Annotated in this window: 55 protein-coding genes (2 of these 55 running past the window's edge); 27 read left to right on the forward strand and 28 right to left on the reverse strand. The window is 59.4% G+C overall.

From position 1 onward, the window contains the following. The 5 genes from DOM27_RS13925 to DOM27_RS13945 all read right to left on the reverse strand — a co-directional run. Positions 1-589 carry the beginning of a TRAP transporter large permease gene (locus DOM27_RS13925; protein WP_110656699.1) on the reverse strand. 692 nt of this gene lie to the left of the window's left edge, so only the first 589 of its 1,281 coding nucleotides appear in the window; its start codon is at positions 587-589; its stop codon lies beyond the left edge, outside the window. Continuing rightward, complete coding sequence (locus tag DOM27_RS13930) at positions 589-1,179, reverse strand: TRAP transporter small permease subunit (RefSeq protein WP_110656701.1); 591 nt, start codon at positions 1,177-1,179, stop codon at positions 589-591. Before DOM27_RS13930 ends, DOM27_RS13925 begins: the two co-directional genes overlap by 1 nt. Positions 1,180-1,251: 72 nt before the next feature. Continuing rightward, the gene (locus DOM27_RS13935; protein ID WP_110656703.1) at positions 1,252-2,334 is read right to left on the reverse strand and encodes a TRAP transporter substrate-binding protein; all 1,083 of its coding nucleotides are present in this window, start codon (positions 2,332-2,334) and stop codon (positions 1,252-1,254) included. A gap of 140 nt (positions 2,335-2,474) precedes the next feature. Further along, positions 2,475-3,275 (reverse strand): putative hydro-lyase, encoded by an 801-nt coding sequence (locus DOM27_RS13940; protein ID WP_110656705.1) that lies wholly within the window; start codon positions 3,273-3,275, stop codon positions 2,475-2,477. A gap of 95 nt (positions 3,276-3,370) precedes the next feature. After that, positions 3,371-4,399 carry a LysR family transcriptional regulator gene (locus tag DOM27_RS13945; protein ID WP_110656707.1) on the reverse strand — a complete coding sequence of 343 codons (1,029 nt, stop codon included), beginning with the start codon at positions 4,397-4,399 and terminating at the stop codon, positions 3,371-3,373. 285 nt (positions 4,400-4,684) lie between these two features. On the opposite strand from DOM27_RS13945, the gene ilvD reads away from it, so the two are divergent. The 4 genes from ilvD (at position 4,685) to DOM27_RS13965 (ending at position 8,982) form a co-directional block, all read left to right on the forward strand. After that, on the forward strand, positions 4,685-6,394 hold the full coding sequence (gene ilvD, locus DOM27_RS13950; RefSeq protein WP_110656710.1) for a dihydroxy-acid dehydratase: 1,710 nt from the start codon (positions 4,685-4,687) through the stop codon (positions 6,392-6,394). A gap of 280 nt (positions 6,395-6,674) precedes the next feature. Beyond that, positions 6,675-7,856 (forward strand): cobalamin-independent methionine synthase II family protein, encoded by a 1,182-nt coding sequence (locus tag DOM27_RS13955; protein WP_110656713.1) that lies wholly within the window; start codon positions 6,675-6,677, stop codon positions 7,854-7,856. Positions 7,857-7,939: 83 nt separating this feature from the next. Further along, entirely contained in the window at positions 7,940-8,389 is a 450-nt protein-coding gene (locus tag DOM27_RS13960) for a hypothetical protein (RefSeq protein WP_110656715.1), read from the forward strand. A gap of 92 nt (positions 8,390-8,481) precedes the next feature. After that, positions 8,482-8,982, forward strand: coding sequence for a metallophosphoesterase family protein (locus DOM27_RS13965; RefSeq protein WP_110656718.1), 501 nt, complete (start codon positions 8,482-8,484; stop codon positions 8,980-8,982). A gap of 8 nt (positions 8,983-8,990) precedes the next feature. Here DOM27_RS13965 and DOM27_RS13970 read toward each other — a convergent pair whose 3' ends face one another. Then, complete coding sequence (locus DOM27_RS13970) at positions 8,991-10,238, reverse strand: PQQ-dependent sugar dehydrogenase (protein ID WP_110656720.1); 1,248 nt, start codon at positions 10,236-10,238, stop codon at positions 8,991-8,993. 185 nt (positions 10,239-10,423) lie between these two features. On the opposite strand from DOM27_RS13970, the gene DOM27_RS13975 reads away from it, so the two are divergent. After that, entirely contained in the window at positions 10,424-11,506 is a 1,083-nt protein-coding gene (locus DOM27_RS13975) for an AbrB family transcriptional regulator (RefSeq protein WP_110656723.1), read from the forward strand. Positions 11,507-11,592: 86 nt separating this feature from the next. Here DOM27_RS13975 and DOM27_RS13980 read toward each other — a convergent pair whose 3' ends face one another. After that, a complete protein-coding gene (locus DOM27_RS13980) occupies positions 11,593-12,105 on the reverse strand; it encodes a hypothetical protein (protein ID WP_110656725.1) in 513 nt (170 codons plus the stop codon). Positions 12,106-12,527: 422 nt separating this feature from the next. Between DOM27_RS13980 and DOM27_RS13985 the strand changes: the two genes are divergently transcribed. Beyond that, positions 12,528-14,048 carry an amino acid permease gene (locus DOM27_RS13985; RefSeq protein ID WP_110656727.1) on the forward strand — a complete coding sequence of 507 codons (1,521 nt, stop codon included), beginning with the start codon at positions 12,528-12,530 and terminating at the stop codon, positions 14,046-14,048. Between the two features lie 114 nt (positions 14,049-14,162). Here DOM27_RS13985 and DOM27_RS13990 read toward each other — a convergent pair whose 3' ends face one another. The 10 genes from DOM27_RS13990 to DOM27_RS14035 all read right to left on the reverse strand — a co-directional run bounded on the left by DOM27_RS13990 (position 14,163) and on the right by DOM27_RS14035 (position 23,415). After that, entirely contained in the window at positions 14,163-14,933 is a 771-nt protein-coding gene (locus DOM27_RS13990; RefSeq protein WP_110656729.1) for a transporter substrate-binding domain-containing protein, read from the reverse strand. 164 nt (positions 14,934-15,097) lie between these two features. Beyond that, entirely contained in the window at positions 15,098-16,228 is a 1,131-nt protein-coding gene (locus DOM27_RS13995) for a succinylglutamate desuccinylase/aspartoacylase family protein (protein WP_110656731.1), read from the reverse strand. A 77-nt stretch (positions 16,229-16,305) separates the two neighbouring features. Next, positions 16,306-17,133 carry a transporter substrate-binding domain-containing protein gene (locus DOM27_RS14000; RefSeq protein WP_110656733.1) on the reverse strand — a complete coding sequence of 276 codons (828 nt, stop codon included), beginning with the start codon at positions 17,131-17,133 and terminating at the stop codon, positions 16,306-16,308. A 98-nt stretch (positions 17,134-17,231) separates the two neighbouring features. Continuing rightward, positions 17,232-17,963, reverse strand: a complete 732-nt coding sequence (locus DOM27_RS14005) for an ABC transporter permease (protein ID WP_110656736.1) — start codon at positions 17,961-17,963, stop codon at positions 17,232-17,234. Next, positions 17,951-18,667, reverse strand: coding sequence for an ABC transporter permease (locus DOM27_RS14010; protein WP_110656739.1), 717 nt, complete (start codon positions 18,665-18,667; stop codon positions 17,951-17,953). The genes DOM27_RS14005 and DOM27_RS14010 overlap by 13 nt, the downstream gene beginning before the upstream one ends. 13 nt (positions 18,668-18,680) lie before the next feature. Continuing rightward, positions 18,681-19,451 carry an ABC transporter ATP-binding protein gene (locus DOM27_RS14015; RefSeq protein ID WP_110656741.1) on the reverse strand — a complete coding sequence of 257 codons (771 nt, stop codon included), beginning with the start codon at positions 19,449-19,451 and terminating at the stop codon, positions 18,681-18,683. A 350-nt stretch (positions 19,452-19,801) separates the two neighbouring features. After that, positions 19,802-20,821 (reverse strand): succinylglutamate desuccinylase, encoded by a 1,020-nt coding sequence (locus tag DOM27_RS14020; RefSeq protein WP_110656744.1) that lies wholly within the window; start codon positions 20,819-20,821, stop codon positions 19,802-19,804. A 305-nt stretch (positions 20,822-21,126) separates the two neighbouring features. After that, positions 21,127-22,161, reverse strand: coding sequence for an SMP-30/gluconolactonase/LRE family protein (locus DOM27_RS14025; protein ID WP_110656746.1), 1,035 nt, complete (start codon positions 22,159-22,161; stop codon positions 21,127-21,129). Between the two features lie 99 nt (positions 22,162-22,260). Next, a complete protein-coding gene (locus tag DOM27_RS14030) occupies positions 22,261-22,845 on the reverse strand; it encodes a lipocalin family protein (RefSeq protein WP_110656748.1) in 585 nt (194 codons plus the stop codon). Between the two features lie 129 nt (positions 22,846-22,974). Next, a complete protein-coding gene (locus DOM27_RS14035) occupies positions 22,975-23,415 on the reverse strand; it encodes a hemerythrin domain-containing protein (protein ID WP_110656750.1) in 441 nt (146 codons plus the stop codon). 214 nt (positions 23,416-23,629) lie between these two features. On the opposite strand from DOM27_RS14035, the gene DOM27_RS14040 reads away from it, so the two are divergent. Next, entirely contained in the window at positions 23,630-25,399 is a 1,770-nt protein-coding gene (locus DOM27_RS14040; RefSeq protein WP_110656752.1) for an IlvD/Edd family dehydratase, read from the forward strand. Positions 25,400-25,495: 96 nt separating this feature from the next. Here DOM27_RS14040 and DOM27_RS14045 read toward each other — a convergent pair whose 3' ends face one another. Next, a complete protein-coding gene (locus DOM27_RS14045) occupies positions 25,496-26,224 on the reverse strand; it encodes a GntR family transcriptional regulator (protein WP_110656755.1) in 729 nt (242 codons plus the stop codon). Between the two features lie 341 nt (positions 26,225-26,565). On the opposite strand from DOM27_RS14045, the gene DOM27_RS14050 reads away from it, so the two are divergent. The 10 genes from DOM27_RS14050 to DOM27_RS14095 all read left to right on the forward strand — a co-directional run bounded on the left by DOM27_RS14050 (position 26,566) and on the right by DOM27_RS14095 (position 38,718). Continuing rightward, positions 26,566-27,546 carry a tripartite tricarboxylate transporter substrate binding protein gene (locus DOM27_RS14050; RefSeq protein ID WP_110656757.1) on the forward strand — a complete coding sequence of 327 codons (981 nt, stop codon included), beginning with the start codon at positions 26,566-26,568 and terminating at the stop codon, positions 27,544-27,546. Positions 27,547-27,578: 32 nt separating this feature from the next. Next, positions 27,579-28,073: a tripartite tricarboxylate transporter TctB family protein gene (locus DOM27_RS14055; protein WP_110656759.1), complete on the forward strand. Its 495-nt coding sequence runs from the start codon at positions 27,579-27,581 to the stop codon at positions 28,071-28,073. Positions 28,074-28,156: 83 nt separating this feature from the next. Beyond that, positions 28,157-29,665, forward strand: coding sequence for a tripartite tricarboxylate transporter permease (locus DOM27_RS14060; RefSeq protein WP_110656762.1), 1,509 nt, complete (start codon positions 28,157-28,159; stop codon positions 29,663-29,665). Between the two features lie 54 nt (positions 29,666-29,719). Then, positions 29,720-30,841 carry a mandelate racemase/muconate lactonizing enzyme family protein gene (locus tag DOM27_RS14065; protein WP_110656764.1) on the forward strand — a complete coding sequence of 374 codons (1,122 nt, stop codon included), beginning with the start codon at positions 29,720-29,722 and terminating at the stop codon, positions 30,839-30,841. 90 nt (positions 30,842-30,931) lie between these two features. Beyond that, a complete protein-coding gene (locus DOM27_RS14070) occupies positions 30,932-31,855 on the forward strand; it encodes a dihydrodipicolinate synthase family protein (RefSeq protein ID WP_110656766.1) in 924 nt (307 codons plus the stop codon). A 51-nt stretch (positions 31,856-31,906) separates the two neighbouring features. Beyond that, positions 31,907-33,076, forward strand: a complete 1,170-nt coding sequence (locus tag DOM27_RS14075) for an alpha-hydroxy acid oxidase (RefSeq protein ID WP_110656768.1) — start codon at positions 31,907-31,909, stop codon at positions 33,074-33,076. Between the two features lie 397 nt (positions 33,077-33,473). Next, on the forward strand, positions 33,474-33,902 hold the full coding sequence (locus tag DOM27_RS14080) for a type 2 periplasmic-binding domain-containing protein (RefSeq protein ID WP_245392729.1): 429 nt from the start codon (positions 33,474-33,476) through the stop codon (positions 33,900-33,902). A gap of 40 nt (positions 33,903-33,942) precedes the next feature. Continuing rightward, the gene (locus DOM27_RS14085; protein WP_223162356.1) at positions 33,943-35,088 is read left to right on the forward strand and encodes a hypothetical protein; all 1,146 of its coding nucleotides are present in this window, start codon (positions 33,943-33,945) and stop codon (positions 35,086-35,088) included. Between the two features lie 80 nt (positions 35,089-35,168). Next, a complete protein-coding gene (locus tag DOM27_RS14090) occupies positions 35,169-37,922 on the forward strand; it encodes a bifunctional diguanylate cyclase/phosphodiesterase (RefSeq protein ID WP_188113732.1) in 2,754 nt (917 codons plus the stop codon). After that, a complete protein-coding gene (locus tag DOM27_RS14095; protein WP_110656775.1) occupies positions 37,864-38,718 on the forward strand; it encodes a PEP-CTERM/exosortase system-associated acyltransferase in 855 nt (284 codons plus the stop codon). The genes DOM27_RS14090 and DOM27_RS14095 overlap by 59 nt, the downstream gene beginning before the upstream one ends. A gap of 64 nt (positions 38,719-38,782) precedes the next feature. Here DOM27_RS14095 and DOM27_RS14100 read toward each other — a convergent pair whose 3' ends face one another. Both DOM27_RS14100 and DOM27_RS14105 read right to left on the reverse strand, forming a co-directional pair. After that, positions 38,783-39,907, reverse strand: a complete 1,125-nt coding sequence (locus DOM27_RS14100) for a tartrate dehydrogenase (RefSeq protein ID WP_110656777.1) — start codon at positions 39,905-39,907, stop codon at positions 38,783-38,785. Positions 39,908-39,914: 7 nt separating this feature from the next. Beyond that, entirely contained in the window at positions 39,915-40,817 is a 903-nt protein-coding gene (locus tag DOM27_RS14105) for an alpha/beta fold hydrolase (protein WP_110656779.1), read from the reverse strand. A gap of 116 nt (positions 40,818-40,933) precedes the next feature. Between DOM27_RS14105 and DOM27_RS14110 the strand changes: the two genes are divergently transcribed. Next, on the forward strand, positions 40,934-41,848 hold the full coding sequence (locus tag DOM27_RS14110; protein WP_110656781.1) for a LysR family transcriptional regulator: 915 nt from the start codon (positions 40,934-40,936) through the stop codon (positions 41,846-41,848). A gap of 251 nt (positions 41,849-42,099) precedes the next feature. On the opposite strand, the gene DOM27_RS14115 is transcribed toward DOM27_RS14110, so the two are convergent. Beyond that, the gene (locus DOM27_RS14115) at positions 42,100-43,059 is read right to left on the reverse strand and encodes an ABC transporter substrate-binding protein (RefSeq protein WP_110656783.1); all 960 of its coding nucleotides are present in this window, start codon (positions 43,057-43,059) and stop codon (positions 42,100-42,102) included. A gap of 207 nt (positions 43,060-43,266) precedes the next feature. Next, a complete protein-coding gene (locus DOM27_RS14120; protein WP_245392730.1) occupies positions 43,267-44,499 on the reverse strand; it encodes a TauD/TfdA family dioxygenase in 1,233 nt (410 codons plus the stop codon). A gap of 177 nt (positions 44,500-44,676) precedes the next feature. Here DOM27_RS14120 and DOM27_RS14125 point away from each other — a divergent pair, with 177 nt between their 5' ends. Further along, entirely contained in the window at positions 44,677-45,552 is an 876-nt protein-coding gene (locus tag DOM27_RS14125; protein WP_110656785.1) for a LysR substrate-binding domain-containing protein, read from the forward strand. Between the two features lie 82 nt (positions 45,553-45,634). Beyond that, positions 45,635-46,075: a hypothetical protein gene (locus DOM27_RS14130; RefSeq protein ID WP_110656787.1), complete on the forward strand. Its 441-nt coding sequence runs from the start codon at positions 45,635-45,637 to the stop codon at positions 46,073-46,075. 13 nt (positions 46,076-46,088) lie between these two features. On the opposite strand, the gene ltaE is transcribed toward DOM27_RS14130, so the two are convergent. After that, a complete protein-coding gene (gene ltaE / locus DOM27_RS14135; protein ID WP_110656789.1) occupies positions 46,089-47,099 on the reverse strand; it encodes a low-specificity L-threonine aldolase in 1,011 nt (336 codons plus the stop codon). A 169-nt stretch (positions 47,100-47,268) separates the two neighbouring features. Here ltaE and DOM27_RS14140 point away from each other — a divergent pair, with 169 nt between their 5' ends. Continuing rightward, positions 47,269-47,565, forward strand: a complete 297-nt coding sequence (locus DOM27_RS14140) for a YciI family protein (protein WP_110656791.1) — start codon at positions 47,269-47,271, stop codon at positions 47,563-47,565. A gap of 7 nt (positions 47,566-47,572) precedes the next feature. Then, the gene (locus DOM27_RS14145; protein ID WP_110656793.1) at positions 47,573-47,917 is read left to right on the forward strand and encodes a hypothetical protein; all 345 of its coding nucleotides are present in this window, start codon (positions 47,573-47,575) and stop codon (positions 47,915-47,917) included. A 39-nt stretch (positions 47,918-47,956) separates the two neighbouring features. On the opposite strand, the gene DOM27_RS14150 is transcribed toward DOM27_RS14145, so the two are convergent. Then, positions 47,957-48,823 (reverse strand): sirohydrochlorin chelatase, encoded by an 867-nt coding sequence (locus DOM27_RS14150; RefSeq protein WP_110656795.1) that lies wholly within the window; start codon positions 48,821-48,823, stop codon positions 47,957-47,959. Positions 48,824-49,112: 289 nt separating this feature from the next. Between DOM27_RS14150 and DOM27_RS14155 the strand changes: the two genes are divergently transcribed. Together DOM27_RS14155 and DOM27_RS14160 are read left to right on the forward strand one after the other, a co-directional pair. Continuing rightward, positions 49,113-49,349: an addiction module protein gene (locus tag DOM27_RS14155; protein WP_110656798.1), complete on the forward strand. Its 237-nt coding sequence runs from the start codon at positions 49,113-49,115 to the stop codon at positions 49,347-49,349. Beyond that, entirely contained in the window at positions 49,350-49,664 is a 315-nt protein-coding gene (locus tag DOM27_RS14160) for a hypothetical protein (protein WP_110656800.1), read from the forward strand. 342 nt (positions 49,665-50,006) lie between these two features. Here DOM27_RS14160 and DOM27_RS17925 read toward each other — a convergent pair whose 3' ends face one another. The 4 genes from DOM27_RS17925 to DOM27_RS14180 form a co-directional block, all read right to left on the reverse strand. After that, entirely contained in the window at positions 50,007-50,486 is a 480-nt protein-coding gene (locus DOM27_RS17925) for a hypothetical protein (RefSeq protein WP_157956773.1), read from the reverse strand. Positions 50,487-50,572: 86 nt separating this feature from the next. After that, positions 50,573-51,295 carry a hypothetical protein gene (locus DOM27_RS14170; protein WP_110656802.1) on the reverse strand — a complete coding sequence of 241 codons (723 nt, stop codon included), beginning with the start codon at positions 51,293-51,295 and terminating at the stop codon, positions 50,573-50,575. Positions 51,296-51,715: 420 nt separating this feature from the next. After that, positions 51,716-52,591 (reverse strand): M90 family metallopeptidase, encoded by an 876-nt coding sequence (locus tag DOM27_RS14175; protein WP_110656804.1) that lies wholly within the window; start codon positions 52,589-52,591, stop codon positions 51,716-51,718. Between the two features lie 8 nt (positions 52,592-52,599). Next, positions 52,600-54,162: a bifunctional GNAT family N-acetyltransferase/carbon-nitrogen hydrolase family protein gene (locus tag DOM27_RS14180; protein WP_110656806.1), complete on the reverse strand. Its 1,563-nt coding sequence runs from the start codon at positions 54,160-54,162 to the stop codon at positions 52,600-52,602. 213 nt (positions 54,163-54,375) lie between these two features. On the opposite strand from DOM27_RS14180, the gene DOM27_RS14185 reads away from it, so the two are divergent. The 3 genes in view from DOM27_RS14185 to DOM27_RS14195 are tightly spaced (at most 10 nt apart) and all read left to right on the forward strand, a layout consistent with a single transcriptional unit that may run on beyond the window. Next, complete coding sequence (locus DOM27_RS14185) at positions 54,376-55,566, forward strand: porin (RefSeq protein WP_110656808.1); 1,191 nt, start codon at positions 54,376-54,378, stop codon at positions 55,564-55,566. A gap of 10 nt (positions 55,567-55,576) precedes the next feature. Beyond that, positions 55,577-56,005 carry a hypothetical protein gene (locus tag DOM27_RS14190; RefSeq protein WP_110656811.1) on the forward strand — a complete coding sequence of 143 codons (429 nt, stop codon included), beginning with the start codon at positions 55,577-55,579 and terminating at the stop codon, positions 56,003-56,005. Between the two features lie 3 nt (positions 56,006-56,008). Continuing rightward, positions 56,009-56,708, forward strand: partial view of a diguanylate cyclase domain-containing protein gene (locus DOM27_RS14195; RefSeq protein WP_110656813.1) — the 5' portion only. Its footprint extends 899 nt past the window's final position; only the first 700 of its 1,599 coding nucleotides appear in the window; the start codon lies at positions 56,009-56,011; its stop codon lies beyond the right edge, outside the window.

Consider the following 56,708-nt stretch of genomic DNA (forward strand, 5'->3'; position numbering starts at 1 on the left):
GCTTCCACCAGCACAGCACCAATGCCACGGCCATGAACAGCAACGACAGCCCCAGACCGGGCACCAGCCCCGCCATGAACAGCTTGGGAATCGACGTTTCGGTCAGGAACCCGTAGACGATCAGGTTGATCGACGGCGGAATCAGAATTCCCAGCGTGCCGCCGGCCGCGATGCTGCCGCAGAAGAGTCGGGGATCATAGTTGAGCTTGTCGCCCTGGGGTAGCGCCACGGTGGAGATCGTCGCGGCGGTGGCGACCGACGAGCCCGATGTCGCCGAGAACAGCGCGGCCGTGGTGATGTTGGCGTGAATCAGGCCACCCGGCAGCCACGAAAGCCAGTGATCCATGGCGCGGTAGGCCTTTTCGGCGATACCGGCACGCACGATGATCTCGCCCATCAGCACGAACAGCGGAATCGCGATCAGCAGAAACGAGTCCGCTGCCGACCACAGATTCTGTCCCAGCGCCTTGGTCAGCGGAAAGAACGAGAAAAACTGGTCGACACCGAAGGCGAGCAAAAACAGCGTGACTGCCACCGGAATGCCGGCCAGCAGCAGGACCAGAATTCCCACCGAGAGAAATCCAAGCATCAGCGTGACTCCTCGTTGAGCGGTGCTTCGGAGAGTTCGCCGTTATCCATACCGACCAGCGCATCGAGCGTCGTCGTATCCCGCTGGCACAGCGCGACCAGCACCCTCAAACCCATGACGCTGGTGGTGAAGGCAAACCAGCAGTAGCCGGCGGCCCACAACAATTGCGGGATCCAGAGCGGCGTTGCCAACGGCGTGTTGGCGGTCGAACCATTGGCGAGAGATTTGGCCAGTACCGGATAGGCATTCAGCGCGATCGTCCACGCCACCAGATTGAGTGCCAACAGTGACACGATATTGAGGGTGTGCTGCGACAACGGCGGCAGTCGCCCGTGGACGACATCGATACGGATATGTGCCCGCTCGAGCAGCGTATGAGAAATCCCCCAGGCCGAGAGTACGGCCAGCACGTAGCCCGAGTACTCGTGGACACCGGCGAGCGAGTGGCCGGCCAGCTTGCGCAGCAGGATCTCGACGCCGATGAAGATGACGACCGCCAGCAGGGCAAAGCCGATCACGCGTGCGGCGAGCCTGGACAGGCCGCGGGTGAAGCGCACCAGCCCGTCCAGGCTCTGGATCAATGGAGACATGAGAGGGTCCTGTCCATCAGTGATGGGAGCCGCGCGTGTCGGCCGTTGTCGACCGACGCGCGCGAACGGTTGTCAGGGCGCCTTGGCCTGCAGGTCGACGATCTTGCCGACGCCGGCGTTCCACTGGTCGAGGGTATCGGCATCGACGCGGCCGGCCCAGGCGGGCAGTACCACATCCTGAAGCGCCTGGCGTGCCCGCGCGACATCGGCCTGGGTCGGTTTGACCAACGTCATGCTGGCCGGCTCGCCAGCGGCGCACTCGCCCTGACCGGTCAAGCAGGCAATCCCGCGCTGGGTTTCGGTCTTGGCGTTCGCCCACACCGGGGCGGTGAACTGCTTGTCGACCTGCGCCTGGATCAGCTGCTGTTCCTCGGGGCTGAGGCTGCTCCACTTGTCCTGATTGATGGCGGTGATGACGTAGTCCCAGCCACCGATGGGCAGCGGCAGCATGTGGCTGGAGACGTCGTACCAGCCGGCGCTGTAACCGGACATCGATCCGGTCACGGCGCAGTCGATCACCCCCCGCTCGAGCGATCCGGGTACCTCGTTGAACGCGATATTGAGACTCTGCGCGCCGAGGGCTTCGAGGAATTCGCCGGTCGAGCGGCCGCTGCCGCGCACTTTCTTGCCCTCGAGATCGGAAAGACCCGAGATCGGCGTGTTGCAGAACAGCACCTGGGCGGGGTAGGGGACGATCGCCAGCACATGGCTGTTGAAGCGCTCGTTCATTGCCTTCTCGGCGATCGGCCGAAAGGCATCCGCCACGGCACGGGCCTTGTCGGTGTCGGTCGTCATCATCGGCAGATCGAGACCTTCGAGCTCCGGCGCATCGCTGACGGTGTAGTCACCCACCGTCATGCCGACGTCGAACAGCCCGTCGCCGAGGTAACGGAACACGTCGCCGCTGGCGATACCCATCTGATCGAAGCTGGTGACTTGGGTAGTGATGTCGCCGTCGCTGGCTTTCGGCAGCGTCTCGCTCCAGAACGGCTGCTCGAACTTCTGGTGCAGTTCGAGGCTGCCCCAACTGCCGACGACATTGAGCGAGGTCTCCGCCAGGGCGGGAGTACAGACGACGGTGGCGGAAAGGACGGTTGCCGCAAAAGCAGCAACCGGCTTGCGCCAGCTGGCGCGGGGGTGGACGTTGGAGATCATGGATTCAGCCTCTTTTTTAGCGTTGTCAGGAGATTGGCACTGTCTACGAACCGCCACCGCCTTGGAGGTCGGCAGCCGTTGGGGGTGTGCCCGATCGGCTCGGGCTAGCCGTACTTTTAGTTCCAGCCGTATTTCCAGTTCTAGCCGTACTTCAGTCGATGATTGGGGATATCGGTGATCAGCATATGCCCCGGGCTGTGGGTGATCACCAGGGGCAGACCTGCGGCTTCGATGGCCGCCTGGGGCGTCACGCCGCAGGCCCAGAAAACCGGTAGCTCGTCGTCATGGATGACCGGCGCGTCGCCGAAGTCCGGTCGGGCCAGATCGGCGATACCCAGTGACGCCGGCAGGCCGATATGCACCGGTGCGCCATGGACTCGCGGCATGTCCGTGGTGATCTGGATCGCGCGGATGGCATCGGCCGGTCTGAACGGGCGCATCGACACGACCAGATTGCCGCCGAACGGGCCGCTGGACTCGAGAGGGACGTGAGTGCGATACATCGGGACATTGCGGTCGAGCTGGATGTGGCGGACCTCGAGGCCGTCAGCGATCAATGCGTCCTCGAACGAGAACGAACAGCCGATCGAGAAGGTGACGAAATCGTCCTGCCACAGATCGGCGATGTCCGAGGGCTCCGCGTTCGAGACGCCGTTCCGATAAACACGATAACGTGGCACGTCGTGACGTAGATCGATATCGGCGCCGAGCGAGCGTGGATGCGGGTCGCCCGGGTCGGTTACGTCCAGCAGTGGACAGGCGCGCGAATTACGCTGGCAGAAGCGCAGAAAGTCTTCGGCGTAACGGGAGGGGAGGATCACCAGGTTGGCCTGAGCGTAACCCGGCGCAAGCCCGCTGGTGTGTCGCTGCCACTGGCCACAGCGAATGGCCTGCCGGGCGGCAAGCGGTCGTGATAGATCGGTCAAGGCGTCGGCGGTCATGTCGATGACTCGGTTGTGATTATCTTTCGACAATAAAAAGCTGCCGGTGATAAGGCAAATCGATTTTTTTGATATCAGTCGATCGGAATAACCTTTCAGTCGGTGGTAATTGCCCCTTCGACAGGCGGCGTGTCGTGCTGTTGATCGAGTCGGGCGATCTCGATCGCCAGCTCCGTGACACCCTCGGCCAGCGATTTATCCAGGTGCTGGGGCCAGGAGGCGGTGAACTCGAGCTCGGGCAGGTCGATGGGCAGGGCGATCAGCTTGCCTTCCGTCAACTCGTCCTGCACCAGTCGCGGGGGGATGGCGCCGAGGCCCAGGCCATCCAGCGTCATCCGCACGATCGTCCACAGCGAACTGGAGCAGTGCAGCTTGAGGTGCTCGAGCTTCTGCTGATGAAGCAGCGAGCCGAGCTCGCGATAGGGCCGGCTGTCACGGGCGAAAGTAATCAAGGGTAGCCCGCGCACCCGGTGCAGCGAGAAGTGCGCGGGGTCCAGCCCTAGCCGCGGGCTCGCAATCAGGCCCATGGTGTAGTGGCAGAGAAATCGATTAAACACTTCCTGAACGTTGACCGGCCCCATCAGAAACGCCATGTCGACATCGCGGTTGTGCAGCTTGGCAGCCAGCCCGGGCGAGCTATCCACCTCGAGTTCCAGCGTCATTTCCGGAAAGCGGCGTGAAAGCTCGGCCAGAAACTGGGGCAGCCAACTGTGGGCAATCGACTCGACGACGCCCAGCCGAAGCGTGCCCTGGAAGGGCGTTGCCAGTTCCAGCATGGCCATGGCTTCCTCGCGGGCTTCCATCAGCCGCAGCGCGTGACGATAGAACTGACGGCCTTTGGGTGTCGGCTTGATCGGCCGTTGGGTCCGTTCCAGCAGGGATTCGCCGACGATCGACTCGAGTCGTGCGATACGGTCGGATACCGAGGGCTGGGTCAGGTGCAGGTGGCGCGCGGCCAGGCGGAACGACCCCAGGCGGACGATCCAGACGAAGGCTTCGATTTCCTTGAAGTCGAACATGGCGGGCTCGCTCGGGTCGCGATGGGAAGGATCATCAGGATGAATCTGGCGTCTGTCAGTATTGCATACTCGGGTTGGCTGACGCAGATGCCAGATTTCCGCCATGGTCGGATGTCCGCGCGTGCTTCGGCCCGCTACAATGGGTCACCCTTTTTCTGCGCGGGGCGTGGCGAGTCGCTTCATCCAGGTCGTTTCACTAGAAGAGCCGCTTCACGAGAGCCGTCTCATCAAGAAACACTAGGCCCGCGCATCGTCATCTGACCGTGACACCTCGACGCACGCCGACCGTCATCTTTCGCTGCATCACCCAGCCGGCATGTGTCGCTCAACCTCTGCCCGACGAGCAGCCAGATTGCCCTCGAGGCGAACAGACGAAAACAGGAGCGCTCGATGAGCCAGGATTTTCCAGAAAATACGGACCCCCGTCGTCGCCATTCCGCCAGCGTGGTCGATGGCCCCGGCAAGGCGGCCAGCCGCGCGATGCTTCGTGCGGTGGGCTTCACCGATGAAGACTTCAAGAAGCCGCAGGTGGGGATCGCCTCGACCTGGAGCCGAGTGACGCCCTGCAATAGCCATATCAACGTGCTGGCGGAAGCGGCCAGTGACGGCGCCGATGCTGCCGGTGGCAAGGGTGTGATCTTCAACACCATCACCATCTCCGACGGTATCGCCAACGGCACCGAGGGTATGAAGTACTCGATGGCGTCGCGGGAGATCATCGCCGACTCCATCGAGGCCGTTTCCGGTTGCGAAGGCTTCGACGGCGTGGTCGCCATCGGCGGTTGCGACAAGAACATGCCCGGTTGCATGATCGGGCTGGCGCGCCTCGATCGCCCCAGCCTCTTCGTCTACGGCGGCACCATTCAGCCGGGCGCGGGCCATACCGATATCGTCTCGGTGTTCGAAGCGATGGGTGCCTACTCCCAGGGCAACATGTCGCGGATCGAGGTCAAGCAGATCGAGGAAACCGCGATCCCCGGGCCGGGCTCCTGTGGCGGCATGTACACCGCCAACACCATGGCCTCGGCGATCGAGGCCATGGGCATGAGTCTGCCCAACTCCTCGGCGCAGGAAGCGGTCTCGCAGACCAAGAACGACGACAGCCGCGCTGCCGGCGAAGCCGTGCTCAAGCTGCTCGAGCTGGATCTCAAGCCCTCCGATATCATGACTCGCAAGGCGTTCGAAAACGCCATCACCGTGGTCATAGCGCTGGGTGGCTCCACCAACGCCGTGCTGCACCTGCTGGCCATCGCCAATACTATCGGCGTCGAACTTTCGCTCGATGACTTCACCGAGATCGGCAAGCGCGTGCCGGTACTGGCTGATGTGCGCCCGAGCGGCCAGTACATGATGAGCGAACTGGTGGCGATCGGCGGCATCCAGCCGATGATGAAGATCCTGCTCGACGCAGGCCTTCTCCACGGCGACTGCATCACGGTTACCGGGAATACTCTGGCCGAGAATCTGGCCGGCGTGAAGCCGTATCCGATGGATCAGAGCATCATCAAGCCGCTGGATGCACCGGTCAAAGCCAGTAGCCACCTGCGTATCCTTTACGGCAATCTGGCACCGGAAGGTGCGGTCGCCAAGATCACCGGCAAGGAAGGCACGCGCTTTACCGGTCGCGCTCGTGTGTTCAACTCCGAAGAAGAAGCGCAGGCGCGGATCAACGATTTGACCGTGGTGGCTGGCGATGTCGTCGTCATTCGCTACGAAGGGCCGAAGGGTGGCCCCGGCATGCGCGAGATGCTGACACCAACCTCGGCGATCATGGGTCGTGGCCTGGGTGACAAGGTGGCGTTGATCACCGATGGCCGCTTCTCCGGCGGCAGCCACGGCTTCGTGGTCGGTCATATTACGCCAGAAGCCTTCGTCGGAGGTCCGATCGGCCTGGTCGAAGATGGTGACGAGATCACCATCGATGCCGAAAACGACGTCATGACCGTACACATCGACGATGCCGAAATGGATCGCCGTCGAGCGGCCTGGAAGCGTCCGGCACCGCGCTATACCCGCGGCACCCTGGCCAAGTACGCCAAGACGGTCAGTTCGGCTTCGCTGGGTGCGGTTACCGATCTGCCCGAAGCGCTGGAGGATTGAAACGGCGGGATGGCGAGATAACCTGATCGTTCATCCGAGAGTCTGAACCGAACGCCTCGATGCCTTGAATTCACTTGGCATCGAGGCGTTTTGCATGGGGGATTGCCAGGACATCGATGCCGTCATGAGCGGTATTCATCCACGAGTCGAGAAATTTTCACGTCGCTGTTGGGCATGCGCCGGGTAGCGCTTGAGTATTCTTGGTGACCGGACCCGATCGGTGCCAACCGGCATCTTTTCGCTGCCACTCGTTGCCATTCATTGCCTCAGGGATAGCTCCATGAAGACCAGTCGCGACCGTATCATCACCACCCACACCGGCAGCCTGCCGAGAACTCTCGAGCTGTCGAAGCTGCTGGTGATGCGCGAGCAGGGGAAAGCGGTCGATGCTGCGACCTTCGATAGTGAGGTCGCACGCTGTTTGGATGGGGTGATCGCCGCACAGCTCGATGCCGGACTCGACAGCATCAACAACGGCGAAGCGCCACGAGTCGGTTTCTCGACCTACGTTACCGAGCGCATGACCGGCTTCGGCGGCGAAGGGCGGCGCAAGCCGACGCTGGATATTCAGCGCTTCCCCGGCTATGCCGAACACATGGCGCGCCAGATCGGCGTCTCCAAGGACCTGGCCAAGGTCTGGAACACGCCGCTGGCGCAGCGTGCGGTGCAGTACGATCCGACGCTTTCGGGCGTAAAGGCCGAGCTGGCGTCGTTCTCCACGGCGCTGGCCAACGCCCCGGCACCGCTAGAGACCTTCATGACGGCGGCGTCTCCCGGTGTCGTGACTACCACCATGCTGCGCGCCGACGACAATCCCGACTACCCGACCGACCGCGACTACGTGCTGGCCGTCGCGCGCGAGATGAAGCAGGAATACGAGGCGATCGTGGCGGCCGGGCATATCCTCCAGCTCGATGCACCGGATCTCGCGATGGAGCGTGTCATCATGTTCGGCGATGACGATCTGGGAACGTTCCTGGAGCGGGTCGAGCTGCACGTCGAGGCGATCAATCTGGCGCTGGAGAATATTCCCGCCGACAAGGTGCGCCTGCACGTCTGCTGGGGCAACTGGCAGGGCCCGCACCAGGACGACGTGCCGGTAGCGGAACTGCTGCCGATTCTCTACCGGGCCAAGGTCGGAGCGTTGAGCATTCCACTGGGCAATCCGCGTCACGAACACGAGACCGTGTCGTTCAAGACGCATCCATTGCCGGATCACATGCTGCTGATGCCCGGCGTGATCGATGTCACCACCAACTATCTTGAACACCCCGAAGTCGTCGCCAATCGTATCTGTGCCTCGGTCGACGCCGTCGGCGACCGCGAGCGCGTCGTGGCGGGCACGGACTGCGGCTTCGGCACGTTCGCCAGCTACGAGTTCGTCGCCCAGGACGTGGCCTGGGCCAAGCTCAAGGCCCTGAGTGAAGGTGCCGCCATCGCCACTCGTCGGCTGTGGGGCTGAACGGTACGCCGAGGCAATTTTCGTGCAGTGATGCAGGGCTCTCCTATACTGCGAGAGCAAATGGCACAACAGGGAGAGGTGCAATGTCGTCTAAATGGATGATGAATGCTGGTATGGGTCTGGCGCTCAGCGCGATGCTGGTCGCCGGCGGCGCGATGGCTCAGGACAAGACGAGCGATCAGCCCGAGACGGACAAGCAGTCGGGTTCGCAGACCGAAGATCAGCAGGGTGCCCATGAAACCGAAACTCAGGAGAAAGGTGCCCCCAAGCTCGCTAAAGAGTGTCTCGATCTTGCCCTGAAACAGGATGAGGATCGCGAAGAGTTCCGAGGCAATTCCATCTACGAGAACAATGCCAAGGATTACGATGCCGGCGAGCTGGAAAAGGGGGATACCTTCGAGCTGCTGGTCGATCTACTCGGCGAAGGTAATGCCAAGTACAACCTGACCTGCCAGGTCGACGCCGATGGCAACATGACCTACGAAGACATGGAAAAGACGTCGTCGGTCAAGTCCAACCCTGGTGGTGCTTGAGACGGTCACATCCGCCGCGAAAACGGTCCCTCTTCGGGGCCGTTTATCGTTTGGCTCGATTCCTTTATCTGTAAATCGATTTCGGAGCGTTCATGGCCGTGACGATTCCTTCCGAAACGCTCGAGACCCGGTCCCCCGTGGGCGTCATCTCGGATACGCACGGGCTACTGCGCGAGGAAGCTCTGGCGTTACTGGCCGATTGCTCTCCGTTGATTCACCTGGGCGATGTTGGCGATCCGGCCATTCTAGAGCGGTTGTCCGCCATCGCGCCCGTCTATGCGATTCGCGGCAATATCGATCGCGATGGTGCCTGCGCGGCATTGCCCCTGCATCGGCGCCTGGTAATCAATGGTCGCGCCTTACAACTGGTTCACGATATCGTGGATATCGACGACCGAATGACCTTCGAAGCTGTGCTCCACGGTCATTCACACAAGCCGCGCAACGAATGGCGGGAAAGCGCCGGCGAACATCGGTTATGGTTCAATCCCGGCGCCGCAGGCAAGCGCCGCTTTCGCTTGCCGACCACGCTGGGCAAGTTATGGATCGATACCCACGGTATCCGTAGCGCCCTCATTCATCTGCCACTTTGAACTCGGAATCACTCGCTTCCGGGGACGATCCGGATCAGGGCGCCGTTGCGGGAATCGGTCAGCACCCATAGCGCGCCGTCCCCACTCTCCGCCACGTCGCGAACACGCCCGAGGTTTTGTACGAGGCGCTGCTCGCCGGTCACTCTTTCGCCGTCCAGCGTCAGCCGAACCAAGCCGCCGGGGGAGAGCGAGGCGATGATCAGATTGCCTTGCCAACCGGGAAAGCGCTCTCCCTGATAGAAGGTCATGTCGCCCGGGGCGATGACCGGATCCCAATAGTAGATCGGCTGCTCCATGCCTTCCTTGGCGGTCAGCCCATCACCGATCGGCGCGCCGCTGTAATCCTCGCCGTAGGTGATCACCGGCCAGCCGTAGTTCTTGCCGGCCTCGGGAACGTTGAGTTCGTCGCCACCCTTGGGGCCATGCTCGATCGTCCACAGCTTGCCGCTGTTTGGTTCCAGCGCCGCGCCCTGGACGTTGCGATGACCGTAGGACCAGATCTCGGCCAGCCCGGCTTTGGCGACACTGACGTTCCGGCCATCGGCAAACGGGTTGTCTTCGGGAATCGAGCCATCCGCGTGAATTCTCACCACTTTGCCGAGATGGGCGCCCAGATCCTGCGCCAGTTGACGCGGTTCGGGTAGAGAGCGCTCGCCCAGTGTCACGTAGAGCCTGTCTTCGTCATCCCACACCAGGGCGGAACCGAAATGTTTGGTGGAGTCCCACGCCGGGGTCTGACGGAAGATGACCTCGACATTCGTCAGACGACTGTGGTCCTGGCTGAGGACGCCGCGAGCGATGGACGTTCCGTTCTCGCCACTCTCGTTCTTTCCGTTCTCTCTCGGTTCGGCGTAGCTGAAGTAGACTCGACGATTGTTGGCGAAGTCGGGATCGAGGCCCACGTCGAGCAGGCCGCCCTGGCCACGAGCGTCGATCTTCGGCAGGCCCTCGATGGGCGGAGACAACGTGCCGTTTTGCAGATCGACGGCGCGCAGGCGCCCGGGACGCTCGGTCACCAGCGCCATGTCGTTGTCGACAAACGCCAGTCCCCAGGGATGCTCCAATCCTGTCGTGATCGTCGTCGTCGCCAGATCGATCTGGTCGTCGATCGCGGGGGCTCGAGTCTGCCCCTTGAAAGCCGGCGTTTGATCCGGCGCATTGGGCGGGCCGCTCTGCACTGGCGTCTGGGCAAGAGATTCGCTGCTCAGCGATAACAGCAGGGCAGCACTGGAAGAGGTCAAGAAGTTGCGTAGCATGTCGGTCTCCACGAGGTGGGGATGGCATCCCGTTTCCTACTTGACTGTAGCAGCCTGCAACGCGAGCGACGTTGCCGATAAGCTGACGTTGGGTCCATGGATTGTCGACAAACGCTGCCCCAGATTGTTCAAACTTGATATCATTAGGCTTTTATCGGAGTTCGATCTTGCCCGCTGACTCTCCTGTGCCTCGCTCGCATCCACCTCGCGTTTCCCCCCCGACGTGGGCTCGTTGGCTGCTGCTCATACTCGGGTGTGTCGTCGCCAACCGTCTGCTCAACGCGGTACACATGCCGGCCGGGGGATTTATCGGCCCCATGGCAGTGTCGATCGCCTACGGCGTGATGATCGGCGGCCTGAAGCTGCCTCGCATTGGCTTCAAGCTTAGCCAGGGCATCATCGGCGTGCTGATTGCTCAGACGCTGACGATGTCGGTACTGTTGAAGATTCTCGATGCCTGGCCGGTGATGCTGATGGCCACGGCGATCACGTTGCTGTTGAGTCTGTTCGTGGGGATCGGGCTGGTGCGCTACGGCGGACTACCGGGTTCGACTGCTGCCTGGGGTACGACCCCCGGTGCGGCGGCGGCTATGGTGGCGATGGCCGAGGAGAGCGATGCCGACCCGCGGATCGTGGCGGCGATGCAGTATGTGCGGGTGGTCTGTGTGGTGCTGGTGGGAGCGCTGGTCAGCCATTACCTTGGCGTGACGGATGCCAGTGGGGCGGATCACGCTGCTGACCTGCCGGTGAGTTTGGGAGATGTGGGGCATTTCGCTGCGACGCTCGCGGTCGTTGTCCTCGGCGTGTGGATCTTTGATCGAAGGCTGCCGGCCGGTGCGCTGCTGGGACCTGTCGTGCTGGGTAGTGTCCTGCACCTGACCGGGGTGCTCACTATCGTGCTGCCGCAGCCGCTGCTCGAGCTGGCCTACGGCGTTATCGGTACCTACGTCGGCTTGCGTTTCGATCGCGAGACGGTCCACAACATCGCGCGTGCCCTCGGCAAGATGATATTCGCCTCACTGGTATTGATCGCACTCTGCGCGCTGTCGGCCTGGCTGATGATGCTGTTGATGCACACCCAGTTCATCACCGCCTATTTGGGGACCAGCCCCGGTGGTCTTGATTCGATGACGATTATCGCCATCGATACCCATGCCGACGTGGGCTTGGTGGTGGCGTTGCAGACGTTGAGATTGTTTACCGTTGTCCTGGTCGGACCTGGGATGGCGCGGCTGGTGTCCCGCTTTGCGCGGCCTTCTCCGGTCTAGTCCAAGCTTCTGACCATTCCAAGCTCCCGTGGCAGCGCTGATTCCAAGCTCCATTGCCAGCGCTATCTCCAAGCTCCATTGCCAGCTTAATCCACACTCCACTGCCAACGCCTATGGGTGCCTTTCGAAGGCTTGGGCGCCGGCGTATGGCTGCGTACTCGGCTGACCCAGGCCCGGCGGGCTTCCCAGCGGATCAGATAGACGGTCTCGCCGTCGCGCAGGGGAGGGTTGGCAGGGTCGATAAGGACGGCCTCGAACCAGCGCGAGAGATGGAATACCTGCAGTTTTCCACTGACCGGGTGGGTGGCTACCTGGACGGCAGCTTCCGTACCTCTCTCGCCAGCGGGTGACATGGAGGTGGCGAGCCATGCGGGCAGGCGCAGTTCAAACGTCAGTACGAACAGCATCAGCAGCATGGAAAATGCCACCATCAAGTCGAGGTTAACTGACGTAACCGGCCACTCGATCCACGACGCCCATGCGATAGCGACGATGGCAAGTATGGCCGTGCGGGAAACGGACCGATAGATCAAGGCGAGCGAACACAGGCCCAGACACAGGACGATCCCTTCCAGCGTTGAATTGAGCCATTGTTCCATGAATCCCCCTACTGCTTTGACGCGATAGCCTCCGCAGGCCACTCGTCTTTTTTATACGATGCCTGGGAATCAGCCTTCTGTGGCTAGCCTGCTCAGCGTTGCCTAGCAGAATACGGACCGCAAGATCGGCTCTCCACCTCAGAACGGTAAACAATTGCTGTCTTACGTAGCGATCAATAGAGATTGCTATTGCGATTTCCGCTCTGAAGAGAGGGTTCTTCTCGCCACGTCTTTCGACCCACTGTTCCAATCGCGCCATCGGGTTTGCGGACGATTCGGGTCTGCAGTATTTCTGATACGTCAACGTCACTTCTCATGCGGCCAAGTAGTCGCGATGTGGCAGACATCGTTCGCACACGACCTAGCAATCACGACAACGACAACGACAACGACAACGACAACGACAACGACGAGAGGCAGGCATGCAACGACAATCCTCCAACATTCAATATCGACAACAAGATGCCAGCTACTTCGAGCAGCGCGGGCTGAGCCGCTACGCTGGCCCCTGGTCTCTATGGGCGCTGGGCGTGGGAGCTGTAATATCCGGCCATTATTCGGGATGGAATCTGGGGCTATCGCTCGGTGGTTGGGGCGGCATGATGATCGCGACGGTCTTGATTGCGATCATGTATCTGGGGCTGACATTCTGTATCGCCGAAATGTCTCCAGCGCTACCGCACACCGGGGCGGCGTATTCGTTTGCCCGATCGTCGATGGGACCCTGGGGTGGCTTCATTACCGGATTGTGCGAGAACGTCGAGTACATTCTGACACCGGCGGTCATCGTCTTCTTCATCGGCTCCTATCTAGGCAGTATCTTCGAGACACCGGCGGCGATGCAGCCATTATGGTGGGTCATCGGCTACATCCTGTTCGTGGGCCTCAACATCATCGGCGTGGAGCTCTCCTTCAAGGTGACGTTGACGGTGACGCTGATGGCCCTGGCCGTGCTGGTGGTGTTCTGGATATCGGCCATTCCCAATATCGATTTCTCGGTCTGGGCGCTGAACATCGGCAGTGACGGCGAGCTGTTGGAAGGTGGCGGCGGGCCGTTCCTGCCCATGGGCATCAGCGGCGCGCTAGCGGCGATGCCCTTCGCGGTATGGCTGTTTCTCGCCATCGAGCAACTGCCGCTGGCCGCCGAGGAAGCCGTCGATCCCAAACGCGACATGCCCAAGGGCATCATTCTGGGCATGATCACGCTGATCGTCTCGGCATCGATGGTGCTGTTCTTGAACCCATCGCTGGTCGGTGTCGGTGCTTATGCGCTGGGCCAGAGTGGCGAGCCATTGCTGGACGGTTTCACGGCAATCTACGGTAGCGGTCTGGCCAAGGTGCTGGCGCTGGTGGCGATCATCGGGCTGATCTCGAGTTTCCACACCATCATCTTTGCCCAAGGGCGTCAGATCTACTCGCTCTCGCGCGCCGGTTATTTCCCGACCTGGTTGTCGGTCACGCACGGAACGCGCAAGACCCCGCATGTGGCGATGATCGCCGGTGCCTGTCTCGGTCTCGTCATCATGCTGGTGCTGTTCATCGGCCTGGGTATCGATCAGGGGTCGGCGGTTATCGGTGGCACGTTGCTCAACATGGCGGTGTTCGGTGCCATGTGTTCCTACATTGCCCAGGCCGCTTCATTCATTCTGCTGCGCAAGAATCGCGCCGACATCGTTCGACCCTACCGCAGCCCTTTCGGCGTGCCCGGGGCCTGGGTTACGATCGTCATCGCGCTGGTGACGCTGTTCTTCCAACTGAGCGACCCGACCTATCGTGTCGGCATCCTCGGAGTCATCGCGTGGTTTGCGGTGGCCATCTCCTACTTCGCCATCGTGGGCCGCCATCGGCTGATTCTGTCGCCGGAAGAGGAGTTCGCACTGGAGCAGCGCAAGCCAGGGGGCGCCGGCGCGACTGAGACAGTGTCGAGCGAGCCAAAGTCGTGATCGTACAGCGCCTCGCAGGCTGAGGGCCCTCCAACGCAAAAGCCCCGATCCAAGGATCAGGGCTTTGCTGTCTTTCAGGACGCGCCTAGGCGGCGCCCCCGATTCTTACAGCGCTTACTGCTGAGTCTTGAAGTACTTATCGTAGATTTCGTCATAGGTACCGTTCTGCTTCAGAGTCGCCAGCGCATCGTCGAAGCGATTGGCGAGATCCTTGTCGCGTGGGCGGAAAGCCATGCCGAAACCTTCGCCGAAATATTTCGCCGGCTCGCTGATCATGTCGCCAACGCTGACGTAATCACCGTCCTTGCTGTCCAGCAGGGTGGACTTGCCGACCGGGAAGTCGAGGAAGGCGATGTCGACGCGTCCGGCGTCCATGTCCAGCACCAGGTCGTCGGCCGTGGTATAGCGGCTGATATTGGCATCGTCGCCGTACATGTCGGTCACGTAGTTGTCCTGCAACGTGCCGCGCTGAACGCCGATGGTCTTGCCTTTCAATGACTCTGGATAGGTCGTTTCGATGCCACTGTCGGCAGTGGCGAACCACGCAGAGGGCGGCTTGATGTAAGGATCGGAGAACAGCACGGTTTCGCGACGTTCGTCGTTGATCGTCATCGACGACATGATGGCGTCGTACTTGCGTGCCAACAGCCCCGGAATGATGCCGTCCCAGGCTTGGACGACCCATTCACAGTCGGCCTTGATCTGTTTGCACATGGCGTTGCCGAGTTCGATATCGAAGCCGGTCAGTTCGCCGTCCGGAGTGCGATACTCCATCGGCTCGTAGGGCACATCGACGCCGATACGCAGCTGTTCGGTATCCTGGGCCTGGGCGACACCCGCGATCAGCGCGGCGCCGAGCAGGCTGGTAGTCAGCAGTTTTTTCATGGATCGCTTCTCTTTAGTGATACGTGTGTTCTTGTGTGTTGCGACTTGGTCCCGATTCGATGGCGACCCTATCTGGTCACGAACGCCCCGCGACTTCCAATGGACGACAACCGCAGCATAACGAAACCTTACACGATTGAATATCATCCCAGTCAACGGCTGATTCACGGCGCCAGTAGATACCCGCTTCGGTGGCTCTGATGACCGGCGATATCGGCGACGATCATCCCGGCCGTGGCCATTCGACGTTGGCTGCGCGCGTAGAACATGCCGGCCTGCGGTGCGTGAACCGGCTCGACGCGATCGCTGATCGGATCGATGATCTCGGCAATCAGCTGACCCGCCTCGACGGCGGTTCCCGGGGAGGCATGGAACACCAGCAGCCCGCCGATCGGCGCGTGCAGAAAGTCCATCGCCGCCAGCTCGGTGGGGGGATAGGCCAGCTCGGGCAGCGCGGGCGCCTCGCCGGCAATCAGGCCGAGATGTCGAAGCCAGTCAATGATCGCCTGGGCGTCGTTGTCGGCGAGGTGGTGATCGACGTCTCGCTGGCCGCGCAGTTCCAGCGTGACCGACTGGCAGCCGTAATCGATCGGAAAGCGCTCGCCGAAAGTCTGCTGCAGCTGTTCCCACACCAGCGTGAAGCACTCGTCGAACGATTGGCCGCCGGAATCGGTGGCCAGCATGTTGGCCTTGGAGCCGAAGTAGCGCGCTAGGGGCTCGAACACGGGCCACGCCGCGGGTGTGGTGTAGAGATGCTCCACGGCGTCGAAGTCGCAGTGCAGGTCGAGCACGAAATCGGCGCGGCAGGCCAGGCGCTGCAGAGTCAGCCGCATCGACTCGAGCGTGGTGGTCGGCCCAGTTGTCGCGAGAGCCGTGAGCAGTGCCGCCTCGAAGCGATCACGAATCACTTCACGGTTGTGCGCGATATCGTCGTTCAGCTCGGGTTCGAGCGCCTCGACGATGCTCTCGGTGACGCTGGCATAGCGGCGGTTGAAGTTGGTCAGGCTCTCGAAATCGTAGCGTCCCAGCGGCGTATCCATCAGCTGCTGATCCAGCCCCACCGGGTTGGCGACCGGCACGAGGGTCACGCGGCAGGCCAGCTGCCCCTGTGCCTCGAGTTCGGCCAAACGCTGTTTCAGGGTCCAGGCGACCAGCATGCCGGGTAGTTCGTCGGCGTGTAGCGCGCCCTGGACGTAGAGATGCCGCTCGGCATCCGCCGGGCCGAAATGAAAGCTGTCGATGTGGCGCTCGGTGCCGGGCACTGGGCTGATCAAGGCATGTTTCTGGTGTTCCACGACGCTTCCTCGGCTCGAGTATCGAAAAGCCCGAACGCTGGAATGACGACCAGCGTGCCGGGCGGATGATGGCGGGTTTACTTGGCGCAGTCCTGCTCGCTCGGACGTACCGACAGGTCGTAGTCGAAGTACTGATCCATCAGTTTGTCGAAAGTGCCGTCGGCATAGACTTCGCAGATCGCCTTGTCGAACTTCGCGGCCAGCGCCTTGTCGCGCTGACGGAACGCCATGGCGGCACCTTTACCGAAGATCGAAGTCGGCGTCTTGATGCTGTCACCGAGCTGCTTGTAGGGGCTGTTGTCCTTGCGGAAATCGATAGCGTCATTGGCGATCGGGAAGTCTTCGAACGTCAGATCGAGGCGACCGGATTTGAGATCGTTGACCACGTCCTGAGAAGAGCCGTAACGGTTGATATCGAGCACGTCGCCATATTCCTGGGTGACATAGACGTCACGGATGGTGCCACGCTGCACGCCGACGGAAAGCCCCTTGAGGGAGTCCTTGTCGTTGATATCGATATCGCGATCGCGGGCGGTGATCCAGACGCTCGGCGTGTTGTAGTAGGGCAGCGAGAACATGACCTGACGCTCGCGCTCCGGGGTGATTGCCATCGATGACAGAATGGCGTCGTACTTGCGCGCCAGCAGGCCGGGGATGATGCCGTCCCAGCTCTGCTCGACCCAGCTGCACTCGAGGTTGGCGCGAGCGCACAGCTCGTTGCCGAGATCGATTTCGAAACCTTCGAGCTGGCCGTCCGCATCGCGCATGACGAAGGGTTCGTAGGGCACGTCGATACCCAGGCGAATGGCGTCTTTCGGTTCGCTGTCCTGAGCAATCGCCTGGCTGGAAATCTGTCCGGCGAGAAGGCCGCCGACGATCAGGGCGCTGGTGATCCATTTGTTCATGAGGAATCCTCTCTTGTGATTGGTGACTTTTGATCAGTAACTTGGGATGAATGGCAGAGCGTCGGGCGGTGACCCCTTTGGAGATCAGTCGCTCGCGATCAGCTTCCGCGAGGGCGTAGATGCGCCAGAAGTCTTTTCTCCAGCCTGCGGAACACGAACATGATACTGAAGGTCAGGCAGAGGTAGATCAGCGCGACGAAGATGAACGCATCGAACGGCGCGTAGAAGCGGGCATAGACATAGTAGGCCGCGCCGGTCAGATCCATGATCGTGACGACGCTTGCCACCGCGCTGGCATGCAGCATGAAGATCACTTCATTGCCATAGGCCGGCAGGGCGCGACGAAAGGCGCTGGGCAGAATGATGCGTCGCATCATCAGCTTGCGCGACATGCCATAGGCGCGCGCTGCCTCGATTTCGCCCTTGGCGGTATTCTTGATCGCGCCGTGGAAGATCTCGGTGGTGTAGGCCGTCGTGTTGAGCGTGAACGCGATCAGCGCCGGGAAGAACGCCTGCTTGAACACCACCCAGAAGATACTGTCCTGAATGCCGTCGAAGAAAACGACGCCGTAGTAGACCAGATAAAGCTGGATCAACAGCGGCGTGCCGCGGAAAACATAGGTGTAGGCGTATATCGGCAGCTTGATCCAGCGCCGTTTCGAACCCCGACCGATGGCCAGCGGTACCGCCAGGACGATGCCCAGCAGCAGGCATAGAAAGACCAACTGCACCGTGGTGACGAGGCCGCCCCAGTAAAAACTCAGCGTATTGGCCGTAAAGATCGTGTTGCCGGACAGCAGCTCGGTGAACCAGCCGTTCAATTGTTCCATTCGCTGGACTCCCCGAAGCCTGTGTTGTAACGCTTGGTCAACTTGGCGAAGCCCCACTCGGAAAGCGTGGCGATCAGCAGATAGACCATCGCGACCGGAATCATGAACATGAACGGCTCATGCGTGGCCTTGGTCGCCTCGGCGGCAACGCGGACCATATCGGTCAGGCCGATGATCGAGACCAGCGCGGTGGTCTTGAGCAATACCATCCAGTTATTGCCGATCCCCGGCAGTGCATGGCGCATCATCAGCGGGAAGCGTACGTGCCGAAAAGCGAGCAATGGGCTCATGCCGTAGGCGCGTGCGGCTTCCATCTGACCCTCTTCCACCGCCTGAAAGGCACCGCGGAAGGTTTCGCCCATGTAGGCCCCGAAAATCAGGCCGATGGTGATGACCCCCGCGACGAAGGCGTTGACGTTGATGAAGATATCGATATCGAAGGCGTAATAGAGCTGATCGGTGAGCATGTTGATGCCGATCTGGCCGCCATAGAACAGCAGCATCATCAGCACCAGATCCGGCACGCCACGCACCAGCGTGGTGTAGAGCGTACCGACGGCGTGGATGAGCCGATTGCGCGACAGCTTGGCGCTGGCGGTCAACAGCCCCAGGATGACTGCCAGTATCAGCGAAAGCACGGCCAGCTCGATGGTGACCAGAGCCCCCTCGAGCAGGCGCGGGCCGTAGCCTTGCAGGTCGATCATGATGGAATCCGCCTCAGTGCTTGGGCGCCAGGAACTGGCGCAGGCGCTCGGAGCGCGGGTTGTCGAGAACGTCGGCTGGCGCTCCGGTCTCTTCCACCACGCCCTGGTGCAGGTAGATCACCTGACTGGAAACGTCCCGGGCGAAAGCGATCTCATGGGTGACCAGAATCATGGTACGGCCCTCGTCGGCGAGACCGCGCATGACCTTGAGCACGTCGCCGACCAGTTCCGGGTCGAGTGCCGAGGTCGGTTCGTCGAACAGCATGACTTCCGGATCCATCGCCAGGGCGCGGGCGATGGCGCCACGCTGCTGCTGGCCGCCGGACATCTGGGTCGGGTAGTAGTCGGCGCGATCCAGCAGGCCGACGCGATCTAGCAGCGCGCGAGCATCGTCGATCGCCTGTTTCTTGGGTTTCTTGAGCACGTAGACGGGAGCTTCGATGACGTTTTCGAGCAGCGTCATGTGCGACCAGAGATTGAAATTCTGGAACACCATCGAGAGCTTGGCGCGGATCCGCTCGACCTGTTTCCAGTCAGCCGGTTCACGGCCCTGTTTGGTGGCGCGAAAATTGATCGCCTCGTTGTGAACGATCAGTTCGCCTTCGTCGGGCTGTTCCAGCAGGTTCATGCAGCGGAGAAAGGTGCTTTTCCCGGAGCCCGAAGCACCGATCAGCGTGATGACGTCGCCCTTCTGCGCCTGGAGAGAGATCCCCTTGAGTACCTCGACGTCGCCGAAGCGCTTCTTGATGCCCTGTGCTTCCAGGGGGATGGGGGTCGCGGCCATGATGTTGTCCACCGAGTGGGTTGGCTGGCTGGCGGGGAGATGCCTGGCGTCTGATGGCCCGTGTTGCTGTTGATCGTGCCATCGTTCGAAGGTGCTGGCGACGCCGACTCCCCGGCGAAAAATCCGGCGATTCTAGCAGTTTCGCCGTTAGGTTCCAGACAAGGCCGGATTCAAGCGGCAGCGCGGCGGGACGGTGAGGGGGTAATCGAATGGTAACTTATTGTTCATCTTAAGAAACTCCTGAGCAGTCTTGTCGTTGTTGATCTATTCGTCGTTGGTCGAATCGTTGGCCTTGGAATCGTTGATCATGGAATCGTCGGTGACCCCGTCATCGATCGATGCCAGGGCCATCACGGTGAATCGGGTGGCGCACACGGGCGGACCAGCAACGCCGCCCGCGCATTCAGCTCGACGTTCGCATTGGGAAAGACCACCGAGAGCGGTGCATCCTGCACGATGAAAGGCCCGCGCTGTTCACCCTCGGCAAGCGTTTCGCCGATGGGGAACTCGGTGAAGTTGGCGACGTTCTCGGCAAACGCGAGGCGGAAAGCGTCGCTCGTGCGCATCAGTTCGTGAGCGACCTGAAAGAAGCGAAGATCGCCAAGCTCTTCGCTCGAGAACCAGCGCCCTTCCGCGAGGGCGGCAAGCCAGCTGCGCATATCACTCAAAGCGTCGAGATCGTTGTCACCAAAAGGACGCACCTTGCCTAGTTCCAGAGTATAGGCTTCGGCCGCGTGGTAATGGCGTGAATAGTGGGAAAAGGTCCAGCTGTGCTGATGCTGGAGCAACACGGCCTGCATGCCTGCTGCTGCCAGCGATTGCCAACTCGACGAGGGCTGTGTCTCGGTATAGGGGACGACGGCAAAGCGCGGATAACGGCTGTCACGAATGGCGGTATGCATGTCGAGATGCAGCGGTCGATCGGGATGTCTTGCAAAAAAATCGTCGACGGATTGCATCAGCGTTCTGGCACGATCCGGCTCGCCGCCCGCCAGATCGAGGTCCCGCTGGAACAGACGATTGAGATTGGTAGTGACGAAGCGGCTCTGCGCGCGGATCGAAGGGATGTTGCCGAGAATGACCAGCACCGGCGCGCCCAGCGTAAGGCGCCCGGTCTCGAGAGCCGCGAGTAGCTCGCCGACCAGTTCGATGGGGGCTGTCTCGTTGCCATGAATGCCGGCGGATATCACCACGCTGCGCGCATCCTTGGCGACGGTATCCGGCGTCAGCTCGAGGATGCCCTCGCCATGGATTCGGTAGCGGCCGCCGGGCAGACGACCCTGCTCCATGGCATCATGAGGGGATGGCCCGGTGCTGTCGTTCAGCGCCGATGCTTCGTCCAGGGTTGCCGCGAGCCACTTATCCAGCATGATGCGCTCGCAGCGCCGGAAACGCTTGAATGACGAACGAGGGCAAGGGGAGCAATAAGTTCGGCACGGTAGACTCTCGCCGATTTTCGGCTGCTATCAATGAGCGGCCAGCTTACCCCGTTGGCGGTCTCCGGCAAGTCGCCTCGTCGATACGCTGAAAAAACGCGGTACGATCATGAAAGCGCAGTTCTTGAAATTTTGGCTGTGAAGTCTTTTTTCCTGTCTTCCGTTACGGGAAGGCGTCTTGCGGTGTTTGATCCGGCTAGCCGGATCCATGCACCACTCGCTCAGGAGTCCGTCAGGCTTCAGGCAAGCCCACGGGTTCCGGTATAGAGGGTGTAGATCGAACGGCTGGCGGTCATCAACAGCCGGTTGCGATGCTCGCCGACGAAACACAGGTTGGCGCACACCTCCGGCAACAGGATTCTGCCGATTCGATCTCCGTTGGGTGCAAAGATCGATACGCCATCATGACCCTTGCCACCCGAAACCGCGGCCCAGAGATTGTCGTCCTGGTCGAGAGTGATGCCATCGTAGGTTTCGGTGTCCTTGCTCGACACCACGGTTTCGTGGTTGCTGAGCGATTGGCCATCCTGAGAGAGCGCCCAGCGTGACACCGTCGCCGGCCGATCCGGAAAATGTGAAGGCGCGGTATCGCTGACGTAGAGCCGGCGCTTGTCGCTGGATAGTGCAATACCGTTGGGTTTGCCCGGTTCGTCGGTCAACAGCTTGGGCGCGTCCAGCGTGTCGTCGATGTAGTAAACCGCCGGTTTGAGCGCCAGAGGACGCTTTTCGCCTTCATAATCGACGTGGGCGCCGTATCCGGGGTCGGTGAAGATCACGCCATCGTTGGGCAGAACTACCAGATCGTTGGGCGCGTTCAGGCGCTTGCCCTGAAAGTGACTGGCCAGCACGGTCGTGGTGCCATTCCATTCATAACGCACGACTCGCGCTGGCGAATGTTCGCAGGCGATCAGGCGGCCATGATGATCGAACGCGTTGCCGTTGGAGTGACCGACGCCTTCGCGCAGCACGCTGACCTGGCCGGTCATCTCGTCCCAGCGCATCTGCCGGGCACGGGGAATATCGCTGAAGACGGCGTAGCGGCCGACCGCGTTCCAGGCTGGGCCTTCCAGCCACAGGCCGTCCGACCAGTGACGCTCGAGCGGAGTATTGAAGAGGTAATAAGGTTTGAAACGGTCATCCAGCACCTGCCAGGCCTCGTCCGGATAGCGAGCGGGAGGCGCGCCAGTCGTCTGAGCGAGAAGGCCGGGCGAGAAAGCAACGGCTGCGCCGATCAAGGCAGAATTGCGCAGTAGCTGTCGACGATCGAGGGTCATTGGCAGGCTCCGAGTCAGAATGCTGTACCCACTATAGAACGCTTGCCGGAGGGTGCGAGATAGGAGCCTTGAACGTCGACCAAAGCATGAGCGTCCGGTTCAGCCGGACACTTCTCCGATATTGCCGGTTCGCTGGCAGGTTTCCGGATCCTGGGAGACCTGAACCAGTTCATCGACCGGGAACTCGAGTTCGCGTGCCTGAGAGATCAGAGCCGCATACGTGGGTTCGTCCAGCGTCGGGTCTCGTGAAAGTATCCACAGGTAGTCTCGGTCCGGTCCTGCGACGAGTGCATGTTGATAACTATCGTCCAGCGACAGCACGCTATAGCCCGCGTAAAACGGGCCGAAGAAGCTGACCTTGAGATGGGCGACACTGGGATCGCCGACGAAACTGGCTTGACCCTCGGCACTTTCCCAGCGCTGCTCGACCGGATCGTAGCCGCGATTGATGACGCGAATATCGCCATCGTCACGACGGCTGTAATCAGCGGTGACGCATTCGAGTCCCTCTTCGAAACCGTGGTCCAGGCGGGCGATCTCGTACCACTGACCCAGATAATGGTCGATCTGGAAGTCGCTGACCGGCTGCGTTCCCTCGGGGATGCCCGTGCACCCAGCCAATAACGTGAACGGCGCAAGCCAGGTCAGACGGGAATAATGCGGGAGTTTTGTTGGCAACAGCATGAATATCTTTCCTTTTACGGCTGTTGCTGAGAGTTCCTCGATGAGAAAAAGTTGCATCCGATATCGCCGGATCCTGAGGGAAAAGCGCGACGACCGCTCTGGCTGGAGCGGTCGAGAGGTGTCCGTCATTCAGTTGGCTTCTCGGGCTTCCATTTCCTGCCGATAGGTCTTGGCCAGGGCAACTTTCTTTGCATCGTCCAAGGCCCGGCCTGCCAGCTGGAAAACTTCCTGCTCCTCTTCATCGAGATGATGCGTCACCAGATCCTGGAGCTTCTTGGCGCTGGCCAGCCAGCCGGGAGAGTCGTATTCGGTGCCTTCCAGCGCCTCGATCAGCTCGTCGATCTCGTGATGCTCGGCAACGCTGTGACGCGCCTTCTCCTGCGTCATGTCGTGCTCCATCATCGGAATGTAGAGCGCGCGCTCTTCCGCGACGGCATGATTCTCGAGCTCGGCGCGCAGACGCTTGAACAGCTCGTCGCGACCTTCGCTGTCGCCGTGGGTCTTGACCAGCAGGTCCAGCAGGCGGCGCTGCTTGTCGTGGCTCTCACGCAGGTCTTCAAAAAGCGTCATCTTCTTCATCCTTGTATCACGGTCCTGGCGGGTGTCGGCAACGGGTCAGGGCCGCTGCCACAGACAAGGTTAGGTGATATGGGCAGCGGCTGCTAAATCCTTCATGACTATCCTGTCGCGAGGGCAGTTACGGCTTAAGTCGGATGTCCATGGCTCTCCAATTGTGGTTATTTACGTCAATAATATTATCAATAATATTGACGACGAGGGTGCCATGGCAGACGAGCCTAATAACGAGCAGCACGGCGAGCAAAACGACAAGCCGGATGACGAGCGGCAGACCGGGCTCAATCAGGGTCTGGTCAACTATGGCGACGCCGGATTTTCGCTGTTTCTACGCAAGGCGTTCATCAAGGGGGCGGGTTACAGCGATGATGCGCTCAACCGTACTATCGTCGGCATCGCCAACACGGGGAGCGGCTACAACCCCTGTCATGGCAACATGCCGCAACTGATCGAGGCAGTGAAACGCGGGGTGATGCTGGAGGGTGGACTGCCGATCGAATTCCCCACCATCTCGATCGCCGAGAGTTTTTCCACGCCCACCAGCATGTACCTGCGCAACCTGATGTCGATGGATACCGAGGAGATGATTCGGGCCCAGCCGATGGACTCGGTGGTGCTGATCGGCGGCTGCGACAAGACGGTGCCCGCCCAGTTGATGGGCGCCGCTTCGGCCAATCTACCCATGCTCGAGCTGGTGACCGGCGCGATGCTGACCAGTGGCCACCGTGGCGTCCGCGTGGGCGCGTGCACCGACTGTCGTCGCTACTGGGGCATGTATCGTGGCCAGGAGATCGACGATCAGGAGATCGAAGAGGTCAACGCCAAACTGGTCGGCAGTGTCGGCACCTGCTCGGTCATGGGGACGGCCAGCACCATGGCGTGTATCAGCGAAGCGCTGGGCATCGCCTTGCCGGGCAGCGCCTCGCCGCCAGCGGTGACTGCGGATCGCATGCGCGTCGCCGAGGCGACGGGTCGGCAAGCCGTGATCAACGCGCGAGCCCGTGTGACGCCGGACAAGATCCTGACCGAAAAAGCGTTCGAGAATGCGCTGCGGGTGTTGCTGGCAATCGGCGGTTCGACCAACGGTATCATTCATCTGACCGCTATCGCCGGACGTATGGGCATTGATATCGATCTCGCGGCTTTCGATCGCATGAGTCGAGAGACGCCGGTGCTGGTCGATCTCAAGCCGTCGGGCCAACATTATATGGAGGATCTGCATCGTGCCGGCGGGTTGCCGACCGTACTGCGCGAATTGAAACCGCTGTTGCATCTCGACGCCATGACCGTAACTGGCCGCACGCTGGGAGAAGAGATCGATGCGGTGCCGACGTTCGAGCAGCAGGTGGTGCACCGATTCGATTCTCCGCTCTATCCGGCGGGGGGGATCGCCTTCGTGCGCGGCAACCTGGCGCCGGATGGCGCGATCATCAAGCAGTCGGCGGCCGATGCCAGACTGATGGAGCATGAAGGGCGCGCGGTGGTGTTCGAAGACGCCGAGGACATGGCCGCGCGCATCGACGATCCCGAGCTGGACGTAACACCGGAGGACGTTCTCGTGCTCAAGCGGATCGGCCCAGTTGGGGCACCGGGTATGCCCGAAGCGGGTTATCTGCCGATCCCGCGCAAGCTGGCGCGGCAAGGCGTGCGCGACATGCTACGAATCTCCGACGGCCGCATGAGCGGCACGGCGGCGGGCTCCATCGTGCTGCACGTGACGCCGGAAGCCGCCTTGGGCGGGCCACTGGCACTGGTCGAGAACGGTGACAGGATTCGTCTGAGTGTGAGCGAAAGACGACTGGAGCTGCTAGTCGACGACGCAGAACTTGCACGTCGTCGGGAAGGCTGGAGACCGATTGCCCTGACTGCCGAGCGGGGGTATCGCAAGCTGTTTCTCGAGCAGATAACTCAGGCGGATCAAGGCTGCGATTTCACCTTCCTGCGCCCGCCGAACATCCAGCGCCGCGTACCAAAATGATGGGGGCCGCGCTTGTGGCGGCCCTTCAGTCAGTTTCGAATATGCAATTCTTGCGAGCCGGGTTCTGACGACTCGGTTCTTTCACGCGCTGAGCCCTCAGCCGCCTTCTCTGAGCCGATAGAGATGCAGATAACGCTCTTTCGACGGTTGGAGATGTCGGTAGCAAAGGCGATGCAGTTCGGCGCGATCCTGCCGCTCGAGCGCGTCGATCATGGCGAGGTGTTCGTCGCGAGCGAGCAGGATGGACTGTCGGTCGGTGGTACCGATGAAACGAATGGCATGCGCCTTCTGGGCGAACTCGTTGATCGTGTCAGACAGATACTCGTTGCCGCAGGCCGCGAACAGCGTGCGGTGGAAGGCGATGTTTTGATGGAACACCGCGCTTAGGTCTCCGTTCTCCACGGCCGCGCTGTGCTGTGCCTGAATCGCAGTCAGTTCGTTGATCAGCGAGGAGGGAGCCGGCATCGGAATACGGTCGGCGGCCGCCTCTTCCAGCAGTTCACGCATGACGTAGATCCCCTCGACCTCGTCTGGCGTATAGGATTTGACGAAAGCACCACGATTCTTGATGCGTTCCACCAGTCCGGCGTTCTCGAGCTGAAATAGCGCCTGACGCACCACATGGCGCTTGCCGGCGAAGCGTTGCATCAAGTCTTCCTCGACCAGCCGCTCCTTCGGGTGCGCCCGATTCAGCACGATATCCTCTTCGATGGCCGAGACGATATCGGCGACGCTCACCGCCTCGGCGATCATCTCAGTGTTTTCGTCGGCGAGGCGTCGGCCAGTGTCGGCGGTGGTGGGTTTGGCGATGTCTCGCTTTGGCATGAACGTGTTCCCGTCATGATGAAATTTCCGGCACTCGGTCCGTCATTGTCTTCAGCAGGGCGGGGGTGGAGCAAGTGCCTCGCCTCTGCGTGAGAGAACCTTGTTTGCAGAAATGCTGATTGCAGAATCGATTCTTCCCATCGATATCTCGAATAAGGCTCATTTTGCAGCCGTTGCCGACATTTTGTACGACGTTAGTGCTTTAGTCTCTATTGTTGTCAAGATTATTGACAATATGATTGATAAATTACTACGTTCTCTCTGGCACGACAACGACGACCCAGCACGAAGACGATCAAGCACGACAACGATAAACAGACTCCGTCAGAGAGGAATCGATCATGCACGCCAAAGCCCTTCGCCACTGGCTAACGATCACCGCCATGGCCATCAGTCTCTCCCCCTTGGCGCAAGCCGCCGATTACGTGGGCGGTGACGAGATCACCGTACTGCAGGGATTCAAACCCGGGGGTGGTAGTGATGCCCTGGCTCAGCTTGTGCAGCCGCGCCTGAGCGAGATCCTCGGTGTCGACTTCGTCAATGAGTACATGCCGGGCGCCACTGGCGCCATTGCCTGGACTCGATTGGCCAAACAGTCGCCCAAGAATGGCGGCACCATCAGCATCACCAACACGCCGATGCTGATGACCAACTACATCATGAACGATGCCATCACCTATAAGACCGATGAGTTGACCCCGATCGCCAATGTGGTCACTGACCCGGGCATCGTCGTCGTCAATGCCGACAGTCCTTATCAGACCATCGAGGATCTTTTCGAGGATGCCGAGCAGAATCCAGGCACGGTAACCATCGGCAACTCCGGCGTGGGGGGGGACGATTTCTTTACCACCATTCTGCTCGAGCAGGCCAAGGGTCTGTCGCTCAAGAAGGTTCCGTTCCAAGGTGACGGCCCCTCCGCGACGGCGGCCATGGGCGGCAAGATCGATGCCAGCTTCAACAACGTCGGCAACGTCTACGGCCAGATTCAGTCCGGTAACTTGCGCGCACTGGCCGTCTTCTCCGAGAAGCGTCTGACCAGCCTGCCTGACGTACCGACCATGAAAGAGAAGGGCGTTGATGTGGTAGCGGGCTCTTCGCGTGGTTACAGCGCACCGGCGGGCATTCCCGACGAGGCCCGTCAGCAGTTGATCGAGGCATTCGAGACCCTGGCCAAGGATCCCGATTTCCAGGCCCAGGCGGAAAAGCGTGCCATGAATCTCGACGTCGTTACCGGCGATGACTACCGCGCCATGATCGACCAGATGGAAAGCGACTATCGCGGCATCTGGGAATCGGTCAAGGACGAAGTCGGCCGCTGAGTGGCTGACGAACTATCGAGGAGGAGGACGCCATGAATGTCAGTCGTTTGCTGCTGGGGGTGTTTGGCATCGCCTTGGCCGGCGTCTTCTTCTTCGATGCCAGCCAGTACCCTCGGGCCGCCGCCCAGATGCCGATGATCTATGCGGTGGCCGTGGCGCTGCTGTCGTTGGCGATGGTCGCCAGCGAGCTGCGGTTTCAGCGTCGTGCATCGGCCTACCGTGAAACGGGAACGACCAAGGTGCATGACGCCGTAGCGTCGGATGAAGCGAACGACGCGTCGCCGGCGCCTCGGCGCTGGGCGGCGGTCGCTGCCATTTTTCTGCTGGCGGTGGCGTATGTTGCGGTGATGACGACGCTCGGCTACGTGCTTGCCACGGCGCTGTTCATGGCCCTGGCGCTGGCGATTCTGCGCACCGTGAAGTGGACCTTCGCGCTGATCGGGGGCGCGGTCCTGATCGGCATGGTCTGTCTGGTGTTCGTGCAGTTCCTGGGCCTGCCGATTCCGCTGCTGCCAAGCTTTTTATAAGTGTTCATCAAAGAGAGCTTGTAAGCATTCGCCACAACCGGCGGCCCACGTTGCTCAAATCGAGCGCAGGAGAGTAGACGCGCATGGATTCCTCTTTGGTAATGATCGGCCTGGCCAATGTGCTAAGCGTCAACAACATTGCCTGCATCCTCGGCGGCACGCTGCTGGGGCTGTTCGTCGGGGCAATGCCGGGGCTTTCGGCGACGATGGCGTTGGCTTTGCTGTTGCCGCTGACGTTCAGCTTCGATCCGGCGACAGGGCTGAGCATGCTGGCCTCGCTCTACGTCGGAGCCTCTTACGGTGGCTCCATCGCCGCGATTCTGCTGCGCACGCCCGGAACACCATCGGCGGCGGCGACCGTCCTCGATGGCTTTCCGTTGTCGCAGCAGGGCCGTGCCGGCGAGGCGCTGGGGGTGTCGCTGTTCGCGTCGTTCTTCGGCGGGCTGCTGAGTGGCATCGCGTTGCTGACGGCGGCGCCGCTACTCGGCACGCTGGTGCTCGAGTTCGGTCCGATCGAGCTGTTCGCGATTGCCGTGCTGGGCATCACGATCATCGGCTCGCTGGCTCAGGGTTCGGTCATCAGTGGCTTGCTCTCCGGCGGGTTGGGGCTGTTGCTCAGCACGGTCGGGATGGACCTCACCACCGGCACGCCGCGCATGACCTTCGACCAGATCAATCTGTTCGGCGGGATCGATTTCACGGTGGCATTGATCGGGCTGTTCTCGGTGCCACAGGCGCTGACCCTGATCGAGAACTCCCATCAGGGTGGCAAGGTGGCCAGCCGCATTACTGACCGGCTGATGCCGCGGTGGAGCACCATCAAGCAATTGATGCCCAATATCCTGCGCTCCAGCGGTATCGGTATCGTCGTGGGGCTGATTCCCGGCACCGGTGGCGATACTGCCAGCTGGTTTGCCTATAACGAGGCCAAGCGCTTCGCCAAGGACAAGAGCCAGTTCGGTAAAGGTGATATCGCCGGGGTCGCTGCGCCGGAGTCTGCCAATAATGCGGTCGTCGGTGGCGCACTGATTCCCACCATCGCATTGGGGATACCGGGAAGCTCCTCCACGGCGATTCTGCTGGGGGCGCTGATGGTGCAGGGCATTCTTCCAGGTCCCAATCTGCTGACCGATTATGGCGATGTCACCTATACCCTGATCTGGGCGGTGATTCTCGCCAACATCGCGCTGCTGGTGGTGGGGTTGGCGTTCACCAAGATGAGCGTGTCGGTTACCAAGATTCCTGATGGCTTCATTGCCTGCGCGATTCTGACGCTCTGCATCATTGGCGCCTTCGCCATCAACAACAGTCTGTTCGATGTCGGGCTCATGCTGGGCTTCGGTCTGTTTGGCTATTGGATGAGCAAGGCCGGCGTCTCGCCGGCGCCGATGGTGATCGGCCTGATTCTGGGACCGGTGATGGAAATCAGCTTCCAGCAGTCGATGCTGATCGGCAACGACAGCTTCGGTGTCTTCCTGGAAAGTCCGATCGCCACGGTTCTGCTGATTCTGGCGCTGCTTTCGATACTCCAGGCAACGCCTGTCTTCCGCTGGCTGCGTATGCCGTTCAAGCGTCGCCTGAAACAGGGCTGATCCGTCTGGATTCGTCCCCTCTATTTTGCCTACGACTCTTGGGAGAAACGATCGATGGCCAGAATTACCGATGTGCAGGCGCGTACGGTCAATGTCGCGCTGGATAACCCGACCAGTTTTTCCAATCGACAGGTATTCAAGCGCGACTATGCGCTGGTCAAGGTGACTGGCGACGACGGCGTCAGCGGCATTGGCTTCTGCTATGGCGGCAACAACGCCGGCCATCTGGTGACGCAGGCAGTGCGCGATCTGCTCAAGCCCGTACTGATGGGGCAGGATACCCATCGTGTCGAAGGGCTGTGGCAGGAGATGTACCAGGAAAGCTTGCTCCATGGTCGCACCGGTTCGGTGATGCGCGCCTTGAGCATTCTCGATGTGGCTCTGTGGGACCGCAATGCCCGCGCCGCCAGCCTGCCCCTTTACAAGTTTCTTGGCGCCAGTGACGAAGAGAGTGTGGCGGCCTATGCCAGCGGTGGTTATTACCTCGAGGGCAAGACGCCGGCCAAGCTGGCGGAGGAGATGACGGGCTACGTCGACAAGGGCTTCAAGGCGGTCAAGATGAAAGTGGGGCGCGAAGATCTGGCCGGCGAAGAGGCGCGGCTGGCGGCCGTTCGCGAAGCCATCGGTCCCGACGTGCTGCTGATGATGGATGCCAACAATGCCTGGCGCGATCTTCCTTCGGCCCTGGCATTCGCGCGGATGGCCGAGCCCTATTCCCCCTACTGGATCGAAGAGCCGTTCAGTCCCGACGATATCGACAATCACCGTCGTCTCGCCGAGCGCACGCCGATCCCGGTGGCGACAGGCGAGATCGAAGCCGGTCGCTGGCGGTTCAAGGAGCTGCTGGACAAGGAAGCGGCGATGATTCTGCAGACCGACGCTGCGGTCTGCGGCGGGGTGACGGAATTCCGTCGTATCGCGGCCACGGCGGCCAGTTATGGCGTGGAAATCTGCCCGCACTGGTTCCATGATCTTCACGTGCATCTGGTCGGTTCGACGCCGAATGCACCTTTCGTCGAATTCTTCGCCGACGATCAAGTGCTTAACTTTCGTAGGCTGATCGATACGCAACTGACCTTCCGCGAGGGGCGCCTGCATCTACCGCAGACGCCGGGATTGGGATTCGACTTCGACGAAGACGCATTATCCCGCTACGCCGTCGAGCCCTGGTCCTGATTCGATCGCTATCGGACGGCGGACCACGGTCCACGGTTTTCACTGCCTGTCATACGGTTTTTACATTTGCCCAGCCAGAGGTCAGCACCCATGTCGCCGAATGCGCCCTGCGGTACCGTACTCTCACCGGTCATCACGCCTTTTCGCGATGATCTTTCCCCTGATGCGGCGCGCTTCGTCGATCATTGCCGCTGGCTGATGGCCAACGATGTCGGTCTGGCAATCTTCGGCACCAATTCCGAGGCTAACTCGCTGTCGGTGCAGGAAAGAGTCGGCCTGCTCGACCAGCTGGTCGCGGCGGGACTCGATACCTCCCGACTGATGCCGGGAACCGGCTGCTGCTCGATACCCGACAGCGTGACCCTGACCCGACATGCCGTCAGTCAAGGAGTCGGGGGCGTGTTGATGCTGCCGCCTTTCTACTACAAGGGCGTTTCGGAAGAGGGGCTGTTTCGGTTCTACTCCGAGGTGATCGAACGCGTCGGCGATGACCGGCTGCGGCTCTACCTCTATCACATTCCGCCGGTCGCCCAGGTGCCCATCGGCCTGGGCCTGATCGAACGCTTGCTGAAGCGTTATCCCGAGGTCGTGGCGGGAATCAAGGACAGCTCCGGCGACTGGGCAAATACTCAGGCTGTCATCGATGCCTTCGGCACGCAGGGGTTCCGTGTCTATGCCGGTAGCGAGCGCTTCCTACTGCCAACGTTGCGAGCTGGCGGCGCCGGCTGTATCAGCGCCACGGCCAACGTCAATCCCCGCGCGATTTCGGCACTGGGCGGCAGTTGGCAACAGGAAGACGCCGATGCGCGTCAGCAGGCGCTCAACGAGATTCGGGATATCTTCGAGAGCGTGCCGATGATTCCGGCGCTCAAGGCCGCGACGGCGCATTTCAGCGGTGACCCCGCCTGGGACCGTCTGCGCCCACCGTTGATCTCCCTTGACGACAGTCAGCGCGACACGTTGCTGGCAGCGCTGACGCAGTGCGGTTTCGCGATGCCAGGCCTGGCAAGATAATCGCTACCCTCGTATCGTCGATTTCCTCTCTCCCGCGATTAAGGATCGCCCGTGACGCGCCAACAACGCCGCTTGTCCCGTATACGTAATTTCCTGGACCTCGAACGCGCCGGCAAACGCCATCTTCCCCGGCCGCTTCACGGATACGTTGCCAACGCGGCGGAAGACGGTAAAAGCCTGGCTGCCAATCGCGCGGCCTTCGACGACTACAGTTTCCTGCCGCGGGCGCTGACCGATGTCTCCCGCATCTCGCTTGAAACCGAACTGCTGGGCAAGCGCTACGCCGCCCCGTTCGGTATCGCTCCCATGGGAATCAGCGCGCTTTCCGCTTACCGAGGTGATCTGGTGATGGCTAGAGCGGCGGCTCAGGCCGGTGTGCCGATGATCATGAGCGGCTCGTCGCTGATCCCGATGGAAGAGGTGGCCAGAATCGAGGGCGCGGATTGGTTCCAGGCCTATCTGCCAGGGGATCGGCCCGGGATCGAGGCGTTGATTGCTCGCATTCAGCGAGCGGGCTTTCGCAATCTGGTCATCACCGTCGATTACGCCGTACCGCCCAATCCGGACAACAACCGACGCAGCGGTTTTTCATCACCGATCCGCCCGAGTGTTCGCCTGGCACTGGATGGGCTGGTCAAACCGCGTTGGCTCTACGAAACGTTTTACAAGACGCTTCGTCATCACGGCATTCCGCATTTCGAAAACAATCACGCGACCCGGGGAATCCCGGTCATCTCGCGCCACGTCAATCGCGACTTTTCAGGGCGCACGCATCTCGACTGGGATTATCTCGCGATGGTGCGAGAACGCTGGCCGGGCAACCTGATCGTCAAGGGCATCCTGCATCCCGAGGATGCCAGGCGCGCCAAGGCGCAAGGCGTCGACGCCATCATCGTGTCCAACCATGGCGGCAGGCAGCTGGACGGCACGATAGCACCCCTACGTATACTTCCCGAAGTGATCGACGCGGTCGGAGACTTTCCTGTCATGATCGATAGCGGCTTCCGACGCGGTACCGATGTTCTGAAAGCCTTGGCCTTGGGCGCTCGCTTCGTCTTCTTCGGCCGTCCCTTCAATTACGCGGCTGCCTACGCCGGCGAAGCCGGCGTCAGTCATGCGATCCGATTGATGCAGGACGAGATCACGCGGGACATGGCTCTTCTCGGCATCACGGAAATCCGGCAAATGGATATGAGTCGCATGCGAACAGCTCGTGAGTGACCCTCTTTACGACATCCCATATCGTCGACTGTCGCCAAATGGCATCAATGACTAATATGACAGGTGGGCGATCTGCAACGATATGAGTATGCTGTGAAATAAGTCGCCTGAGGTGGTCGGACGTTGCCGCGGATTGCGTGCGCCAGGATCAGGTGGCGAATAACGACGTAACGCCAGGGAACAGCTATTGACTGGAGGTGAAGTCTGGTGGCTTATCCAGCGAGATAACAATCGTTGCTGACGCTATTCCTGACATGCCAGATGCCCCAATCTGCCACACTGTGCGATGAACTGAAGTACCGTCGTTCGGTATCCTTCAGATTGAGTCGATTTCGAATCGGGGTTTGTCTTTGACGATGGCAATGACAAAAGCACGCGTGTCACGGGGGCATGACGCATGCGGCGGATGCTGACCGGAGGCCTATTGCTACTCGCGCTTGTCTCGTTCGGCAGCCGCGGAGATGAGTTGGCGGTCATCATTATTGCCAATCCCGCTGTGCAGCAATCTTCCCTGCCGCTGGAAACGCTCAGGGCCGTCTTCGCGATGCGGCAAAGAACTCTGCCTGGCGGGCAAGCCGTACACGTCTTCGTCCTGCCCGATGACAATCCGGTTCATGAAGAATTTTCCAAGAAAATCTTGGGTGTTTATCCGCATCAATTACGATTGGCCTGGGACCGCGCGGTGTTTTCCGGAACGGGGCAGGCGCCCAACGAGGTTGAAGACGAGGCGGATATGCTCGAAGCCGTTGCCTCTACCCCGGGTAGTATCGGGTATATCAAACAATCAAGCCTGAATGATCAGGTTCGGGTGCTCGACATTGAATAGATTGAATCCTTTCTTGATCGCTGCTAACGCGGCGGTATCCATGTTGTTGGCCGCCAATGCCCATGCCGTAGAGATGTCGGATACCTTTCAGGTTCACGGCTTCATGAGTCAGGCACTCATCGTGACTGATCATAACGATTTCTTCGGCCCGAGTAGTGACGGAGGCGGCAGTCTGGAATATACCGAGCTGGGGTTGAATGCCTCTTTCCGTCCTTTGAACAACGTGCTCGTGGCAGGCCAGCTTCTTGCGAGGCAAGCTGGTGATATCCAAGAGTTAAATGATATAGAACTTGATTATGGTGTCATTGATTATCAGTTTTATAGCAGCTCTAATATGACGTCGGGGGTGCAGCTGGGACGATTTAAAAACCCGCTTGGCCTCTACAATCAAACGCGAGATATCGCTATCACGCGCCCTAGTATACTGCTGCCTCAGTCTATTTACTTTGACCGTACCAGAAAGCCCGCATTATCTGCTGATGGTGTGAGTGGTTATCTTGAAAAGCCCTTAAATAATGGCGTATTGAGATTTCAAATTGGTGCGGGTAAACCTCGCATGGATTCGCAGTCAGAAGTGTCGGCTTTTGGCAGGGATGACCTCGGAAGCTATTCTGGGAAAACATCCTACATTGGACAGCTCCGTTATGAACATGACGGCGGTGGCATGATTTTAGCGATGACTTACGCTAATGTTAATGCTCGATTAGACTCTAAGCCGTCTGGCCCGGGATCAGGGCGCTTTTCATTCCAACCTTGGATATTTTCTTTCCAATATAATAGGGAAAGTTGGTCTGTGACGAGCGAATATGCCCTCAGGCATGTCAAATCAAGCGGATTTTCTGAGCCTTACAACTACGAAGCAACAGGAGAAAGTTGGTATATTCAATTTACTCGTCGCCTGAGTGCTGATTGGCAGTGGCTAGTGAGATATGATTCATTGGTGACGAATAAAGCGGACCGCGCTGGAAGTGACTACGAAGAGAGAACGGGAAGGCCTGCTTACACGAGGTATGCTAAAGATTGGACGACCGGATTGCAATGGCAACCATACTCTCGATTTTTGATTTCTTCTGAATTTCACAATATTGAAGGAACTGGTTGGGTGCCGTTCCAAGATGCATCAGAAATTAGTTCTCAGGAGAAATACTGGAATATGTTGCTTTTTCAAGTTTCTTACTTCTTTTAAGCAGGTTGTTGATCACTTTAGGGCGTACTGAGATGCACGCAGACAGAAGGAGTTTTCGGTTAGACCTAAAGTGGCGAGCGATGCTGTTAACCAGCTTTCTCTTGCTGGCCCTGACTAGCCTGATTGTATGGGTAAGCAACCATTCTCTGATGAGTCAGTTTCAGCAATCCCGAGACGAATTTTATGAGAGTCAAAGCCAAGAGGTGAAATTCAATGTACAGCGATCTGCAGACGTTATGAGGCAGATGGCCGGCATGGTCGCGTCTTCAGAGGATTTGGGGTACGCACTTCTAAATAATAATGAACCTGACGCTGAATTGGCAATAAAGGCTTTGTGGCCGACGTTGCAGCTTGACGTCGGGCTTGATGATATTGTTGTTTATAATCGCGAATTGCGCCCTATTGTTACTTTCGGACATAAGTTAGAGTTTCTGGGTGGAGCAGGTAGTGATGACTGGTTGGGTGATGTTTTAGATAATGAGAGGCCAAGGGATAAGCTTCTCTGCACCGAATCCTGTAAGCAATATGTGGCTGTTCCTGTGCTTGCCGGGGGAGTGGATGCGGGTGTTGTAATGATCTCCCGGTCCCTAGCAGACATTACACGTTATTTGCAAAAAAGTTCGGGTAGCGAAGTGGCTCTACTCGTTGGTTCGGATAAGCCCTCACTCGAGGGGAGGTATCTTCCTAGCTGGGGTATTTCTTTAGCCGCGTTGACGCATGAGTCTACAGTATTTCCCTTTATCCAAGAGTTGTCACGGAAATTTTCTTTTTCAGAAACTCAAGGGAAAGCTCTAAGCTATATCTACGATGGGAAAAAATACGAAATTTCTTCCATTGCTTTGGGAGCGGGAAGTAATGATAGGCGGCCCAGTTATTTTCTATTGATTTCCAATGTTACGGATCAATTAAATGGAATTTTGAAAACAACACAGACAATCCTCACGATTTCTTTGGTTGGGTGGGCTGCTGCAGAAATTCTGCTTTATCTTATTTTACGTTATCGAATGGGGCGTTTAAGAGAGATTAGCCGCAAGCTTCCTTTGCTAGCTGAACGAAAATATAATGTGATGCGGCATAGTATTAAGGCTAGAAGATCTTTGTTCGTTGATGAAATTGATGCGTTAGAAACAACTGCTGTAGAGCTCGAGATAAAGCTGGAGGGCTTGGAAGCAGAAGTCGGCAAGCGAGGTCTGCAGCTTGAAGCTAAGATTAAAGACTTGGCTAGGGAAAGAGACTTTATTAGAGGGCTGATGAATACCGCACAGGTCCTGGTTTTGACTCACCGTCGAGATGGCTTTATTACTTTGACAAACCGTCTTTGTCAAACCATGACTGGGCTTAGCGATCAAGCCTTGCTGCATTGTAGCTTTCAACAGTTATTCTCGATGGATTTTTTTAACGTTGATGAGTTTTTTAATGCGGGAGGACAGCAAGAAAGTCATTTTGTATCGGTGGATGGAACTGTCAGAACTATTGTCTGGTATCACACTCCACTTAGAATTGACGAGGAACGTCGAGAATTGATTTCCGTCGGGGTTGATATTACCGAACGGAAGTTGGCAGAAAATCGTCTTGCTTGGCTCGCAAATAGAGATTCTTTGACGGAGCTCTATAACCGTCGGTTTTTCGAAGAGGCTCTTAATCGTGCAGTCGTTGCTGGAGCTTTTGGTGCTGTACTTTACCTGGATCTAGATCGTTTTAAAGACGTCAATGAACTGAGCGGGCATCAAACCGGTGACCAGCTGCTGCGAGCGGTCGCCTCCACCCTATCCGGACTGAGCCACGGATATATCGTGGCCCGACTTGGCGGAGACGAGTTTGCGGTTCTGATGGAGCACACGTCGACTGATGCCGCTGTCGATTTAGCTAGAAAAATAGCTGATCACCTGGACCAGCAGAGTATCCATATTCATGGGCGCACACATCGAGCCAGCGCTAGTATCGGTATTGCTGCCTATCCCGATCACGGTGATCGCCCTGACAAGCTAATGGCTAATGCAGACTATGCCATGTATAGAGCTAAAGAGGATATGGCTAAGCGTTGGCATCTACTACAACCCGATCAGCAGGACCGTGAAGAGTTAAAGCAGCGGGTGTACTGGGCTGAGAGAATACGCAGCGCGCTACTGTATGATCAGTTCGAGCTAATGCTACAACCCATCTTTAGACTGACAGATTTCAACATTCAACATTATGAGGCACTGCTAAGATTGAGGGGCGACGACGGTGAATATCTCTCTCCGGGTGCCTTCATTCCCATTGCTGAGCGAAACGGCCAGATCGCAGCTATTGACCGATGGGTGGTAGCGAAGGGGATTGAGTTGATTTCGAGGTTTGTTGACAATTCTATAAGCCTTGCTATCAACCTCTCAGGGCAGTCTTTGCAAGACAAAGAGTTGATGCCTTTAATGGAGTCTGAATTTGAAAAATGGGAGGTAGAACCTCGCCGCCTGATTGTGGAAGTTACTGAGACTGCTGCCGTGACTGATTTTACTTCCGCGAGAGGGGTGCTTGAAGACATCCGACGTTTAGGCTGCCAGGTTGCATTGGATGATTTTGGGGTAGGATTCAGCAGTTTTTACTATCTTGGCCAACTTCCGTCTGATTATATTAAAGTAGATGGTTCGTTCATCACGACGCTTCCAGATAGCGAGGAAAATCAGCTTATCGTCAAGGCAATTGCCGACATTGCTAAGGGACTAGGTAAGAAAACGGTGGCAGAATTTGTCGACAAGCCTTCCATACTACCATATCTAAGAAAATACAATATTGACTATGTCCAAGGATTCTATTTGGGAAGGCCTCAGCCGGCCACAGAGGTTGGGATTAAGTGAAAACCTTATGTCGTCAGAAGGTCGTCAGGATGGCGAGACGTCGAACAATCGATTTTTGAGAAAATTCAATTTCCTTTTAGCAACGAATGAGCGAGATAGAGCACGGGTTTTTTCTCTTAGACATCGTGTTTTCTGCGAGGAGTTAGGGTTTTTCTCGCTTGATTTGGCGGATCGCCTAGAACAGGATACGTTCGATGCTAATTCTCTTCACTGTCTGGTAGAACACCGTGATACAGGACTAGCGATAGGTTGCCTACGCGTAGTCATGGCGCTCGACTCTATGGGCAGGGCTTCGATATTACCCGTAGAGAAACATTGCCGAGATCTTGGTGTGGCGATCGATCTTGAAGTAGGGGAGATTAATAGGAAAAGCCTATGCGAAATTTCACGCGTGGCTATACCTCGATTTTTTCGATCTGGCGGTAAAGATGAGTCGCTCGCGACCGAGCTAGAGAAATGGGTCTTTAGCCAGCACGAGCGTCAAGATTTTCTCATGACAGGTGTTGCTCTCAATCTTTGCGCAACTGCATTAAGCGGTATCTCGGAACGTTATCATGTGTTGGCAATGATTGAGCCGCGTTTCCAACGGTTGTTGGCTCGGGTCGGTTTGCGCTTCGAACAAGTCAGCCCGACGGTAGAACTTCTAGGACTACGAGCTGCTTTCTATATCAATCAGCAGCGTGCTGAGGGAGAACTCCGCCAAACGGTTCGGCCGCTCTACGAGGCACTACGGGATGATTTGAAAGCGCAATATATTCTCGAGGGAGGAGGTGCTCAGATAGGCGCTTTTCGTTGATACATCGTCGATCATCGATCATCGATCATCGGCGGCGGCGATATCGATCGCCGCCGCCACTCCGCTAGCCGATCGCTCTGGCAATCTTTTCGCCTAGACTTTGTGTCGTGCCTTTCCCCTTCAGGTCCGGTGTAAGCGCGGACTTGTCGTCGCCTGCCAGGACTTCCTCGATCGCGCTGACCATCGCGTCGCCTGCTTCCTTGTAACCGAGATGTTCGAGCATCATCGCGCCGCACCAGATCTGGCCGATGGGATTGGCGATGCCCTTGCCGGCGATATCCGGGGCGCTACCGTGAACCGGTTCGAACAGACTCGGAAACTTGCCTTCCGGATTGATGTTGGCCGAGGGAGCAACGCCGATGGTGCCGGTACAGGCGGGACCGAGGTCGGAGAGAATATCGCCGAACAGATTGCTGGCGACGACGACGTCGAACCAGTCCGGATGCAACACGAAGTTGGCGGTCAGAATATCGATGTGGAACTGGTCGACGCTGACGTCCGTATAGTTTTTGGCCATCGCTTTTACGCGCTCATCCCAGTACGGCATGGTGATCGAGATGCCGTTGGACTTGGTCGCAGAGGTCAGCTTCCTGCGCGGACGACTCTGGGCCAGTTCGAAGGCATATTTCAGTACTCGGTCCACCCCGGTGCGCGTCATGACGGTTTCCTGCATCACCGTCTCGCGTTCGGTGCCTTCGAAAATCTTGCCGCCGATGCTCGAGTATTCCCCTTCGGTATTTTCGCGAACCACGTAGAAGTCGATATCGCCCGGCTCGCGATCGGCCAGCGGACTCTTGATACCGGGCATTAGGCGGCAGGGTCGCAGGTTGATGTATTGGTCGAAGTGGCGACGGAACTGCAGCAGCGAGCCCCACAGCGAAATATGATCCGGCACCTTGTCCGGCCAGCCTACCGCGCCGTAGAAGATGGCGTCGAAGCCGGAGAGCGTCTCGAACCAGTCGTCCGGCAGCATCTTGCCGTGTTCCAGATAATAGTCGCAGCTGCCGAATTCGAAGTGCTCGAACTCGAGATCGAGTTTGAATCGCTTGGCAGCCGCTTCCAGCGCGCGCAGACCTTCCGGTACCACTTCGGTACCGATGCCGTCGCCGGCGATGACCGCAATCTTGTGGGCCCCGTTCTGAGTCTTCTTTTCAGTCTGGGTCTTCGCTTGAGTTTGGTTCTGAGCCATGGCGGGTTTACCTCATGAAGTCGATGAGTTGCTGGAAGACCGTATCCGGCGCTTCCTCGGGAAGATAATGTCCGCAGGGCAGGGCGCCACCGTCGACACTGGCGTGGGAGACGGCACGCCACTCGGCGAGCGCATCGAAGCAGCGTTCGATGGTCCCGAATTCGCCCCAGAGTACGTTCAGCGGTACCGAGAGATGTTGCCCGGCGTCGCGGTCGGCGCGGTCGTGTTCCAGGTCGACGGTGCGAGAGGCGCGGTAGTCTTCACACAGGCCGTGAGCCGCACCGGGAAGTGCCAGACAGCGCTGGTACTCGGCGATCGCTTGCGGATCGAACGGCTCCAATCCGGCATGACGGCCGCCCATGATCCGGGTGACATAGTCGGCGGGTGACGCTTCGATCCAGGATTCCGGCAGCGGGCTGGGCTGAATCAGGAAGAACCAGTGCCAGTAAGCGGTCGCGAACGTGAGATCGGTGGCTTCATACATTGCCAACGTCGGTGCGATATCCAGCACCATCAGCTTGTCCACTCGCTCTGCATGATCCAGCGCCAGCCGGTGTGCGACACGTCCGCCGCGATCGTGACCGCAGAGGAAGAAACGTTCGAATCCCAACGCCTGCATGACGCCGACCTGATCCAACGCCATCCGTCGCTTGCTGTAGTTGGAATGGTGTTCTTCACCCGCCGACTTGCCGGAATCGCCCTTGGGCTTGCCGGAATCACCATAGCCGCGCAGATCGGTCGCGACCACGGTGTAGTGTTCGGCCAGACGGGGTGCGAGCCGATGCCAGATGACGTGCGTCTGCGGGTGGCCATGGAGGAGCAGCAGCGGCGGACCTTCGCCACCGATCACCCCGTGAATGGCGACGTCGTTCTCCACCTCGATATCGAACTCGCGAAATCCATCGAACATCGGCTTGGCCTCGAGTATTGGCTTCGTCCTTATCTTTGATTTCAGTGTAGCGGCTGAATTGATCGGGATAATCCGAGTAAAATTGAAACGACTGTTGCGCTGAGATGGAGAATAGAGTGGCGTCGATCGATGATCTGGCTTTTTTCCAGCGTATCGCCCAGGCCGGTAGTTTGACCGGCGCGGCCCGGGAGCTGGGGCTTTCCCTGTCCGCCGTCAGCAAGCGGCTGCAGCAGTTGGAGTCGCGCCTGGGCGTTTCCCTGGCCGCACGAACGACGCGGCGTCTGGCGCTGACGGCGGAAGGGGAGCGCTACCTGAGGCGAGGGTCGATGATTCTCGATGACCTCGGGGAACTGGAAAGCTCGCTACATGACCAGGGCGCCATGCTATCGGGCCGGCTGCGAATCAACGCGACGTTCGGCTTCGGCCGGCGGCATGTGGCGCCGCTGATTTCGCGTTTTGCCATGCTTCACCCACAGCTGGAATTACTGCTGGAACTGACCAGCTTCCCGGTGGGTCTCGACGAGCAGGGGTTCGACATCAACATTCGTGTCGGCGAGCCGCCGGATTCACGCTGGATCGCCAGACGTCTGCTCGCCAATCGCCGGATATTGTGCGCTGCGCCTGACTATCTAGCGAATGCCCCCAAACTCGAGCGGTTGGAGGATCTGGGCCGTCATCGTTGTCTGATCGTACGAGAGAACGATACCGACTACTCGTTATGGCGGTTCGAAGCCACCGACGGCACCTGTGGCCAACGCGCCATTCGGGTCCAGGGTCGGCTTTCGAGTAACGACGCCGAAGCGATGACGCGGATGGCACTGGATGGTCATGGCGTGCTGCTGCGTTCCTGGTGGGATGTCCACGAGCACTTGGCGAGCGGTGAGCTGGTGGCGCTGCTGCCGTCATGGCAGGGGATCCGCGCGGATTTTCATCTGCTCTACAGCGAACGCGCGCGCGATAGCGCGAGGATCCGGCAGTTCGTCGACTTCATGGTCACTGAAATGACCGGCCGGGTGCCGGCGCTACCCTGAGGGTGGCTACGAAAAGGAATGGGCATTCGGGCGCCGAGATCTCGGCGGCGGAATGACAGGCAAAAAAAATGCCTACCAGGGGATGGTAGGCAAGTAAGGGATCATTCAAGGGAACATTAACTCAGAGTGCAGCGTGTTCCCTTTAGTTCCAACGAGGGTCAAAAAAAGTGCCATGAATTTGTAACGGTTTTTTGCTGACACCGTTTACGCTTCGAGCGTCGATTCTTTCGCTTGATCCTTCCGCGTCGACGTTACAGCGAGAACGCCGATTTCACCGCTGGCCATGCGGGCTGTTCATCCTGCGTCTTCACACCCTTCATCATGGCTTCGATGCGATCCGGATGGTCTTCGATCCAGGTTTTGGCGACCTCTTCCATCGATTTTTCTTCCTGACCGTACTGCTTGATCATCCAGCTCTGTTCTTCGGCAGAGAACGAGAACTGATTGAAGAAGGTCACCAGATTCGGATTGGCATCGGCGTAGTCGCTAGCCATCAAGGTGCGCACATCGCTTGCGCCGTTGCCCTCGCCGAACAGATTCTTGGAGTCGCTGAGATATTGCATCGGCAGTTCGAGGTTCATCCAGTGCGGCGTCCAGCCGACCCAGACGATGGGCTCCTCGTTGGCGATATGGCTCTTGGCCGCGCTCAGCATGCCGACCGTGCTGGTATCGACCAGGGTCCAGTCACCCAGGCCCCAGGTATCTTCATCGATCGCCTTGTTGAGAATCTCGCTGGCGGCCGAGCCCGCACCAAAGCCGTAGATCTCGCCATTGAACTCATCGCGATGTGCATCGAGATCGGCAAACGAGGTGATCCCGCTGTCAGAGACGTAGTCGGGCACGGCCAGCGTCATCTGGGCACCGGTCACATTGGTGGCCAGACGGGTGATGCTGCCATCGTCTTCCAACGGCTCCAGCATCGGATTCTGTGCCGGCAGCCAGGCGCCGAGAAAAACGTCCACGTCGCCCGTGTTGAGGCCCTGATAGATCACTTGCAGGCCGATGTCCTGGGCCTTGCTCTGGTAACCCAGCGGTGCCAGCAGCTGGTGGGCGATCTCGGTCTTCACGGTGATCCCGGGCCAGGACGGTACACCGAAGTTGATCTGCTTGTCAGCCGCCATCGCCGAGCTCGTGCCGGCCAGCATCACGCCAGCGCTCATCATGAAACCGGTGGTCAGGGTCAGGGCGGAAATCGTCTTCGATCGTTTCATTTGTTGTCTCCTGTCGTTCCCTCAATTGGCGTATCCCCGGCGTGATCGCATGCTGCCGAGCAATAACGCAATGCCTAAACAGCGTACTGGCTGGCAAAAGCGCAGCGTCTGACCGCGAAAGCGTACCGGGAATACACGCAGAAAAGCCGCCCGGCCATGAGTCCATGGCGTCGGGCGGCTTGTATCAACGCAGTGCTGATCGTCGGCTCACCGTGACAGCACCCGTAGATGTGATTGCAACATGTCCAGGTCGAGATAGGTACCCTGAAGATGGCGCTTGCCGGTGTTGGGGTCGAAGGCATTACGACCATGCAGCACGCGGCGGTTATCGAACGCGACCATCTGGCCCGGCTCGAGCGTCAGCTCGACCCGCTGTTCCGGGCGGCGCAGGATCTGCCAGAAGGCGCGATAGGCGTCGTACCATGCCTCGATCTGATCTGCCGACAGGCTCAGCGTATCGCGAATCCAGTTGTTGAAGCGGATCTCGCGCGGACGGCCTGCCTCATCCAGATCGATTACCGGTTCGCGCACGGCGATATCGTGTCCATCATCCTGGAAGCGGAAGTCGATCAGCGTTTCCGACAGGACTCGGAAGGCATCGGGATTTTCCGCACGCAGGATCTCGGCTACCGCGAAACCGTCGGCAAAGCTGGACTCACCTCCTTCGGCATCGTTTTCCAGGCAGTAGAGTAGCTGGATGTCCGGTGGCTGGCGCCAGTTGGGCAGGTCGGTATGTAGCTCGAGACCGATGGCCGTGTAGGCGGCATTGTTCGGATTGGGGACCGAGCGCACGTCGAAACGGCCGCCAAAATTGGTCGAGCGCATCGGGCCGATGCTTTCCGCGATGCGCGAGACTTCTTCCAGCTCGCACGGGCCCTGATCGAGCATGACCAGTCCGTCGCGCAGCAATGCCCTGACCCAACGGCTCCGGCCATCGCCTTCACCGACGAAATCGGCGTGAACGATGTGGTCTGGCGTGAACGTTTCAGCCCAGGGTGTTGCTGTCGGCAACAGGGTCGCCAACTCTTGTCCCGGGCAGCGCTGATATAGCCATCCGGCATCGAAGCGCGAGACGTGTCCGTCGCGCCAGGCAAGCGTCAGGGAGTGGGCATCGAACTCGAACGACTCCAGCGCGTCATCGCTTGCGAAGCGCTCCCATAGCGGATCGTCCAATAGCTTGTAGAGGCGCTCACGCGTCATCGGATGGCGGCACTGGTCGCAGGCGCAATGATCGCGCAGCCACATCAACGGAAACTGGCCGGTGCGGCTATCCGACCAGGTCAGCGTCAGGCGACGCGCCTGTAGCGTGGCGCTGTCGAGCGTCGCGGCCGGGGCTCCACGGCCCTGTCGATAATGGCGCAGTTCGGCCATGTCGATAGGAGCCTGTTTCTGGTTCTGGGGATCGCCCCAGGCGTCGTTGAAGGCGTTTCCGGATGACAAAAGGGCACTTCCTCGATGGCTGACAGCGCCATCTTTGTTAGTAACGTGTGTTATTGCGTTTCACTAGGATGCGGATTGCGTCGAGCCATGACAAACGATTAATCTGACCGCTAAGGCCAAGTTGAGCTAATGACTCGCTTTGGCTATCAGGCCAACGAATGACATCCAGGAAGTTCCATGTCCGATTTACCCCCGGTGTTATGGCTGCAGGCGTTCGAGGCGGCGGCACGAACGCTGAGCTTTACCGAGGCCGGACGAGAGCTCGGCGTCACGCAGTCGGCGATCAGTCAGCGCATCCGGCTGCTGGAAGATCGTGTCGGCCAGCCGCTGTTCGTGCGTTATCCGCGCAGCCTGGCGCTGACGCCGGCAGGGCAAGCCTGGTTGCCCAGCGTCCAAGGCGCGTTCACGCGTCTGGCCGAGGGCACGTCGGAAGTCTTCGGACCCAGCCCGGGGGCGCCGGTCACGCTGCGAGCCACGCCAGCGATGCAGCAGACCTGGTTGGCACCGAGACTGATGCGCTTTCAGCAGATGCACCCCGAAATCACCTTGCGGCTGGTCAGTGCGATCTGGGCGGACGATTTCGGCGCCGAGGGTGCCGATCTGGAGATCCGCTACGGCCACGGTGAGTGGAGCGACGTCGTCGCGGAATGTCTCGGTGAAGAGCGGCTGTTGCCGGTCTGTTCCGCGGCGTTGGCGGCGGAGCTTCACTCGCCCGAGGATCTCGCTGGCAAGACGCTACTCCACGCTGCCGGATTCGCCGCCGGTTGGCCGCGGTGGCTGGCCGAGGCCGGTTTTGCCGGTCTGGAGCACCGCTGCCAGGCGATGATCTGCGATACGCATGTAACGACCCTGGCGCTGGCTTCCTACGGGGGCGGCGTCGCGCTGTCACATCGCCGGCTGCTGGAAGCCAGCCGCGACCTGGTCGCGCCGTTCGATCTCGATATGGCAACGGATGAAGCCTTCTGGCTGGTCCGGCCCAGCCGCCGCCAGTTGCGCCCCGCGGCGGTCGCGCTATGGGACTGGCTCTCCCAGACCAGCGAATCGCCACCGTAAATCCCACGAATCTCGACCCTGATCTAGCGTGCGGCAGGCGCTGCGCTACGCTGAGATAAGATATCGTCACCGGAGGTGGTCCATGCGAATCGCTATTCTGCCCGTCGCACGCCGCAATACGCTGGCACTGACCTGTCTCGCGCTGGTACTGGCCAGTTCGACGTTGATCAGTTCCCCCGCCCTGGCCGACGGCGTCACTGTCGTCGACCCCCAGACCGGTCATCGAGTGAGACTGCCGGACAACAATCGCGACGGTCGCGCCGATTACGTGCCCAAACGGTTGGAGGTTCACGTCAGCCCAGGGCTGACGTATCCACGAGAAACGCGCGAGCAGCGCCCCAGCGGCGGCGGTTCGATCTGCCACGGCAGCGATGGGGGCTCGACTGTCTCCACCGCACGGCGGAACTGCGACCCCAGTGCCCCGGCCGGCGATGACGGCGCTCAGGATGCCCCCGGCACTGCCACTAATTCGCCGTCGGCACCGACCCGTCCGAGTTCGTCCTCGTCCACGAAACTCAACTGAGGTGGCCGTAACGTCAGCGGGTAAAGTACTCGCCCAGGGTCTCGACGACGCGGTCGATATCGGCCATCGACACATCGCGATGGGTCACGAATCGCGGTGCGTAAAGCGCACCGACGAGGATCTCGCGCTCTTTCAGCCAAGCGTGTAACCGAGCCGGGTCGAGTTCCGGTCGCGTGAACTCGACGAACACCATGTTGGTAGCCTGCGCCGTCACCGTGATGCCGTCGATACCCGCCAGGCCCGTGGCCAGATGCTCGGCCTTGGCGTGGTCTTCGATCAGTGGCGCCAGATGGTGCTCCAGCGCGTATTCGCACGCGGCCGCCAGCATTCCGACCTGACGCATGCCACCACCGACCACCTTGCGCCAGCGTCGCGCTGTTTCGATGAAGTCGGCAGGGCCGACCAATACCGAACCGGCGGGCGCCCCCAGCCCCTTCGAGCAACAGATCGAGGCGGTATCGAAGGGGCTGCAAAGCGCTTTCAAACTCGCCCCGGTAGCGGCAGCGGCGTTGCCAATCCGAGCGCCGTCAAGATGGGTGGCCAAGCCGAAACGCCGAGCCAGCGTCGTCGCTTCATCGACATAGCCGGCATCCAGAACCTGTCCATGGAACGTGTTTTCCAACGTCAACAGGCGAGTGCGTGCGAAGTGCGGATCGATCGGCTTGACCGCCGCCTCGATCTTTTTCAGCGGCAGCGTGCCGTCCGCCTCATTCTCGATCGGCTGCGGCTGGATTCCGCCCAGCACCGCCGCGCCGCCGCCTTCCATGCGGTAAGTATGCGCCTGCTGGCCGACGATATACTCGTCGCCGCGCTGGCAGTGGCTCAACAGCGCCACCAGATTGCTCTGGGTGCCGGAAGGGAAGAACAGCGCCGCCGCCTTGCCGGTGCGCTCGGCGATATAGGCTTCCAGATGCGCCACGCTAGGGTCGTCGCCCCACACGTCATCGCCCAACGGCGCATCGAACATCACCTGACGCATCGCCTCGCTGGGGCGGGTGACGGTATCGCTGCGAAGATCGATCATGGAATTTGGCCTTTTGCGCGTGGTATTGGATTTGATCAGAGATTGTAGCGGCAATGGTGGCGTGTCGCGGAACAAAGGGATTGTACCGCCAATGCCAATTTGCTCGGCCAGGAGGGCTGACGCATGATGCGAGTCACCTTCGAAAACATCTAAACGACAGGAGAGGCGCATGAAACAGTACGCCGTGGTGGCTTACGACTATACCGACGACGAGGCACTCGACCGTCGACTGGCCAATCGCGATGCGCATCTGGCAGGCGTTCGTGAGCTGGCCAGCCAGGGGAAATTTCTCAGTGGCGGCGCGATTCTCAACGACGACGGCAAGATGATCGGCTCCAACGCGCATTTTCGTTTCGACGACCGCGCCGATCTCGACGCCTGGCTCGAAACCGAGCCCTACATGACCGGGCGGGTCTGGGAGCGCGTCGATATTCGTGAAGTGAAGCTCTTCGATCCCAGCGCCTGAGGCCCTCATGACCGATAGCGTCTCGCTACCCTCGCAGGTCCGTCAGCTTCTCGAAACGGCGCCACGGGAAACCCTGCCGCTGACCTACCAGCAGCTCGCCGAGGCGTTGGGGTTACAGCCGCCGCGCACCATCCAGCGTGTCGCCCAGGCGCTGGAAGGCGTGATGCGGGAAGACGCCCAACACAACCGACCGTTCATCGCGGCACTCGTCGTCAGCCGCCGCGGGGAAGGGCTGCCGGCGCAGGGTTTCTTCGATCTCGCGGTGGAACTGGGGCGATTTCCCGCCGACCCGGCGCAGCACGCCGAGGTTTGGCGGCAGGAGATCGAACGCGCGCTGGCGGCAAAGGCATAGGCGCACCCTGCCAACTGCCGGTTCAAGCCGAAGCGCGGATCATGCGTTCTTGGCGCCAGTCGCCGGCAGTTCCATTAGCAGCGGCCCGCCGGCCAGGGCTTGGCGCAGGCGAGTGGCGAGGAGTTCCAGGATGGCGTCGTTCTCGCCCACCAGCCGAGTCGTCACGATGTTCAGGCCGGGGGAGTTCGACATTGCCTGCGTGCAGATCTCCGCGATATCGCCGCCTTCACCGGCGTGACGGCCCGGGGAAAGAAACAGCATGGACAGGATCACGTCACTTTCGGCCAGCGCCGGTGAGGCCAGCAACGTCTCCAGCAGTGGCTCGTTGAAGCGGTAGGCGTCGCCGTCACGGCGTTCCATCGAAGCGAAAGTAACGCAGTCGACCTCATCGGCCAGCAGCGCGCTCAGTTGCCCGGCGAGATAGTTGCGTACCGCCGTGACCTCCGGGATCGGGCTGCCGTGATCGACCAGCACGACCTTGGGCCGGGACTGGCCGCTAATGCGCTCGCGCACGTTGTCGGCGAGAAGTTGCGCCAGGCGCAGATCCGGCGCCAGCAGCGTGTCGACCAGCGGCGGGGCGACCTTCACCGAGAGCTGCGGGTAGTTGGCCTGCACCTCGGCCAACCGCTCCGGCAGGTAGCGGATCAGCGCCTGGCTCGGCCCGAAGAAGAAGGGCAGGATCAGCAGCTCCGTCACGCCCTCGGCCGCATATCGTTCGGCCAGCGGCCCTAGCGAGACGGCCTTCTGCCCGCCGAGTTGCTCGGGCGGAATCTTGAAGGAGTGGAGTAGCGATGCGGCCTCGACCGCCTCGCCCGTGGCCTGGCTCAAGGCGTCGGCAAGACGACGCAGATTGAGCGTCGCCTGAGGGCGCAGGGAGCCGTTGTCGACGAGCAGAATCTTTCGCATGGGGTCTCAAAGCTGGTACAGATAGATGGCAAATCAAGTATCTCGCGGCAAAGCGAGTCGATACGAAGCCAGCATAATCGACTTTCCCGATAGGGAAAAATAGCCAAGAGGTGGGCTGATAGCGCCCTGATTGTCCCTATCGGGAAAATGGGTAGCCTTTTGAGCGGGAGGGTCAGGCAAGATAAATAAATGCTACCGAGCACGCGCGGCTGCGGCATACGCCATGACTGGCCTTGTTAGGGCCTTTCAATCGACATAGCATAGCTTTATCGCTACTCGCGGAGGCGTCATGACTACCGAAACGCTGGATCACCTACGCTCCCAGATTTTGACTCTCTCCGAGTCAGAACGCGCGGCGCTGGCTCGCGAACTCATCATGAGCCTGGATGGCCCCCGTGACCACTCCGTTGAGCAAGCCTGGAACGAGGAAATCGTTCGACGTGCATCCAAGGCCAAAAGCGGCAAGGGCACAATGTTAAGTCGCGAAGAATTCCGAACCAAGATGCGGGCGAGACTGGGCCAGTAAGTGCGAACGGTAAGAATACTCGAAGAAGCCTCTCAGGAAGCGATCGAGGCTGCAGCTTGGTACGAATACGAGCAACCTGGACTCGGAACAGAGTTTTTCGTTGCTATTGACGCTGCCATTGACGTCATTGAAGAAAATTTCATTCCTTTATCACCCCTCCCGAAAGAAGCTGGCGAAATTGGTGCAAAGAGACTGATTCTGGAGCGCTTCCCTTACGACGTTGTCGCGATCGAGTTGCCGGAAGAAACCGTCGTTATCGCCTTTGCTCACCACTCCCGAAAGCCTGACTATTGGCTGGGACGTAGTAGACCTTGACAGGTGTCAGTGTGGCCCAGGCATTGGAAAGCTTGATGCGTGAGGGTGCCCGACAGAACCAGCCCTTCATCGCCGCCCTGCTCGTCAGCCGGCGGGGGTAGAGGCCGCCAGCGCAGCACTTCCTGGGTCTAGCGGTGGAACTGGGTCGATTCTCCATTGATCCGGCGCATCAGGCTGAGGCCTGGCGGGAGGAGTTCGAGCGGTGCTGGCGGCTATGAAGTAGGGCGCCATTGAATGGCCTAATAGTTGGTGAGTTAGTTAATTGATAGGCCAGCTTTCGGCCAGAAACGGACATTTTCGTCATACCTACTTAACTTATCGGCGGCGAAATGCTGAGATTTGTTAAGAATTTACTGTCTCAATAGTATCTGTAACCCAGTCTATCGTATTTTCTGGTAAATTTGGCGGCATTTCGATCGTTGAATCATTAAGCACAAACATTGCTGCCTGCTCCCAAACCCATTTGCTAGTAATAATGCCAGAGCTGGTATAGAAGTTCAGTTTTTTAGTGTCATACGGAGAATCCAGTTCAGAAAGGTCTTGAAATAGGTCTCTAATAAGGTCGAGTGAAGTAGTATGGATGCAGCTAATCTGCCTAATTGCTTCTTTGTCGTGAATTGAGTATTGCTCTGAGTTTTGTGTGAGCCTGAACGACTTACCCATAACAGAAATACATCGCTTTAAAGATGACCTGAGATTTTTTATTCTATGATCTTCAATTTTTGACATCTGCCGCTTCGTATAAATAGCGTAGAAGATAGAAGTCGCCCCAATTAGCATGCTGATAATTGGAATTACATATTGCCAAAATGCATTATTCATTGTCAGGTTCTCACTTTGTTTTATACATAACGCTTAAGTTAAGTCGGGGCGCGTAGCGCCTTAGGCTCGAATGAATGTTATTAAATTCATAGCTTTGCAATCATGTCTAGTATGTATTCACTCTCTGCGTAACCCTCTTCGAAGCTCCACCCCGAAAGAATGGTCCAGAAGAAGGCAAATATTTCTTTAGTACTATCGTAGTCAGTAGGCCAGGTTTTTGCCCGATACAGAGTTTCCGATAGGCGTTTCATGAAAGAATAGACATCAGGATCTCGGATGTCGATCACACTAAGGACGTGCTGAAACTCGTTTAGAAGCACTTCGGTCTCAAGGGCAAGTTGCCGAAGCATGAAACCGCTCATCTTGTTTTCGACGCCTTGCCATTTATTTTGACCAAGGATATACGGATCTTTGAAAAAATCCCGAAATTCCCGTTGGTTCATTAGCCGATTTACTGTTTCTGTGTTGTAGGAGCTTTGAATGGCACCGACGAAGATCTGTATTACGGAGCCTTTGAACGACTGATAAGAGAAATTAAGCTGACGTTTTATGCGAATCTTCCGCTCGTACTCGGGCAGTCGGACGAGTAGGTAGAACATGCCGATAGCGGAGAGTACGCCCACGGACAAGTCAAACACGATTTGGTTTCCAGTGCTGAATTGCTCGAACGCACCGGCGACTGACGTTCCTTTGAGCCAAGGAAGCACAGGGTCAGAGCTGGCGGTAAGCATTAGCCAAAGGCAGATGACAGCCAGCATACATAGTAATAAGTCGAGCTTTGCCTTTGTATAGAATCGCGACAGATGCATGGGATGAAACCTAGTAGGTGTTAGATGGCAGGCTCGTTTTCTTTCTTGAATGGCGTGTGCGTTCAATATTTTTATGCATTATTTTCATCCATGTGTTTTCACTAGATTTTTTGATTGGACTTTTGCCATATAACGCCAATCATCGTGCGGCTTCATGGCGCGATTGAACGGGTATTCGACCTCTATTGATGTCCGCTTTGGGCCGCAAGGAGCCTTGGTCTTTTTATACCATTTCCCCAACCGCATCTTTACCAGATTGCCGTTTTACTACTATCGATTCCGATAATGTAAGCCAATGTTTATACTAAGTGGCGCCCGTGAGACCAATTCTCTAGTCAGAATCGGCTTGGTCGGGTGGTCGGCAGGACGTTGAGACTGATACGGGTTTAGGGCGCCGAGGGGAGGTGTATAGGATCAATCCTACGACTGATCGATCCCAGCCGTCTGATGCCGCTCAAACCGCGCCAGCGGTTCCTGCCGGAAGTAGCGGTTCAATAGGTCGAGCAGGTCGGGGTAGACGGCGGCGAGTTGATCCGGGGCGCTGAAGAAGAGTTCGCAGCAGACGGCGAAGCATTCGCCGGGGTGGGTGGCGGCGTAGTCGTCGATGGGCGTGTCTTCACCACGTTCGATGTGGGCTTGCAGATCGTCCCACACGACGGTGAAAACGCGATGCCACTCTTTCGAAGTGACGTCGCTCGCGGCGGCCAGCGGGGGGAAGCCGTCGATATCCTGCGAGTTGCCCAGGTCGAGCTTGTGGGCAAATTCGTGAATGATGACGTTGAAGCCGGTGTAGTCGCCGCTTTCGGCGACATCGGGAACCGCCAGCACCACCGGGCCGCGCCAAGAGGTTTCTCCCGCGCGCTCGTCGACGTATTCGTGCATTACGCCAAAGTCGTCCATCTCTTCGACGTGGCGGTGAAAACTGTCCGGCAGCAGGATGATCTCGGTGACGTTGTCGAAGGCGGCGCTGGCGTCGCGATCCGACCAGCCGAGCGTCAACAGCTCGGCTTGGGCGGCAATCGCCAGCATGGCGGGTTGATCGAGCTCGACGTCGTCACCGGCCACCCAGCGCTTGCGCTGCAGCAGTTGCCAGGCCCGCGGGCCAAGGCGTTCGGCATCGGCGTCATCGAGATCGGCCAGCAGCGGCAGGCCGTGGCGGATCTTGCGCCACGCCTCGGGATCGAACGGCGGGCGCGAGCGTTGCCGTGCGTCGCGCCGACTATCCTTCCAATCCTGTCGCCGGGCTTTCCACCAGCCCCGCCACCCGCTCTTTTCCCCGTCTTTCCACGAACTCATGACTCAGCTCAGCTCTCTTCCTGCCGGCCCCCGGACTTCCACGACCAGTCGCGCAGGCGCAGGTCGAACAGGTCGAGACGGCGGTCCTTGAGGTTGGTCACCGCGCCTTCGGAGCGCACCAGCTTGAGCTTGGTCAGGTCGAGATCCGAGAACATCACCATTTCGGTGTTGGGCGTGGTTTCCGACAGCACCGCGTCGTGGGGGAAGGCGAAGTCCGACGGCGAGAACACCGAAGACTGGGCGTACTGGATGTCCAGGTTCTCGATCGAGGGCACGTTACCCACGCTGCCGCAGACGACCACGTAGCATTCGTTTTCGATCGCGCGGGCCTGGGCGCAGTGGCGCACGCGCAGGTAGCTGTTCTTGGTGTCGGTCCAGAACGGCACGATCAGAATGTCCATGTCCTGCTCGGCCAGCAGCCGCGGCAGTTCGGGGAATTCGACGTCGTAGCAGATCAGCATGCCGACGCGCCCGGCATCGGTCTCGAACACCTGCAGTTCGTCGCCGCCTTCGACCACCCAGTCACGCCGCTCCTGCGGGGTGATGTGCAGCTTGGCCTGACGGTCGATCTCGCCGTCGCGGTGGCAAAGGTAGGCGACGTTGTAGAGCTTGCCATCGTCGCCCAGCTCGACCATCGAGCCGGCCACGATGTTGATGTTGTAGGAGATCGCCATGCGCGAAATTTCGGTCTTGAAGCGCTCGGTGAATCCGGCCAGGAAGTGAATCGCGGCGACCTGATCGGTCTGGTCGGTCAGCCCCATCAGCGGCGTGTTGAACAGCTCCGGGAAGACGGCGAAGTCGCTCTGGTAGTCGGAGATCGCGTCGACGTAGAACTCGACCTGCTGCAGGACTGCTTCGACCGAGTCGAATTCGCGCATCTGCCACTGCACCGCGCCCACGCGAACCTGGGTGCGGCGGGTCTCGATGATCCGGCTGGCCGGCTCATAGAGGATGTTGTTCCACTCGAGCAGGGTGGCGTAGCCCATCGACTTTTCGTCTTCGGGCAGATACTTGGTCAGCAGGCGCTTGACCAGGAAGTCGTTGGCCAGCTGAAACGACAGGATCGGGTCGTAGAATTCCTTGCGCGCCACCCGGTCGATGTACTCGGCGGCTTTCATCTCGTCGGCGTGCTGGTGATAGTTCGGGATCCGGCCGCCGGCGAGAATCGCGCGCAGGTTCATCGAGCGGCACAGGTCCTTGCGCGCTTCGTAGAGACGCCGGCCGAGACGGTAGCCGCGATAGGCCGGATCGATCAGCACGTCGAGGCCGTAGAGCGCATCGCCGTTGGCCTCGTTGAGAATGATCTCGCGATGGCCGATCAGTTCGTCGTACTTGTGCGGATTCGAAAAACGGTCGTAGTCGACCAGCACGGTCAGCGCGACGCCGACGATCTTGCCGTCGTCCTCGATGATGATCTGGCCGTCGGCGAACTCGCCGATCAGCTTGTCGATCGTCAGCTTCGACCAGGCGCCGCCGATGTCGTCGTAGACGGCATCCATCAGTCGCTTGAGCTGCGGGTAATCCTCGGGCGTGAGGTTGCGCAGGTTGAGGTGCAGTTCTTCCAAAGACATTGAGCGCCTGACTCCATCCGATAAACAGGGAAGGGATATAGGGACAAAGTCTAACACGCCGCGGCGCTACGCCCTTGTGCCAAAAAGGGTCTGGATAACCCAACGGCTGTCGGTCGACCCTACAGAAAGGAAACGATCTGCCGACAATATCTCTGGTTATCCTAATTTTCCTTTGCGACGGCGAAGTTTCAGGGCTCCCGTCGGAGATGCGGCATGAAACGATTACTACCGGTCTGTGCGGGGCTGGCCATGGCAGCGCTGGCCTGCTCCGCCGAGGCCCGACCGCTGACGGACGACGGACGGCTGACGTTCAGCGGATTCGGTACGCTGGGGTTGATTCACAACAACCTCGACGAGGCGGATTTCACCCGCGATATCAGCCAGCCCAAGGGCGCCGGCGAAGGCTGGAGCGCGCGCACCGATTCGATGTTGGGCGCCCAAGTCGGCTACCGCTTCACCGACGAGCTGGATACGGTGGTGCAGGGGATCAGCCGCTACCACGACAGCGGCGATTTCAGTCCCGAAGTGAGCTGGGCGTATCTGCGCTATCGGCCGGACCCGGGCGTGCAGCTGCGCGTCGGCCGGCTGGGCTGGGACGTCTATCAGCTCTCCGATTCGCGCTACGTCGGCTATGCCTATCCCTGGGTGCGGCCGCCGGTGGACCATTTCGGCACGCTGCAGCTGACCTACATCGATGGCGTCGATGTCACTTTCAAGCAACCGATCGGCAGTGATCTGGTGCTGCTGAAACTTTACACTGGGCGCTCCGACGGCGACGTCTTCATCGGCGAGGGTATCGAGACCCATTTCGATGTCGACAAGGTCTATGGTGGCCACCTCGATTACGAGACGGGGCCGTGGCGATTCCGAGCGGGTTACACCGAAGTCGAGTCCGATATCACGTTTTCCGGCGACTTCCCGGATCAGCTCGATGCTCAGTTCGATCAGATCCGTGCGTTCAACCCCTTCTTCGACCTGACCGCTGACGGCGTTCTCGGTGATGCGTTCGGCTTCGATCGGCTCAAGCTCTACTCGCTGGGGGCGGTCTACGATCAGGGACCCTTTCAGCTGCAGGCAATGTGGAATCGGAGCAAGACCAGCGCAGACGGTGCCGTCGATTCGGGATTCGTTTCCGCGGGCTATCGCATCGATCGTGTCACGCCCTATCTGATCTATTCACAGGTCGAGACGACGTCTGATGGCGAGGGCGGCAGTGAAGGGGATTTCAAGCAAAAGACCTATTCGGTGGGCGCGCGCTACGACGTCACGGCCAACATGGCCTTGAAGGCGCAGCTGGATCGCGTTCACATTCAGCGCCCCGGATTTCTGTGGCGAGACATCGACAGTGACTGGAACGGGGGTTGGGGATCGATCTTCAGCCTCGGTCTGGACTTCATTTTCTAGGGGAATGTCCATGAACCGAGTCCAAAGGCTTCTCATCGCCTCCACCCTGTTTGCGACCCTGGTCGCCGCCGTTCCTGCCAGCGCCGACATTGCGGTGGTGGTCAACGCCAATAGCGGCATCGATCATCTGACCCGCAGCGATGCGGTCAATATCTTCATGGGCCGCTACCGCAAGCTGCCCACGGGTAACGTCGCGCTGCCGGTGGATTCGTCTTCGCTCAAGGCACGCTTCTACCGCGCGCTGGTCAACAAGGATCTGGCGGAGATCAACTCCTACTGGGCCAGGCTGGTGTTCTCGGGTGAAGCCTCGCCGCCCCAGCAGATCGCTTCGGGCGATGACGTGCATCAGCTCGTGCTCCAGAACATGAACGCCCTGAGTTATGTCGACAGCGCCCATGTGCCCGACGATATGCATGTCGTGCTGACGTTGGGCGAGTAAGCCATGCCTCGTTTACTGCTGCTGCTGCATACCCGACTGGCACTACGCACGACGGCGATCATCCTGCTCATCGTCACGTTGCTGGGCGTGGTCTTCCTGGCGCTGGCGGTTTATCTGCGTGCTGAAAGTGTCCAGCGGGAGCAGCAGTCGCGAATCCAGGAGCTGCTGACCACGGTCGAGCGTACCGCGCAGATCGGCTGTTTTCTGGGCGATCGTCATCTGGCCCAGGAGGTCACCGACGGTCTGCTCAGCAATAACATCGTCAGAGCCGCAAGGATCGAAGCTGCCGATGGCACGACACTCGCCAGCGGTCGAACGAATTCGGGTGACCCTGATGCCGCCACGGTCACTCGGGATGTTTTCTCGCCGTTCGAGCCGGGCACCTCGGTCTGCGAGATCACGGTCGAGCCCGATCAGGACTACATCGACGAGCTGGTGGCGCAGGCCTCGAATTTCATCGGCGGCGCGTTGCTGCTGCAGCTGGTGGGGATCGGGCTCTGCGTCATACTGGTCGTGGTGAGGTTCGTTACCCGTCCGATTACCGGGCTGTCGCATCGCCTGAGCGAACTGGAAGCGGAAACCGGCCAGCAGCTGCAGGCGCCGAAGGGCAACCGCGATGACGAGATCGGCCAGCTGGTCATCAGCGTCAACGCGATGATCGACAATCTGGTCCAGAGTCTGAGCGAAGAGCGCCGGCTGCGGC

Origin of the sequence: Salinicola halimionae, from assembly GCF_003206065.1 — a bacterium.
Lineage (GTDB): Bacteria > Pseudomonadota > Gammaproteobacteria > Pseudomonadales > Halomonadaceae > Salinicola > Salinicola halimionae.

Excerpts from the sequence above, each read along its gene's own strand:
- DOM27_RS13930 (WP_110656701.1), bottom strand. The coding sequence starts at position 1,179 with ATGTCTCCATTGATCCAGAGCCTGGACGGGCTGGTGCGCTTCACCCGC.
- DOM27_RS14115 (WP_110656783.1), bottom strand. The coding sequence starts at position 43,059 with ATGAAACGATCGAAGACGATTTCCGCCCTGACCCTGACCACCGGTTTC.
- DOM27_RS14050 (WP_110656757.1), top strand. The coding sequence starts at position 26,566 with ATGCACGCCAAAGCCCTTCGCCACTGGCTAACGATCACCGCCATGGCC.
- DOM27_RS14185 (WP_110656808.1), top strand. The coding sequence starts at position 54,376 with ATGAAACGATTACTACCGGTCTGTGCGGGGCTGGCCATGGCAGCGCTG.
- DOM27_RS13980 (WP_110656725.1), bottom strand. The coding sequence starts at position 12,105 with ATGGAACAATGGCTCAATTCAACGCTGGAAGGGATCGTCCTGTGTCTG.
- ltaE (WP_110656789.1), bottom strand. The coding sequence starts at position 47,099 with ATGATCGATCTTCGCAGCGATACCGTCACCCGCCCCAGCGAGGCGATG.
- DOM27_RS14175 (WP_110656804.1), bottom strand. The coding sequence starts at position 52,591 with ATGAGTTCGTGGAAAGACGGGGAAAAGAGCGGGTGGCGGGGCTGGTGG.
- DOM27_RS14005 (WP_110656736.1), bottom strand. The coding sequence starts at position 17,963 with ATGGAACAATTGAACGGCTGGTTCACCGAGCTGCTGTCCGGCAACACG.
- DOM27_RS14090 (WP_188113732.1), top strand. The coding sequence starts at position 35,169 with ATGCTGTTAACCAGCTTTCTCTTGCTGGCCCTGACTAGCCTGATTGTA.
- DOM27_RS14105 (WP_110656779.1), bottom strand. The coding sequence starts at position 40,817 with ATGTTCGATGGATTTCGCGAGTTCGATATCGAGGTGGAGAACGACGTC.
- DOM27_RS13970 (WP_110656720.1), bottom strand. The coding sequence starts at position 10,238 with ATGCTACGCAACTTCTTGACCTCTTCCAGTGCTGCCCTGCTGTTATCG.
- DOM27_RS14190 (WP_110656811.1), top strand. The coding sequence starts at position 55,577 with ATGAACCGAGTCCAAAGGCTTCTCATCGCCTCCACCCTGTTTGCGACC.
- DOM27_RS14000 (WP_110656733.1), bottom strand. The coding sequence starts at position 17,133 with ATGAACAAATGGATCACCAGCGCCCTGATCGTCGGCGGCCTTCTCGCC.
- DOM27_RS14060 (WP_110656762.1), top strand. The coding sequence starts at position 28,157 with ATGGATTCCTCTTTGGTAATGATCGGCCTGGCCAATGTGCTAAGCGTC.
- DOM27_RS13955 (WP_110656713.1), top strand. The coding sequence starts at position 6,675 with ATGAAGACCAGTCGCGACCGTATCATCACCACCCACACCGGCAGCCTG.
- DOM27_RS13985 (WP_110656727.1), top strand. The coding sequence starts at position 12,528 with ATGCAACGACAATCCTCCAACATTCAATATCGACAACAAGATGCCAGC.
- DOM27_RS14085 (WP_223162356.1), top strand. The coding sequence starts at position 33,943 with ATGTTGTTGGCCGCCAATGCCCATGCCGTAGAGATGTCGGATACCTTT.
- DOM27_RS13960 (WP_110656715.1), top strand. The coding sequence starts at position 7,940 with ATGTCGTCTAAATGGATGATGAATGCTGGTATGGGTCTGGCGCTCAGC.
- DOM27_RS14040 (WP_110656752.1), top strand. The coding sequence starts at position 23,630 with ATGGCAGACGAGCCTAATAACGAGCAGCACGGCGAGCAAAACGACAAG.
- DOM27_RS17925 (WP_157956773.1), bottom strand. The coding sequence starts at position 50,486 with ATGAATAATGCATTTTGGCAATATGTAATTCCAATTATCAGCATGCTA.
- DOM27_RS14130 (WP_110656787.1), top strand. The coding sequence starts at position 45,635 with ATGCGAATCGCTATTCTGCCCGTCGCACGCCGCAATACGCTGGCACTG.
- DOM27_RS14010 (WP_110656739.1), bottom strand. The coding sequence starts at position 18,667 with ATGATCGACCTGCAAGGCTACGGCCCGCGCCTGCTCGAGGGGGCTCTG.
- DOM27_RS14035 (WP_110656750.1), bottom strand. The coding sequence starts at position 23,415 with ATGACGCTTTTTGAAGACCTGCGTGAGAGCCACGACAAGCAGCGCCGC.
- DOM27_RS14025 (WP_110656746.1), bottom strand. The coding sequence starts at position 22,161 with ATGACCCTCGATCGTCGACAGCTACTGCGCAATTCTGCCTTGATCGGC.
- DOM27_RS13940 (WP_110656705.1), bottom strand. The coding sequence starts at position 3,275 with ATGACCGCCGACGCCTTGACCGATCTATCACGACCGCTTGCCGCCCGG.
- DOM27_RS14020 (WP_110656744.1), bottom strand. The coding sequence starts at position 20,821 with ATGCTGGATAAGTGGCTCGCGGCAACCCTGGACGAAGCATCGGCGCTG.
- DOM27_RS13965 (WP_110656718.1), top strand. The coding sequence starts at position 8,482 with ATGGCCGTGACGATTCCTTCCGAAACGCTCGAGACCCGGTCCCCCGTG.
- DOM27_RS13990 (WP_110656729.1), bottom strand. The coding sequence starts at position 14,933 with ATGAAAAAACTGCTGACTACCAGCCTGCTCGGCGCCGCGCTGATCGCG.
- DOM27_RS14140 (WP_110656791.1), top strand. The coding sequence starts at position 47,269 with ATGAAACAGTACGCCGTGGTGGCTTACGACTATACCGACGACGAGGCA.
- DOM27_RS14045 (WP_110656755.1), bottom strand. The coding sequence starts at position 26,224 with ATGCCAAAGCGAGACATCGCCAAACCCACCACCGCCGACACTGGCCGA.
- DOM27_RS14150 (WP_110656795.1), bottom strand. The coding sequence starts at position 48,823 with ATGCGAAAGATTCTGCTCGTCGACAACGGCTCCCTGCGCCCTCAGGCG.
- DOM27_RS14155 (WP_110656798.1), top strand. The coding sequence starts at position 49,113 with ATGACTACCGAAACGCTGGATCACCTACGCTCCCAGATTTTGACTCTC.
- DOM27_RS14100 (WP_110656777.1), bottom strand. The coding sequence starts at position 39,907 with ATGGCTCAGAACCAAACTCAAGCGAAGACCCAGACTGAAAAGAAGACT.
- DOM27_RS14180 (WP_110656806.1), bottom strand. The coding sequence starts at position 54,162 with ATGTCTTTGGAAGAACTGCACCTCAACCTGCGCAACCTCACGCCCGAG.
- DOM27_RS14015 (WP_110656741.1), bottom strand. The coding sequence starts at position 19,451 with ATGGCCGCGACCCCCATCCCCCTGGAAGCACAGGGCATCAAGAAGCGC.
- DOM27_RS14095 (WP_110656775.1), top strand. The coding sequence starts at position 37,864 with ATGTCCAAGGATTCTATTTGGGAAGGCCTCAGCCGGCCACAGAGGTTG.
- DOM27_RS14145 (WP_110656793.1), top strand. The coding sequence starts at position 47,573 with ATGACCGATAGCGTCTCGCTACCCTCGCAGGTCCGTCAGCTTCTCGAA.
- DOM27_RS14030 (WP_110656748.1), bottom strand. The coding sequence starts at position 22,845 with ATGCTGTTGCCAACAAAACTCCCGCATTATTCCCGTCTGACCTGGCTT.
- DOM27_RS14055 (WP_110656759.1), top strand. The coding sequence starts at position 27,579 with ATGAATGTCAGTCGTTTGCTGCTGGGGGTGTTTGGCATCGCCTTGGCC.
- DOM27_RS14170 (WP_110656802.1), bottom strand. The coding sequence starts at position 51,295 with ATGCATCTGTCGCGATTCTATACAAAGGCAAAGCTCGACTTATTACTA.
- DOM27_RS14065 (WP_110656764.1), top strand. The coding sequence starts at position 29,720 with ATGGCCAGAATTACCGATGTGCAGGCGCGTACGGTCAATGTCGCGCTG.
- DOM27_RS14080 (WP_245392729.1), top strand. The coding sequence starts at position 33,474 with ATGCGGCGGATGCTGACCGGAGGCCTATTGCTACTCGCGCTTGTCTCG.
- ilvD (WP_110656710.1), top strand. The coding sequence starts at position 4,685 with ATGAGCCAGGATTTTCCAGAAAATACGGACCCCCGTCGTCGCCATTCC.
- DOM27_RS13935 (WP_110656703.1), bottom strand. The coding sequence starts at position 2,334 with ATGATCTCCAACGTCCACCCCCGCGCCAGCTGGCGCAAGCCGGTTGCT.
- DOM27_RS14070 (WP_110656766.1), top strand. The coding sequence starts at position 30,932 with ATGTCGCCGAATGCGCCCTGCGGTACCGTACTCTCACCGGTCATCACG.
- DOM27_RS13945 (WP_110656707.1), bottom strand. The coding sequence starts at position 4,399 with ATGGCGGAAATCTGGCATCTGCGTCAGCCAACCCGAGTATGCAATACT.
- DOM27_RS14125 (WP_110656785.1), top strand. The coding sequence starts at position 44,677 with ATGTCCGATTTACCCCCGGTGTTATGGCTGCAGGCGTTCGAGGCGGCG.